The 56,325-nt window shown below is 74.6% G+C and carries 51 protein-coding genes and 1 pseudogene (1 of these 52 only partly in view); 21 read left to right on the top strand and 31 right to left on the bottom strand.

Translation table 11 applies throughout. The features are described from left to right. Positions 1–780 carry the 3' portion of a M20/M25/M40 family metallo-hydrolase gene (locus ACWDNY_RS10835; RefSeq protein WP_451645402.1) on the top strand. 576 nt of this gene lie to the left of the window's left edge, so the window shows 780 of its 1,356 coding nt (coding positions 577–1,356); its start codon lies beyond the left edge, outside the window; it ends in the stop codon at positions 778–780. 259 nt (positions 781–1,039) lie between these two features. Here the strand turns inward: ACWDNY_RS10835 and ACWDNY_RS10830 are convergent, their stop codons facing one another. The 5 genes from ACWDNY_RS10830 to ACWDNY_RS10810 form a co-directional block, all read right to left on the bottom strand. Continuing rightward, on the bottom strand, positions 1,040–2,422 hold the full coding sequence (locus tag ACWDNY_RS10830) for an APC family permease (protein ID WP_451645401.1): 1,383 nt from the start codon (positions 2,420–2,422) through the stop codon (positions 1,040–1,042). 184 nt (positions 2,423–2,606) lie between these two features. Further along, the gene (locus ACWDNY_RS10825; RefSeq protein ID WP_451645400.1) at positions 2,607–3,647 is read right to left on the bottom strand and encodes an NUDIX hydrolase; all 1,041 of its coding nucleotides are present in this window, start codon (positions 3,645–3,647) and stop codon (positions 2,607–2,609) included. 207 nt (positions 3,648–3,854) lie between these two features. Further along, positions 3,855–4,049 (bottom strand): hypothetical protein, encoded by a 195-nt coding sequence (locus ACWDNY_RS10820; RefSeq protein WP_451645399.1) that lies wholly within the window; start codon positions 4,047–4,049, stop codon positions 3,855–3,857. A gap of 133 nt (positions 4,050–4,182) precedes the next feature. Further along, complete coding sequence (locus ACWDNY_RS10815; RefSeq protein WP_451645398.1) at positions 4,183–5,436, bottom strand: MFS transporter; 1,254 nt, start codon at positions 5,434–5,436, stop codon at positions 4,183–4,185. A 250-nt stretch (positions 5,437–5,686) separates the two neighbouring features. Next, positions 5,687–6,637: an ROK family protein gene (locus ACWDNY_RS10810; protein WP_451645397.1), complete on the bottom strand. Its 951-nt coding sequence runs from the start codon at positions 6,635–6,637 to the stop codon at positions 5,687–5,689. 204 nt (positions 6,638–6,841) lie between these two features. On the opposite strand from ACWDNY_RS10810, the gene ACWDNY_RS10805 reads away from it, so the two are divergent. Continuing rightward, entirely contained in the window at positions 6,842–7,891 is a 1,050-nt protein-coding gene (locus ACWDNY_RS10805) for a LacI family DNA-binding transcriptional regulator (RefSeq protein ID WP_451645396.1), read from the top strand. A gap of 20 nt (positions 7,892–7,911) precedes the next feature. On the opposite strand, the gene ACWDNY_RS10800 is transcribed toward ACWDNY_RS10805, so the two are convergent. From ACWDNY_RS10800 to ACWDNY_RS10780, 5 genes are all read right to left on the bottom strand, one after another. Further along, positions 7,912–9,213, bottom strand: a complete 1,302-nt coding sequence (locus ACWDNY_RS10800) for a DUF6986 family protein (protein ID WP_451645395.1) — start codon at positions 9,211–9,213, stop codon at positions 7,912–7,914. Between the two features lie 144 nt (positions 9,214–9,357). Further along, on the bottom strand, positions 9,358–10,320 hold the full coding sequence (locus tag ACWDNY_RS10795) for an electron transfer flavoprotein subunit alpha/FixB family protein (protein ID WP_451645394.1): 963 nt from the start codon (positions 10,318–10,320) through the stop codon (positions 9,358–9,360). A gap of 56 nt (positions 10,321–10,376) precedes the next feature. Then, positions 10,377–11,162, bottom strand: a complete 786-nt coding sequence (locus tag ACWDNY_RS10790) for an electron transfer flavoprotein subunit beta/FixA family protein (RefSeq protein ID WP_451645393.1) — start codon at positions 11,160–11,162, stop codon at positions 10,377–10,379. Between the two features lie 240 nt (positions 11,163–11,402). Further along, positions 11,403–11,912 (bottom strand): flavin reductase family protein, encoded by a 510-nt coding sequence (locus ACWDNY_RS10785; protein WP_451645392.1) that lies wholly within the window; start codon positions 11,910–11,912, stop codon positions 11,403–11,405. Between the two features lie 223 nt (positions 11,913–12,135). Further along, complete coding sequence (locus ACWDNY_RS10780) at positions 12,136–12,471, bottom strand: TlpA family protein disulfide reductase (RefSeq protein WP_451645391.1); 336 nt, start codon at positions 12,469–12,471, stop codon at positions 12,136–12,138. Positions 12,472–12,811: 340 nt separating this feature from the next. On the opposite strand from ACWDNY_RS10780, the gene ACWDNY_RS10775 reads away from it, so the two are divergent. Continuing rightward, a complete protein-coding gene (locus tag ACWDNY_RS10775; RefSeq protein WP_451645390.1) occupies positions 12,812–13,531 on the top strand; it encodes a lysophospholipid acyltransferase family protein in 720 nt (239 codons plus the stop codon). An 88-nt stretch (positions 13,532–13,619) separates the two neighbouring features. Here the strand turns inward: ACWDNY_RS10775 and ACWDNY_RS10770 are convergent, their stop codons facing one another. The 4 genes from ACWDNY_RS10770 to ACWDNY_RS10755 all read right to left on the bottom strand — a co-directional run bounded on the left by ACWDNY_RS10770 (position 13,620) and on the right by ACWDNY_RS10755 (position 18,073). Next, positions 13,620–14,315, bottom strand: a complete 696-nt coding sequence (locus tag ACWDNY_RS10770; RefSeq protein WP_451645389.1) for a B3/B4 domain-containing protein — start codon at positions 14,313–14,315, stop codon at positions 13,620–13,622. A 463-nt stretch (positions 14,316–14,778) separates the two neighbouring features. Next, positions 14,779–15,849: a threonine aldolase family protein gene (locus ACWDNY_RS10765; protein WP_451645388.1), complete on the bottom strand. Its 1,071-nt coding sequence runs from the start codon at positions 15,847–15,849 to the stop codon at positions 14,779–14,781. Further along, positions 15,846–16,598: an SDR family NAD(P)-dependent oxidoreductase gene (locus ACWDNY_RS10760; protein ID WP_451645436.1), complete on the bottom strand. Its 753-nt coding sequence runs from the start codon at positions 16,596–16,598 to the stop codon at positions 15,846–15,848. Before ACWDNY_RS10760 ends, ACWDNY_RS10765 begins: the two co-directional genes overlap by 4 nt. Positions 16,599–16,675: 77 nt before the next feature. Next, complete coding sequence (locus ACWDNY_RS10755; protein WP_451645387.1) at positions 16,676–18,073, bottom strand: DUF6421 family protein; 1,398 nt, start codon at positions 18,071–18,073, stop codon at positions 16,676–16,678. A gap of 466 nt (positions 18,074–18,539) precedes the next feature. Here ACWDNY_RS10755 and ACWDNY_RS10750 point away from each other — a divergent pair, with 466 nt between their 5' ends. Then, complete coding sequence (locus tag ACWDNY_RS10750; RefSeq protein WP_451645386.1) at positions 18,540–19,223, top strand: glycerophosphodiester phosphodiesterase; 684 nt, start codon at positions 18,540–18,542, stop codon at positions 19,221–19,223. Positions 19,224–19,238: 15 nt separating this feature from the next. Here the strand turns inward: ACWDNY_RS10750 and ACWDNY_RS10745 are convergent, their stop codons facing one another. After that, entirely contained in the window at positions 19,239–19,778 is a 540-nt protein-coding gene (locus ACWDNY_RS10745; RefSeq protein ID WP_451645385.1) for a GNAT family N-acetyltransferase, read from the bottom strand. 276 nt (positions 19,779–20,054) lie between these two features. On the opposite strand from ACWDNY_RS10745, the gene ACWDNY_RS10740 reads away from it, so the two are divergent. Next, positions 20,055–20,447: a VOC family protein gene (locus tag ACWDNY_RS10740; protein WP_451645384.1), complete on the top strand. Its 393-nt coding sequence runs from the start codon at positions 20,055–20,057 to the stop codon at positions 20,445–20,447. A 336-nt stretch (positions 20,448–20,783) separates the two neighbouring features. Then, positions 20,784–21,548, top strand: coding sequence for a VOC family protein (locus ACWDNY_RS10735; protein WP_451645383.1), 765 nt, complete (start codon positions 20,784–20,786; stop codon positions 21,546–21,548). Between the two features lie 31 nt (positions 21,549–21,579). Here ACWDNY_RS10735 and ACWDNY_RS10730 read toward each other — a convergent pair whose 3' ends face one another. Next, the gene (locus tag ACWDNY_RS10730) at positions 21,580–22,194 is read right to left on the bottom strand and encodes a MarR family winged helix-turn-helix transcriptional regulator (RefSeq protein ID WP_451645382.1); all 615 of its coding nucleotides are present in this window, start codon (positions 22,192–22,194) and stop codon (positions 21,580–21,582) included. Continuing rightward, positions 22,191–23,873, bottom strand: coding sequence for an FUSC family protein (locus tag ACWDNY_RS10725; RefSeq protein WP_451645381.1), 1,683 nt, complete (start codon positions 23,871–23,873; stop codon positions 22,191–22,193). Before ACWDNY_RS10725 ends, ACWDNY_RS10730 begins: the two co-directional genes overlap by 4 nt. A 202-nt stretch (positions 23,874–24,075) precedes the next feature. On the opposite strand from ACWDNY_RS10725, the gene ACWDNY_RS10720 reads away from it, so the two are divergent. The 3 genes from ACWDNY_RS10720 (at position 24,076) to ACWDNY_RS10710 (ending at position 26,325) form a co-directional block, all read left to right on the top strand. Continuing rightward, complete coding sequence (locus ACWDNY_RS10720; protein WP_451645380.1) at positions 24,076–24,639, top strand: DUF5134 domain-containing protein; 564 nt, start codon at positions 24,076–24,078, stop codon at positions 24,637–24,639. A 216-nt stretch (positions 24,640–24,855) separates the two neighbouring features. Further along, positions 24,856–25,581, top strand: coding sequence for a phosphatase PAP2 family protein (locus ACWDNY_RS10715; protein ID WP_451645379.1), 726 nt, complete (start codon positions 24,856–24,858; stop codon positions 25,579–25,581). Between the two features lie 45 nt (positions 25,582–25,626). Continuing rightward, positions 25,627–26,325: an HAD family hydrolase gene (locus tag ACWDNY_RS10710; RefSeq protein WP_451645378.1), complete on the top strand. Its 699-nt coding sequence runs from the start codon at positions 25,627–25,629 to the stop codon at positions 26,323–26,325. Positions 26,326–26,370: 45 nt separating this feature from the next. On the opposite strand, the gene ACWDNY_RS10705 is transcribed toward ACWDNY_RS10710, so the two are convergent. Further along, positions 26,371–26,628 (bottom strand): DUF2630 family protein, encoded by a 258-nt coding sequence (locus ACWDNY_RS10705; protein ID WP_451645377.1) that lies wholly within the window; start codon positions 26,626–26,628, stop codon positions 26,371–26,373. 382 nt (positions 26,629–27,010) lie between these two features. On the opposite strand from ACWDNY_RS10705, the gene ACWDNY_RS10700 reads away from it, so the two are divergent. Next, positions 27,011–27,685 carry a TetR/AcrR family transcriptional regulator gene (locus tag ACWDNY_RS10700; RefSeq protein WP_451645376.1) on the top strand — a complete coding sequence of 225 codons (675 nt, stop codon included), beginning with the start codon at positions 27,011–27,013 and terminating at the stop codon, positions 27,683–27,685. Here the strand turns inward: ACWDNY_RS10700 and ACWDNY_RS10695 are convergent. Beyond that, positions 27,658–28,152, bottom strand: a pseudogene (locus ACWDNY_RS10695) (hypothetical protein); the annotation flags it as partial. The gene ACWDNY_RS10700 and the pseudogene ACWDNY_RS10695 overlap by 28 nt on opposite strands. A gap of 133 nt (positions 28,153–28,285) precedes the next feature. On the opposite strand from ACWDNY_RS10695, the gene ACWDNY_RS10690 reads away from it, so the two are divergent. After that, a complete protein-coding gene (locus ACWDNY_RS10690) occupies positions 28,286–29,641 on the top strand; it encodes an FAD-dependent oxidoreductase (RefSeq protein WP_451645375.1) in 1,356 nt (451 codons plus the stop codon). A 130-nt stretch (positions 29,642–29,771) separates the two neighbouring features. Here ACWDNY_RS10690 and ACWDNY_RS10685 read toward each other — a convergent pair whose 3' ends face one another. After that, the gene (locus tag ACWDNY_RS10685; RefSeq protein WP_451645374.1) at positions 29,772–30,167 is read right to left on the bottom strand and encodes an ArsR/SmtB family transcription factor; all 396 of its coding nucleotides are present in this window, start codon (positions 30,165–30,167) and stop codon (positions 29,772–29,774) included. A 90-nt stretch (positions 30,168–30,257) separates the two neighbouring features. Between ACWDNY_RS10685 and ACWDNY_RS10680 the strand changes: the two genes are divergently transcribed. After that, on the top strand, positions 30,258–31,337 hold the full coding sequence (locus tag ACWDNY_RS10680) for an NADH:flavin oxidoreductase/NADH oxidase (protein WP_451645373.1): 1,080 nt from the start codon (positions 30,258–30,260) through the stop codon (positions 31,335–31,337). A 331-nt stretch (positions 31,338–31,668) separates the two neighbouring features. Here the strand turns inward: ACWDNY_RS10680 and ACWDNY_RS10675 are convergent, their stop codons facing one another. Both ACWDNY_RS10675 and ACWDNY_RS10670 read right to left on the bottom strand, forming a co-directional pair. Continuing rightward, positions 31,669–35,973, bottom strand: a complete 4,305-nt coding sequence (locus ACWDNY_RS10675) for an HAD-IC family P-type ATPase (RefSeq protein WP_451645372.1) — start codon at positions 35,971–35,973, stop codon at positions 31,669–31,671. Positions 35,974–35,982: 9 nt separating this feature from the next. After that, positions 35,983–36,543, bottom strand: coding sequence for a hypothetical protein (locus tag ACWDNY_RS10670; protein WP_451645371.1), 561 nt, complete (start codon positions 36,541–36,543; stop codon positions 35,983–35,985). Positions 36,544–36,972: 429 nt separating this feature from the next. On the opposite strand from ACWDNY_RS10670, the gene ACWDNY_RS10665 reads away from it, so the two are divergent. Beyond that, positions 36,973–37,134 (top strand): hypothetical protein, encoded by a 162-nt coding sequence (locus ACWDNY_RS10665; RefSeq protein ID WP_451645370.1) that lies wholly within the window; start codon positions 36,973–36,975, stop codon positions 37,132–37,134. A 63-nt stretch (positions 37,135–37,197) separates the two neighbouring features. Here the strand turns inward: ACWDNY_RS10665 and ACWDNY_RS10660 are convergent, their stop codons facing one another. Next, positions 37,198–37,947 carry a PaaX family transcriptional regulator C-terminal domain-containing protein gene (locus tag ACWDNY_RS10660; protein ID WP_451645369.1) on the bottom strand — a complete coding sequence of 250 codons (750 nt, stop codon included), beginning with the start codon at positions 37,945–37,947 and terminating at the stop codon, positions 37,198–37,200. A gap of 72 nt (positions 37,948–38,019) precedes the next feature. Between ACWDNY_RS10660 and ACWDNY_RS10655 the strand changes: the two genes are divergently transcribed. Then, on the top strand, positions 38,020–39,744 hold the full coding sequence (locus ACWDNY_RS10655; RefSeq protein ID WP_451645368.1) for an acyl-CoA dehydrogenase family protein: 1,725 nt from the start codon (positions 38,020–38,022) through the stop codon (positions 39,742–39,744). Positions 39,745–39,908: 164 nt separating this feature from the next. Here the strand turns inward: ACWDNY_RS10655 and ACWDNY_RS10650 are convergent, their stop codons facing one another. Beyond that, a complete protein-coding gene (locus ACWDNY_RS10650) occupies positions 39,909–40,496 on the bottom strand; it encodes an Rv1733c family protein (protein ID WP_451645367.1) in 588 nt (195 codons plus the stop codon). A gap of 223 nt (positions 40,497–40,719) precedes the next feature. On the opposite strand from ACWDNY_RS10650, the gene ACWDNY_RS10645 reads away from it, so the two are divergent. From ACWDNY_RS10645 to ACWDNY_RS10630, 4 genes are all read left to right on the top strand, one after another. Continuing rightward, entirely contained in the window at positions 40,720–41,874 is a 1,155-nt protein-coding gene (locus tag ACWDNY_RS10645) for a WD40/YVTN/BNR-like repeat-containing protein (RefSeq protein WP_451645366.1), read from the top strand. A 119-nt stretch (positions 41,875–41,993) separates the two neighbouring features. After that, complete coding sequence (locus tag ACWDNY_RS10640; RefSeq protein WP_451645365.1) at positions 41,994–42,671, top strand: uracil-DNA glycosylase; 678 nt, start codon at positions 41,994–41,996, stop codon at positions 42,669–42,671. Positions 42,672–42,727: 56 nt separating this feature from the next. Then, the gene (locus ACWDNY_RS10635) at positions 42,728–43,696 is read left to right on the top strand and encodes an N-acetylglucosamine kinase (protein WP_451645435.1); all 969 of its coding nucleotides are present in this window, start codon (positions 42,728–42,730) and stop codon (positions 43,694–43,696) included. Between the two features lie 184 nt (positions 43,697–43,880). Next, positions 43,881–44,804 (top strand): sirohydrochlorin chelatase, encoded by a 924-nt coding sequence (locus tag ACWDNY_RS10630; RefSeq protein WP_451645364.1) that lies wholly within the window; start codon positions 43,881–43,883, stop codon positions 44,802–44,804. A gap of 86 nt (positions 44,805–44,890) precedes the next feature. Here ACWDNY_RS10630 and ACWDNY_RS10625 read toward each other — a convergent pair whose 3' ends face one another. Further along, positions 44,891–45,931, bottom strand: coding sequence for a lactonase family protein (locus tag ACWDNY_RS10625; protein WP_451645363.1), 1,041 nt, complete (start codon positions 45,929–45,931; stop codon positions 44,891–44,893). A gap of 96 nt (positions 45,932–46,027) precedes the next feature. Continuing rightward, on the bottom strand, positions 46,028–47,527 hold the full coding sequence (locus ACWDNY_RS10620) for an FUSC family protein (RefSeq protein WP_451645361.1): 1,500 nt from the start codon (positions 47,525–47,527) through the stop codon (positions 46,028–46,030). Positions 47,528–47,784: 257 nt separating this feature from the next. Between ACWDNY_RS10620 and ACWDNY_RS10615 the strand changes: the two genes are divergently transcribed. Continuing rightward, positions 47,785–48,261 (top strand): Lrp/AsnC family transcriptional regulator, encoded by a 477-nt coding sequence (locus tag ACWDNY_RS10615; protein WP_451645360.1) that lies wholly within the window; start codon positions 47,785–47,787, stop codon positions 48,259–48,261. Positions 48,262–48,613: 352 nt separating this feature from the next. Here ACWDNY_RS10615 and ACWDNY_RS10610 read toward each other — a convergent pair whose 3' ends face one another. Beyond that, a complete protein-coding gene (locus tag ACWDNY_RS10610; RefSeq protein ID WP_451645359.1) occupies positions 48,614–49,384 on the bottom strand; it encodes a LysR substrate-binding domain-containing protein in 771 nt (256 codons plus the stop codon). Positions 49,385–49,442: 58 nt separating this feature from the next. On the opposite strand from ACWDNY_RS10610, the gene ACWDNY_RS10605 reads away from it, so the two are divergent. Further along, complete coding sequence (locus ACWDNY_RS10605; protein WP_451645358.1) at positions 49,443–49,844, top strand: DUF5997 family protein; 402 nt, start codon at positions 49,443–49,445, stop codon at positions 49,842–49,844. A gap of 280 nt (positions 49,845–50,124) precedes the next feature. On the opposite strand, the gene ACWDNY_RS10600 is transcribed toward ACWDNY_RS10605, so the two are convergent. From ACWDNY_RS10600 to ACWDNY_RS10585, 4 genes are read right to left on the bottom strand one after another with little or no spacing between them, the layout of a single operon-like run. Continuing rightward, positions 50,125–51,264 (bottom strand): XdhC family protein, encoded by a 1,140-nt coding sequence (locus tag ACWDNY_RS10600; protein WP_451645357.1) that lies wholly within the window; start codon positions 51,262–51,264, stop codon positions 50,125–50,127. Next, positions 51,257–53,413 (bottom strand): xanthine dehydrogenase family protein molybdopterin-binding subunit, encoded by a 2,157-nt coding sequence (locus ACWDNY_RS10595; protein WP_451645356.1) that lies wholly within the window; start codon positions 53,411–53,413, stop codon positions 51,257–51,259. Before ACWDNY_RS10595 ends, ACWDNY_RS10600 begins: the two co-directional genes overlap by 8 nt. Continuing rightward, complete coding sequence (locus ACWDNY_RS10590) at positions 53,410–54,402, bottom strand: FAD binding domain-containing protein (RefSeq protein WP_451645355.1); 993 nt, start codon at positions 54,400–54,402, stop codon at positions 53,410–53,412. Before ACWDNY_RS10590 ends, ACWDNY_RS10595 begins: the two co-directional genes overlap by 4 nt. Next, the gene (locus ACWDNY_RS10585) at positions 54,399–54,953 is read right to left on the bottom strand and encodes a 2Fe-2S iron-sulfur cluster-binding protein (RefSeq protein ID WP_451645354.1); all 555 of its coding nucleotides are present in this window, start codon (positions 54,951–54,953) and stop codon (positions 54,399–54,401) included. The genes ACWDNY_RS10590 and ACWDNY_RS10585 overlap by 4 nt, the downstream gene beginning before the upstream one ends. 277 nt (positions 54,954–55,230) lie before the next feature. Between ACWDNY_RS10585 and ACWDNY_RS10580 the strand changes: the two genes are divergently transcribed. Further along, positions 55,231–55,809 carry a TetR/AcrR family transcriptional regulator gene (locus ACWDNY_RS10580; protein WP_451645353.1) on the top strand — a complete coding sequence of 193 codons (579 nt, stop codon included), beginning with the start codon at positions 55,231–55,233 and terminating at the stop codon, positions 55,807–55,809. Positions 55,810–56,325: the final 516 nt, after the last annotated feature.

Below are 56,325 nucleotides of genomic sequence, written 5' to 3'. Positions count from 1 at the left end.
ACGGTCACCACCACCCTGCGCGGCATGACCCTGGTGCGTGTCCAGGTCGACTCCCTCGAAGGCAACCTGCACTCCGGCCAGTTCGGCGGCGCGGCCCCCGACGCGCTCGCCGCGCTGATCCGCGTCCTGGACTCGCTGCGCGCCGAGGACGGCTCGACCACCGTCGACGGACTCGACGGCACGGCCTCGTGGCAGGGCCTGAACTACGACGAGGAGCAGTTCCGCAAGGACGCCAAGGTGCTGGACGGCGTCGAGCTGATCGGCTCCGGCACGGTCGCCGACCGCATCTGGGCCCGCCCGGCGGTCACGGTCCTCGGCATCGACTGCCCCCCGGTCGTCGGCGCCACCCCGTCGGTGCAGGCGAGCGCCCGCGCGCTGATCAGCCTGCGCGTGCCGCCGGGCGCCGACGCCGCCGAGGCCACCAAGCTCCTCCAGGCGCACCTGGAGGCCCGTACACCGTGGGGCGTCCGGGTGCGCACCGAGCAGATCGGCCAGGGCCAGCCCTTCCGCGCGGACACCACCAGCCCGGCCTACCAGGCGATGGCCGACGCTATGGCGCTGGCCTATCCGGGGCAGCAGATGCAGTACGCGGGCCAGGGCGGGTCGATTCCGCTGTGCAACACCCTCGCCGCCCTCTACCCGAGCGCGGAGATCCTGCTCATCGGTCTGAGTGAGCCGGAGGCGCAGATCCACGCCGTCAACGAGAGCGTCTCGCCGCAGGAGCTGGAGCGGCTGTCGGTGACGGAGGCGCTGTTCCTGCGCAACTACGCGGCCGGCTGAACCGTTTCCTCTCGGGCAGGGCCCCGCCCGTGACGGGGGCCCTCCGCACGGCCGCCCGCGGCCGTCGACGTCCCGTTCGCCCCGCACCGGCCGCCCGCGTGCCGGTGGCCGGTGCGGGACGAACGGGACGGCCGGCCACCGTGCCACGCGGGCCTTGCGCAGGGCCGGACTCCGGCCGGCGGTGTCCGCGAGGTTCCCCGTCTGCCAGGAGGGCCCCGTCCGTCGCGGGAGCCGCCGGCAGGGGCGGGTCCGGCGGGCCCTACGAGACGGGCGCCCCGTCCGGATCGGATCCGCGGGCCGGGTCCGGCGCGGTGGTGCCGGTGGCCCTGGCCCGCCGCACGGCCGCGACGCCGGCGAGCACCACGCCGACGGCCAGCACGGCCAGCCAGCGCAACCACACCTCGGCCTCGAGCTGCGTGGCGAGCGCGACGCAGGAGGCCGCCCCGAGCACGGGGAGGGCGGTCGGCGTCCGGAAGTGGTCTCCCTGCCCGGGGTCGCGGCGCAGGACGAGCACGGCGGCGTTGACCACGAGGAAGACCACGAGCAGCAACAGCACCAGGGTGGACGCCAGAGCGGCGACGCTGCCGGTGAGCGCCAGGAGCAGGGCCGGCGCGGTGGTCGCCGCGATCGCGGCCCAGGGCGTGCGGCGGCCCGGCAGCACCTTGGTCAGCGCCGAGGGCAGCAGCCCGTCACGGGCCATCCCGAAGGCGAGCCGGGAGGACATGATCCCGGTGAGCAGCGCGCCGTTCCCGACGGCGACGAGCGCGACGGCGCTGAACAGCCAGGGCGGCACGCCCCCCGCGGCCTTCACGACCTCCAGCAGCGGCCCGCTCGACGCAGCGAGCCGTCCGGTCGGCACGGCCGCGGACGCCGCGATCCCCACCAGCACGTACACGGCCCCCGCGGTCGCCAGCGCGCCGAACAGGGCACGCGGATAGGAGCGGCGCGGGTTCCGGGTCTCCTCGGCGACGTTCACCGAGGTCTCGAAGCCGACGAACGAGTAGTAGGCGAGTACCGAGCCGCTCAGGACGGCGGCGGCCGCGCCCTTCTCGGGAGTGCCCAGCCGGGTGAGCCGTCCGAGGTCGCCGTCGCCGCGCAGCAGCAGCCACGCCCCGAGCGCGACGATCAGGACCAGTCCGCCCACCTCGATGACGGTGGCGACGACGTTGGCGCGGGTCGACTCCTTGACGCCCCGCGCGTTTACCAGGGCGAGCAGGACGAGGAAGACGACGGCGACGAGTCCGACGGGCAGCGTGACGAACGCCGAAAGGTAGTCGCCGCCGAACCCGCGGGCCAGTGCGGCGACGGAGACGATGCCCGCCGCGAGCATGCAGAATCCCACGACGAACCCGGCGAACGGCCCGAACGCCCGCGTGGCGTAGTGGGAGGCCCCGCCCGCCTTCGGGTACTTCGTCGCCAGTTCGGCGTACGAGGCCGCCGTCAGCAGCGCGAGCACCAGCGCGACGAGCAGGGGCACCCACACCGCTCCCCCGGCGTCCGCGGCGATCTGGCCCACCAGCACGTACACCCCGGCTCCCAGCACGTCCCCCAGGATGAAGAAGTACAGGAGCGGGGTGGTGAGGGCCCGCGCGAGGGCCGGGCCGGCCGCTGCCGCGGGCGGTTGTTCCTTGACTGGCGACATGTCGCCTCGTCTCCCCCGCACGGCCGAAAGCACGCCCGGGGGACGATGTGTTCTTCCTCGGGCCGGTCCCCGGGCGCCCACGGCCGTGCCCGTGGGCGCCCGGCATCGGCAGGCGCCCGGCGGCCGGCGGGCCGCTGGACCGCTCGTCCCCGCTTACGCGTCCGTGCCCGCGCACGGCGCTGTCTCAGCCGACCGGTATCCCCCGTTCCAAGTACAGCGCCGCCCCGCGCTCACGGGCGCGCAGCGCCCAGCGCAGGCGTTCGTAGCGGACCGGCGGCAACAGGTCGGCCGCCTCCCGTTCGGTGACGAAGCGGCAGTCGCGCAGTTCGGGTCCGGGCAGCAGCAGACCGCCCGCCGCCTCCGAGTCGAGCCGGCCGCCGTCGAAGAGCAGACGCAGGCCGCCGTAACCGGGCGGCGCGGGCGCCTCCCAGTCGACGACCAGCAGGCTCGGCACCTCCCCCAGCTGTATCCCGGTCTCCTCGGCGACCTCGCGCATCCCCGCGCGGGCCGGGGCCTCACCGGGCTCGACGACGCCGCCCGGGAACTCCCAGCCGGCCTTGTAGGTGGGGTCGACGAGGAGCACCCGGTCCTGCTCGTCGAAGAGGAGCACCCCGGAGGCCAGTGTCTCGGCGGTGGGCTCCGGGGTCTGCACGATGTCGCAGGCGGGCACGGTGCCCTCGCCGATCGCCCCGGCGATGCGGACGGCCGTCTCGTACGGGGTCAGCGCACTGGTGTCGACGAGGTGTGCGTCCGCGGTGAGCCAGGCGGCCAGGGCGGCGCGGTAGGGCTCGATGTGGTCGTAGGACCACTGGCGTATCCGCATCTCGGCGTCGGGCAGCCCGGGCGGGACCTCACGGCCGACGATCCGCTCCCGCAGGATCGTTTCGGCCGGTGCCAGGAGGATGTGCCGGACGGCGATGCGGCGGGCGGCGAGACCGCCGAAGATCTCGTCACGGTACTCCTGCCGCAGCAGGGTCATGGGGACCACGAGGGTGCCGCCCAGTTCGGCGAGCATCGCGGCGGCTGTGTCGATGACGAGCCGCCGCCAGATCGGCAGGTCCTGGAAGTCGCCGGCCTCGGCGAGGTGCTTGGGCGGCAGCAGGCGCGCGAGCGCTCCGCCGACGATCTCGGGGTCGAAGAGCGCGCTGTTCGGGATCAGCTCGATCAGTTCCCGTGCGGTGGTCGTCTTTCCCGCACCGAACGCACCGTTGATCCAGACGATCACGAGTCCCCCTCTTCTGTTGGCCCCCAGTGGCTTGCCCGCTCCACCCTGCCACGGAAACCAGCCCCAGTTGAGGACGCACTCACGACGGTGCCGGTGCCCCTGGGAGGGCACCGGCACGTGGTGCGGGCGACCGGCCGGGCGCCGGGTTCGGGGGCCGGGCCGTCGCGCGTGCGGCCGCCGGCCGTGCGTGCGGACGGCGCCGGGCCGTCAGTCGAGCTGGTCCAGGGGGCTGTCCTTCAGCGCGGGGCTGTCGTGGCTGACGGTGTGGTCGACGGTGCCGAACGCGTCCTCGACGTTCACCGCGCCGAGGGCGTCGTGCCCGGCGGCGTGGGACGGGGTGACCGCGGCCACCACGAATCCGGTGGCGAGGGAGGCGATGGCCAGCATGCTGCGCTTCTTCATGACCGTCTCAACCGTCGCGACGGGCCTCAGGTCACGCTCGGGCGGGCGGGACCGTCCTCGGGCCGCCTGCCCGGTACGTCCTGCGGACCGGGCGCCAACGAACCCGGTGCGGCCGGGGCCGTGGCACAGGGGGTCACGCGCGTGTGCCGCCGCGGCGTGCCAGCAGGGCGACGGCGCCGAGCAGGGCGAGCACGATGCCGGTGAACCACGTCATCGCGGCGGCGAGAGAGGTGTACCGCGTGGCGAGGCCGAGGCCCACGGGCAGCACCGCCAGGCCGAGGTAGGACACCAGGAACAGCCCCGCGAGGGCCTCTCCGCGCCGCGCCGGTGCGGCCATGGCGGCGACGGACGCGACGGCGGACTTGAACAGCACCCCCGCCCCCGCACCGGCGGCGATGCCGCCCAGCAGGAACACCCACAGGACGGCGGTGTGCACGCCGACCGCGAGGACGGCCACGCCCACGGCCTGGGCGAGCAGTCCGGTGACGAGGCGGGCCCGCGTGCCCAGCCGGCCGGACAGCGTCTGCGCCGCCGCGGCGGACCCGAACACGGCGAACACGATCAGTCCGGACAGCGCACGGGAGGGGTGGTGCAGGCTTCCGCCGACGAACCCGGGGACCAGGGAGGTGAACAGTCCGAACACCGCGAGGGAGGCGAAGCCGGCGGCGGAGGCGGCGATGTACCCGGCCCGGTCGCCGTGGTCCGCGCTCACCCGCTGCGGCCGGTACGCCGGCCGCACGTCCGGCTTGGTGACCGTCTCCGGGGTCAGCGCCACCCCGACGATGCCGAGCAGCAGCAGGACGCCGAAGACGGCGTACGGCAGCCGCAGCGGAGCGCCCAGGTACTCGGCGACGGCGCCCGCGACCAGTGGCCCGAGGCCGAGACCGCCGATGTTGGCCGCCGTCGACACGATGTCGAAGCGCTGCGGGGAGGCGCCGGGCCGGTGCGCGGCGTGCAGTTCGTGCAGGTACGCGGTGGCGGTCGCGGTCAGCATCCCGACGCCGAGACCGGTGACCAGGCGTGCGGCCAACAGCACCGGCAGCGCGGGCGAGGCCAGGAACAGGGCGGCGGCGACGAGTTCGAGGACGAGCGCCGCCACGAGGACGTTCCGGCGGCCGAGCCAGTCGGAGACATGCCCGGCAAGCAGGAGGCTGGCCAGGACACCGACGGCGTAGACCGCGAAGACGAGGGTGACGGTGAACGTCGAGAACCCGTCGTGCGCCTGGTACAGGGGGTACAGCGGAGTCGGCACGGTGGAGAAGGCCATGGCCGTGACGAACACCGCCGCCACCGTCCAGAACCCGGTCCCGTACCGGTGGGCGGCCCGGCGGCGGTCACCCTGCGCGGCCTCGGCGGGCGCGTGGCGCGTGGTCGGGGGCATCGGCATGTGAGCACTTCCGTTCCGGTACGAGAGAGCGGCCTCGGCTGCTGTGTCATCGCCTCACCCCGTCAACCGGGTACCGCCCGGACTGCTTCCCCATACCGATGCGAACGACCGGCGATGACGGCGGGCGCCCTCGCACCCGCCCAGCCCGTGACCGGTCGGCGGCCGGGCACCGAAGCCGGTCCACCGGCCGCCGTCGGACCCCGGCTGCCCCAGCCCCCGGCCCCGACAGGCCACGGGCGCCCGGCCGCCGTCACACCCCCGCCGCCGCGCCCGTGCGTCCCGTCAGTGCGGCCGCGGCCGCCCCCACGAGCCCCGCGTCCGTGCCCATCCGGGCCGGCACCACCGTCAGTCGCCGCACGAAGGACAGGGTCGCGTACCCCCGCAGGGCCCTGCGCAGCGGTACGAAGAGCACGTCCCCCGCTTTGCCCACTCCCCCGCCGATGACGGCGACGTCGATCTCGACCAGGGTCGCGGTGGCGGCGATCCCGGCGGCGAGCGCCTGCGCGGCGCGCTCGAAGGACGCCACCGCGACCGGATCGCCGGCGCGTGCCGCCTCGGCCACCGCGGCGGCCGAGGTGTCGCCGTCGGGGCCCGGGCGCCAGCCGTTCCCGATCGCCCGGCGGGCGATGTTGGGGCCGCTCGCGATGCGCTCCACACAGCCCCGCGCACCGCAGGGGCACGGGTCGCCGTCGAGATCGACACTGATGTGGCCGATATGACCGGCGTTGCCCGTCGGACCGGGGTGCAGCCGCCCGTTCAGGACCAGGCCGCCTCCGACGCCCGTGGAGACCACCATGCACAGCGCGTTGTCATGGCCCCGGGCGGCGCCCTGCCAGTGTTCGGCCGCCGTGATCGCCACGCCGTCGCCGACCAGCTCGACGGGCAGGCCACCGGCCGCGACGCGGGCCCGCTCGACCAGCGGATAGCCGCGCCAGCCCGGGACGTTCACCGGGCTCACCGTGCCCGCGGAGGCGTCCACCGGGCCGGCGCTGCCGATGCCGAGTGCCTTGACACGCCCCCACAACGGCGACGCGGTCAGCTCGGCCAGCACCTCCTCGACGGCCCGCATCACGGTGTCGCCGTCCTCCTGCGCGGGTGTCGCGCGCTGTGCGCGCGCCAGGATGCCGCCGCGGCCGTCCACCAGCGCTCCGGCGATCTTGGTACCACCGATGTCCAGCGCCGCCACCAGATGGGTGTGCATCAGAGTCAGTTCTCCCCGTCAAAACCTTGAGAAAGCACGAAGAAGGCGCAGGCCGGTCTCGCGGTGGGGGGCGCAGGCCGGAGTGTGCGGTGGACAGTCTCTCGCGGCCATGACAACGTTGTCCAGGCTCTATGCTCGACGCCACATCTCCATACCACCTCATGGATGCCGCATCCGCGTGGACGACAGACAGGACAGCACATCGTGCCCGAGACCGCCCGCCGAGGAGACCGCCTCTCCGGAAGCCGCTACGGCAACCGACCGACCATGAAGGACGTGGCGGCACGTGCCGGTGTCGGCCTGAAGACCGTCTCCCGCGTGGTCAACGGCGAGCCGGGGGTCACCCCCGACACCGAGCGGCGTGTCCAGGAGGCCATCGAGGCCCTCGGCTTCCGGCGCAACGACAGCGCGCGGGTGCTGCGCAAGGGCCGCACGGCGAGCATCGGCCTGGTCCTGGAGGACCTCGCCGACCCGTTCTACGGTCCGCTCAGCCGCGCGGTCGAGGAGGTGGCCCGGGCGCACGGCGCGCTGCTCATCAACGGCTCCAGTGCGGAGGACCCCGAGCGCGAGCAGGAGCTGGCGCTGGCGCTGTGCGCGCGGCGCGTGGACGGGCTGGTCGTCATCCCGGCCGGTGACGACCACCGGTACCTCGAACCGGAGATCAGGGCGGGCGTGGCCACGGTGTTCGTCGACCGCCCGGCCGGGAAGCTGGAGGCCGACGTGGTGCTGTCGGACAACTTCGGTGGCGCCCGGGACGGCGTCGCGCACCTGATCTCCCACGGCCATCGCCGGATCGGCTTCATCGGGGACATGCCGCGCATCCACACGGCCGCCGAGCGCCTGCGCGGCTACCGGGCCGCCATGGAGGACGCGGGGATACCTGTCGAGGACGCCTGGATGTCGCTCGGGGTCACCGATCCGGAGCGGGTGCGCCGGGCCGCCGAGGAGATGCTGTCCGGGCCCCGCCCCGTCACCGCGATCTTCACGGGCAACAACCGCGTGACGGTGACCGTCGTCCGCGTCCTCGCCGAGGGGAACCGCCGGGTCGCCCTCGTCGGCTTCGACGACATCGAGCTCGCCGACCTGCTGCAGCCGGGCGTCACCGTCGTCGCACAGGACGCCGCGGCGCTCGGCCGGACCGCGGCGGAGCGGCTGTTCGGTCAGCTCGACGGCTCCCTGACGGGCCCGGAGCGGATCGAGCTGCCGACGCGGCTGATCACCCGCGGCTCCGGCGAACTCCCGCCGGCGCACTGAGCGGACCGGACGGCGGGCTCTCAGCGCGCGGACACCGTGAGGTGCGCTCCGCCCGGTGCGGCGAGGCCTTCCAGGTCCGTACGGGTCAGGCCGGCCGGACGGGCCACCTCGTCGGCGTCGAGGGCACCGCAGTCCAGGCCGCGCAGCAGATGGCCGGCCAGGGCCCTGGCGGTGGCGGGCTCGTCCATGACGTCGCCGCCGGCCCGGTCGACGTAGCGGGCCAGGCGCGTGGCCGCCTGCTCGAAGCCCTCGCGGTAGAAGGCGAACACGGCCGCGTACCGGGTCGGGAGGTGGCCCGGGTGCATGTCCCACCCCTGGTAGTAGGCGCGGGCCAGGGCGCGGCGGACGAGGCCGTGGTGCAGCCGCCAGGCGGCGTGGACCTGTTCGGTCGGACCGACCGGCAGGACGTTGGTGGAGCCGTCCGAGACGCGTACGCCCGTACCCGCGGCCGCCACCTGCATGACCGCCTTGGCGTGGTCGGCGGCCGGGTGGTCGACGGCCTGGTGGGCGGCGGAGACGCCGAGGCAGGCGCTGTAGTCGAAGGTGCCGTAGTGCAGTCCCGTCACGCGGCCCTCCGCGGCCTGGATCATCCGGGCGACGGTCGCGGTGCCGTCGGCGGCGAGGACGGCCTGGCTGGTCTCGATCTGGATCTCGAAGCCGAGGCGCCCACCGGGGAGCCCGTGCGCCCTCTCGAAGGCCTCCAGGAGCCGGACCATCGCGGTGACCTGTTCGGCGTACGTCACCTTCGGCAGGGTCAGTGCCAGTCCCCCGGGCAGTCCGCCGGCCTCCATCAGGCCGGAGAGGAAGACGTCGAGGGTGCGGATGCCCCGGTCCCGGACCGGCGCCTCCAGGCACTTCATCCGGATGCCCGTCCAGGGCGGGGCGGTGCCGGCGGCGTGCGCCTCGGCGATCAGCCGGGCGGCGCGTGCGGCCGCCTGGTCCTCCTCGGTGCCGGGGCGCGGGCCGTAGCCGTCCTCGAAGTCCACCCGGAGGTCCTCGACGGGTTCGCGCGCCAGCTTGGCGCGGACGCGGTCGTACACCGGGCCGGCGAGTTCCTCGCCCAGTCCGAGGACGTCGGCGAAGGCGGCGGCGTCCGGCGCGTGCTCGTCCAGGGCGGCGAGGGCCTGGTCCCCCCAGGAGCGCGGAGTGCCGGCGTCGAAGGCGTCGCCGGGGACGTAGACGGTGTGCACGGGCCGGCGGGTGCCGGGGTCGCCGGGGTAGCGGCGCTCCAGGTCGGCGTCGACCGGTGCGAGGGAGGCGCTGATCTCCTCGGTGACGGCGCCGGCGAGGCTCGTCGTCACCTTCTCCTGGGTCTGGCCCATTCCGGCACCCTCCGTGTCCCGCGACGACTGTTCAACAGTCTGTTGAACGACAGTAGTGCCGGGTTTTCACGCCGGTCAACACCCCCCGACGCACCGAGGCCCCCGTGACCGGGCGGTCACGGGGGCCTCGTACAGCGCGGGAGGTCAGCCCTTGCGGGCCTTGACCTCCTCGGTCAGCTGCGGGACGACGTCGAAGAGGTCGCCGACCACGCCGTAGTCGACCAGCTCGAAGATCGGGGCCTCGGCGTCCTTGTTGACGGCCACGATCGTCTTGGAGGTCTGCATACCGGCACGGTGCTGGATCGCGCCGGAGATGCCGTTGGCGATGTACAGCTGCGGCGAGACGGACTTGCCGGTCTGGCCGACCTGGTTGGTGTGCGGGTACCAGCCCGCGTCCACCGCGGCGCGCGAGGCACCGACGGCCGCACCGAGCGAGTCGGCGAGCGCCTCGATGATCGCGAAGTTCTCCGCGCCGTTGACGCCACGGCCACCGGAGACCACGATCGCGGCCTCGGTCAGCTCCGGGCGGCCCGTCGACTCACGCGGCGTACGGGCGGTGACCTTCGTGCCGGTCGCCTGCTCGGAGAACGTCACCGACAGGGCCTCGACCGCGCCGGCGGCCGGGGCGGCCTCGACGGCGGCCGAGTTCGGCTTGACCGTGATGACGGGCGTGCCCTGGGAGACGCGGGACTTGGTGGTGTAGGAGGCGGCGAACACCGACTGGGTGGCCACCGGGCCCTCGTCGCCGGCCTCGATGTCCACGGCGTCGGTGATGATACCGGAGCCGATGCGCAGCGCCAGGCGGGCGGCGATCTCCTTGCCCTCGGCGGAGGACGGCACCAGCACGGCGGCCGGGGACACCTGCTCGTGGGCGGCCTGCAGGGCGTCCACCTTCGGCACGACCAGGTAGTCGGCGTACTCGGGGGCGTCGTGGGTGAGCACCTTCACCGCACCGTGCTCGGCGAGCGCCGACGCGGTGCTCTCGGCACCGGCGCCGAGGGCGACGGCGACCGGCTCACCGATGCGGCGGGCCAGGGTCAGCAGCTCCAGGGTGGGCTTGCGGACGGCGCCGTCCACGTGGTCGACGTAGACGAGAACTTCAGCCATGGGAACGAAATCTCCTTGCGGATTGCGAAGTCTGAGGGGCGGTCAGGCTGTGAGCCTTAGATGAACTTCTGGCTCGCGAGGAACTCAGCGAGCTGCTTGCCGCCCTCGCCCTCGTCCTTGACGATCGTGCCGGCGGTGCGGGCCGGACGCTCGGTCGCGGAGTCGACCTTCGTCCAGGCGTTCTCCAGGCCGACCTCGTCGGCCTCGATGTCCAGGTCGGACAGGTCCCAGGACTCCACCGGCTTCTTCTTGGCCGCCATGATCCCCTTGAAGGAGGGGTAGCGCGCCTCGCCCGACTGGTCCGTGACCGAGACGACGGCCGGAAGCTGGGCCTCCAGCTGCTCGGAGGCGGCGTCGCCGTCGCGGCGGCCCTTGACGGTGCCGTTCTCGACGGAGACCTCGGACAGCAGGGTGACCTGCGGGACGCCCAGGCGCTCGGCGAGCAGCGCCGGCACGACGCCCATGGTGCCGTCGGTGGAGGCCATGCCGGAGATCACCAGGTCGTAGCCGGCCTTCTCGACGGCCTTGGCCAGCACCAGCGAGGTGCCGATGGCGTCAGTGCCGTGCAGGTCGTCGTCCTCGACGTGGATGGCCTTGTCGGCGCCCATGGACAGAGCCTTGCGCAGCGCGTCCTTGGCGTCCTCGGGACCCACGGTCAGCACGGTGACCTCGGCGTCGTCCGCGTTCTCCGCGATCTGCAGGGCCTGCTCGACCGCGTACTCGTCCAGCTCGGAGAGCAGACCGTCGACGTCGTCGCGGTCGACGGTCAGGTCATCGGCGAAGTGCCGGTCGCCGGTGGCGTCGGGCACGTACTTCACAGTGACAACGATCCTCAAGCTCACGCCGGCTCTCCTACTGCATCGTCATTTCAGTGCTGGCCTTCTTGCAAGGCAGCATAGGCGCCTCAAGCGGCCGATCCCGGTCGGGGCGACCCCGCGCTCCGGTCGAAACATTACTCGCCAGTACACCCAGTTCGTGCCCGCTAAGCAAGCGCTTTGAACTGTGACCTTCGCAACGCAGCGTAACCGGAACCCGATGACTCCGCAGGCGGGGCGGCGCCGCCACGGGGTGCGGTGGCCGGCTCAGTCGCGCAGGGCGGTGAAGCGGCCCTGGTGGTACAGCAGGGGCCGCCCGGCACCCTCGGGATCACCGAGGACGACCTCCGCCAGGACGATGCGGTGGTCCCCGGCGGGGACCCGCGCGACGACCCGGCAGACCAGCCAGGCCAGGACGTCGTCGAGCACGGGAACGCCCTCGGGACCGTCGTGCCAGGCCGTGGGCGCGCCGAAGCGGTCGGCGCCCCTGCGGGCGAAGGTGGCCGCGAGTTCCCGCTGGTGGTCGCCGAGTATGTGGACCCCGACGTGGCCGGCCTGCGAGATCGCCGGCCAGCTCGAGCTGCCGGTGCCGACGCCGAAGGAGATCAGCGGGGGCTCGGCGGACACCGAGCTGAGGGAGGTGGCGGTGAAGCCGACCGGGCCGGAGCCGCCGCGTGCGGTGATCACCGCGACCCCCGCGGCGTGCCGCCGGAAGACGGAGCGCAGGAGATCGGGGGACGCGAGGCGGGGGGTGCCGAGGCCGGGCGTGGCCGTCATGGAGTTGTCCTTCTGCTGGTGCGGACGAGCGGCGATCGGTCGGGGGTGCTCAACGGTCCGGACCGCGTGCCGCCGCGGCGCGGGCCGGGCCGCCCGTGCGACGGCGTGCCCGCCCGGGGAGAAGGAGTTCCGAACACATACGGGCAGGCTGACGACAGGTGGCCGGGGCAGTCAAGTTGCCCCGGGGATGTGGGACATGCCTCACCGTCATGAGCCGCGGGCCTCACACCGCCTCCCCCAGGGCCGCGATGACGTCGGCCCTGCGCGGCAGGCCGGAGGCACGGCGCACCACACGGCCCCTCGCGTCGAGGACCAGGACGGTGGGGGTCTTGACGATGCCGAGCGCGCGCACCAGCTCCAGACGGGCCTCGGCGTCGATCTCGACGTGTGCGACTCCGGGCACCATCGCGGCCACCTCGTCCAGGACCCTGCGGGTCGCCCTGCAGGGAGCGCAGAAGGCGCTGGAGAACTGCACCAGCGTGGCCCGTTCACCGAGGTCGGCACCCAGCTCGGCCGGGCCGAGCCGCCCGGCCCCCTCGACGTCGTCCGCCCCGCGCACCCGCGCTCCTTCCGCTCCGCCGCCATGGCGGCCCTCACCCGGTGCCCGCGTCGCGCGAGCCCCGTCCCGTGGTCACCGGCCCGGTCGTACCGGTCCTGCCGTGCTTCAGCGCACGGGTACCCGCGCGCATTCCCGCCGGCACGGGCGCTCACCCGCCCCGGCGGCCCTGACCCGATTGCCCGCGCACGCGTGTGACGTGACGAGAATCTCGCCGCCGGGGGGCACGCGGGCTGGCTACCCGGCCGTTCTTGGGGCACGATCTGCGGGAACCGTAAACCTACGGCTCCGTAACTTCCGCCGGGAGCCCCTCCCCTGGCAGAGAGAAGGGTCCACCCCGTCCATGGCAGAGCTTGTCTACCGTCCCGTCATCGGTCTCGCCCGCACGATGTTCAAGGTGTGGGACCTCAAGATCGACTGCAGGGGTTCGGAGAACATCCCGCGCTCGGGCGGCGCCGTGCTGGTGAGCAATCACATCAGCTACCTGGACTTCATCTTCGACGGCCTGGCGGCGCTCCCGCAGAAGCGGCTGGTGCGCTTCATGGCGAAGGAGTCCGTCTTCCGGCACCGGATCTCCGGCCCGCTCATGCGCGGTATGAGACACATCCCGGTGGACCGCGCGCAGGGCGAGACCGCCTACGAGCACGCCCTGGACTCGCTCAGATCCGGCGAGGTCGTCGGGGTCTTCCCGGAAGCCACGATCTCCGAGTCCTTCACCCTCAAGAGCTTCAAGTCGGGCGCCGCCCGTCTGGCGCAGGAGGCGGGCGTCCCGCTCGTGCCCATGGCCCTGTGGGGCACCCAGCGCCTGTGGACCAAGGGGCACCCCCGCAACTTCAGGCGCAGCCACCTGCCGATCACCATCCGGGTGGGCGAGGCGCTCGAAGCCCCTCGTGACCAGTACGCGGGCGCGATCACCCGGCGTCTGCGCGAGCGTGTCCAGGAACTCCTGGAGGCCGCCCAGCGGGCCTACCCGGGACGCCCCAGGGGTCCCGAGGACACCTGGTGGCTGCCCACCCACCTCGGCGGCACGGCCCCGACCGCGGAACAGCTGCGCACAGCGTGACCGCGCCGTCCGGGCGGCCGGACGGGTCACTCGGCCCGGTGGAGGCGCGACGTGACCCGGACGGTGACAGCACCGGTGGCCGCGTGCCTCAGGTGGCCGCCGGCCGGACCGTGACCTGCGCGCCCGGGCTGAACTTCTCCAGCAGCTCGGCGAGTTCGGCGGCAGCCGCCTCCGCCTCGGCGACCGGGAACGGCGGCAGGGTCTCCAGCAGGAAGATGCCCGAGGTCGTCCGGTCGGTGAGCCGCGTGCGCGGTCCCTGGCGCCAGTTCCAGCGGCGGCACGTCACACCGGAGTCGTCCCGCCAGACGACCTCGCCGGCCTCGGGGTGCTCGACGCTCTCCACGCCCCCGGCGACGGTGCGGAAGTCCTCGTCCCCGGTGGCGCGCACCAGGCGCATGCCGCCGTCCACGCGGTCGAGGTCCTCCCCGCCGACGGGGACCAGGTGGGCGACGCTGATCGCGTTGTAGACGTCGACGAGCACGTTGACGCGGGGCAGGCCGGCGTCCGACAGGGCCCGCCTGGCCAGCGCCTCGGCCGAGTTGCGGGTGCGCGACGGCTTGGCGCCGAACGTCGTGTACACCTCGCGCCAGGCCGCCATGTGAGGGTCCTCCTGCGGCGCGCGCCCGGCCAGGCGAGCGGCGAGGCGGCGGGCCGCGTCGTCGAGCAGGGCCGAACTGGCCTCGGTGCTGGGCCCGTTGACCAGTTCGCGCGCCTCGACGACGACGTGCGTGAAGCCCGGCGCCAGTGCGCGCACCTCGTCGGACACGGTGAGCGGGATCGTCATCTGCCTCGCCTCGGAGTGCGGTGGGGAGCGTCTGCCACGACTGCCACCGGCCGGACGCGCCGGTCGGGGCGCTCGGTACGACCGGGCCGGGTCCAGCGTACAGGACCGGACAGTACACCTCGCTGGACTCCGGGCCAGGGACGGCGGAAGCGGCCATCCGGGTGTCGAGGGCCTTGGGGTGACCGCATGCCGATGCCTGGGGCGCCGGCGCCCGGCCGGGTCCGTTTCCCGGGACAGCGCCCCTGGGGCCTGTCCGAAAGACAATTCGCGTCGTCGCCCGCAGGGCGGCCGCGCGGCGTCCGGTGCGTGCTCTCGGCGTGCCCGGCCGGACGCCGTACTGGAGGCACTTGGGCTTCCGGCCGGTGCGGCGAAGGGGGTCCCTCCGTCCGAGCCGTGCGAAGCCGGTTCGAGGATGGGGAGCGTGCCGGGCGTCGCGACGGGGCGAACGTCGCCTGTCGCGGCACTAGCGGGCCATCTCCTCCTTCAGCGCCCCCACGAACGTGTCCACGTCGTCCTCCGTCGTGTCGAAGGAGCACATCCAGCGCACCACGCCCGCGGCCTCGTCCCAGAAGTAGAAACGGAACCGGTCCTGCAGACGCTCGCCGACGTCGTGCGGGAGCCTGGCGAAGACACCGTTGGCCTGCACCGGGTACAGGATGTCGACGCCGTGCACGGCGCGGACGCCCTCCGCCAGGCGCTGGGCCATCTCGTTGGAGTGGCGGGCGTTGCGCAGCCACAGGTCCTTGGCGAACAGGGCCTCCAGCTGCACCGACACGAAGCGCATCTTGGAGGCGAGCTGCATGGACAGCTTCCGCAGGTGCTTCATGCGGCGGACGGCGTCCTGGTTGATCACCACGACCGCCTCGCCGAACAGCGCGCCGTTCTTCGTGCCGCCCAGCGAGAGGATGTCGACGCCGACGGCGTTGGTGAACGTGCGCATCGGGACGTCGAGGGAGGCGGCCGCGTTGGCGATGCGGGAGCCGTCCAGGTGCACCTTCATGCCGTGGGCGTGCGCGTGCTCGCAGATCGCCCGGATCTCGTCGGGCGTGTAGAGGGTGCCCAGCTCGGTGCTCTGGGTGAGCGACACGGCCTGCGGCATCGCGCGGTGCTCGTCCTCCCAGCCGTACGCCTGCCGGTCGATCAGCTCGGGCGTGAGCTTGCCGTCCGGCGTCGGCACGGTGAGCAGCTTCAGACCGCCCACGCGCTCCGGGGCGCCGCCCTCGTCGACGTTGATGTGCGCGCTCTCGGCGCAGATCACCGCACCCCAGCGGTCGGTGACCGCCTGCAGCGCGACGACGTTGGCGCCGGTTCCGTTGAAGACGGGGAACGCCTCGGCCGTCGGCCCGAAGTGGCTGCGGATGATCTGCTGGAGGTTCTCGGTGTAGACGTCCTCGCCGTACGCGACCTGGTGCCCGCCGTTGGCCACGGCCAGGGCCGCGAGCACCTCCGGGTGCACCCCGGCGTAGTTGTCGCTGGCGAAACCGCGGACCTCCGGGTCGTGACGGCGACGCGCGTCGGTCTTGGGAGGGTTCACGGCTTCTCGGTGAGCCACAGACGGTTTCCGTTCACTTCCGCGGCGGGCCGGTCCCAGACGCCCGCGACGGCCTCGGCCAGGTCCGTCACGTCCGTGAAGCCCGCGAACTTCGCGTTGGGACGCTCGGCGCGCATCGCGTCGTGCACCAACGCCTTCACCACCAGGATGGCAGCCGCGGACGTCGGCCCGCTCTCGCCCCCCTCCTTGCGGAAGGCGTCGGCCATGGCCAGTGTCCACGCCTCGGCGGCGGCCTTCGCGGCGCTGTAGGCCGCGTTGCCCGCCGTCGGCCTGCTGGCACCGGCGGCGCTGACGAGGACGTAACGGCCGCGGTCGCTGCGCCGCAGGGCGTCGTAGAACGCGAGGGAGGTGTGCTGGACCGTGCGGACGAGCAGCTTCTCCAGCAGGTCCCAGTCGCCGGTGTCCGTCTCGGCGAAGCCCTTGCTGCCGCGCCAGCCGCCCACGAGGTGGACCAGGCCGTCGACACGGCCGAAGTCCTTCTCGATGCGGTTGGCCCAGTCCCGGGCCGAGGCGAGGTCGAGCAGGTCGACCTTCTCCCCGGTGACGCCCGCGCCGCCGCCGGCGTAGCGCGCCGCGTCCACGGCCTCCGCCAGCCGCTCCGGGTCGTTGTCCGAGCCGACGACGGTCGCCCCCGCCTCGGCGAGCCGCCGCAGGGTCGCCCGGCCGGCGGGCCCGCCCGCTCCGGCCACCGCGATGACCGCGCCGCTCAGTACGCCGTTGCCGTTCCCCATCATCGTCTCCTGAGCACTGTTCGCGGTTTCTCGGGTGAGCCTGCCGGGAGCCTCGTGCGGCTCGCCCGCGTGGCCGCTCACGCGGCCACCCGCTCGGCGTCGCCCGCCGTGATGCCCTTGGTGGAGGCGATCACGTTCTTCAGCTTCTTGGACAGCGCCTCGTAGAACATGCTCAGCGGAAACTCGTCCGGAAGCACGTCGTCGACGAGCTTGCGCGGCGGCTGGGTCAGGTCGAGCGCGTCGGGGCCCTTGGCCCACTTGGAGCCCGGGTGCGGCGCGAGGTAGCCGGACACCAGTTCGTAGCCGGCGAACCAGTGCACCAGCTTCGGACGGTCGATGCCGTCGCGGTACAGCTTCTCGATCTCGGCGCACAGCCGGTTGGTGACCTGCGGAGCGCGCTCCCAGTCGATGGACAGCCTGTTGTCGGTCCAGCGGACCACGTCGTGCCTGTGCAGGTAGGCGAAGAGCAGCTGGCCGCCGAGGCCGTCGTAGTTGCGCACGCGCTCGCCGGTGACCGGGAAGCGGAACATGCGGTCGAACAGCACGGCGTACTGCACGTCCCTGGCCTGCGGAACGCCGTCGGCCTCCAGCTTCACCGCCTCCCTGAAGGCGGTCAGATCGCAGCGCAGCTCCTCGAGGCCGTACATCCAGAACGGCTGGCGCTGCTTGATCATGAAGGGGTCGAAGGGCAGGTCGCCGTGGCTGTGGGTGCGGTCGTGCACCATGTCCCACAGGACGAATGCCTCTTCGCAGCGCTTCTGGTCGTGGACCATCGCGGTGATGTCCTCGGGCAGGCTCAGGCCCAGGATGTCCACGGCGGCGGCGGTGACCCGGCGGAAGCGGGCGGCCTCGCGGTCACAGAAGATGCCGCCCCAGGAGAATCGTTCCGGCGCCTCGCGCACGGCGATCGTCTCGGGGAAGAGGACGGCGGAGTTGGTGTCGTAGCCGGCCGTGAAGTCCTCGAACTTGATGCCACAGAACAGCGGGTTGTCGTAGCGGGTGCGCTCCAGCTCGGCGAGCCAGTCCGGCCACACCATCCGCAGCACGACCGCCTCGAGGTTGCGGTCCGGGTTGCCGTTCTGGGTGTACATCGGGAAGACGACGAGGTGCTGCAGGCCGTCCTCGCGGCCGGCGGCGGGCTGGAAGGCCAGCAGCGAGTCGAGGAAGTCGGGCACCTGGAAGCCGCCGTCGGCCCAGCGGCGCAGGTCGCCGACGAGGGCCTCGTGGTAGGCGGCGTCGTGCGGCAGCAGCGGTGAGAGCTGCCGGACGGCCTCGATCACGCGGCCGACGGCGGCCTCGGCGTCCGAGGGGGCGGGGGCGGCCTCGGCCCCGAAGTCGATCGATCCGTCCTTGGACTGCCACGGCCGGATCCGCTCCACGGCATCCTTGAGCACGGGCCATGCCGGGTGCTCGACCACCCTGGCCACGGGAGGAACCTGTTCCTCCGAACCCACCCGCACAAGAATTTCCGTCATGTCCCACCCTCCACCGCAGAAACTGGCGTATGAAGACGGTATACATACGAGCTTTCTCCGAGCAAGGGGAACATCCGCAGATCGTTGCGCACAGTCTCGCTCTCACCGCGTATTTTGTTGCCTTCCGTCGAAGAGGGCGCGTTTCGCTGCTCACTTCAGGTGAATTTCCGTCCTCCGTCCAGGTGCGGTGCGGCCGACGGGCTGTCGGGCCGGGGCGGGCCCGCCGCGCACGACGACGCGCCGGGGGCTCGCCCACCTCCGGGTGAAGCCGCCGGGGCCCGGCCCCCGGCGGCCCCGGCCGTCACCCCACTGCCCCGTGTACGCACGGGTTCATCGGCGGCCGGGGACGTTAGGCTGCGGCAACTGGCCGTGTGGACGGCCCGCGTCCGTTCCGTCCCCACGCGCTCGCCCGCACGGCCCTGTTCGCGCGGGGCCACCGCCGCCGTCGACGGAAGCGAGTCGAGTCTTGAACTTCCTCACCATCGGTCACCGCGGAGTCATGGGTGTCGCACCCGAGAACACCCTGCGTTCCTTCGTCGCCGCCCAGCAGGCCGGCCTCGACGCCATCGAACTCGACCTGCACCTGAGCAAGGACGGCGCGCTCGTCGTGATGCACGACGCCGAGGTGGACCGCACGACCGACGGCAGCGGCCCGATCGCCGAGAAGACCCTCGCCGAGCTGCGCTCGCTGGACGCCGGCCGCGGAGAGCGGGTGCCCTTCTTCGAGGAGGTCCTCGACGCCGTGGAGGCACCGCTGCAGGCCGAGATCAAGGACGTCGCGGCGGCGCGGGCGCTGGCCGAGGTCATGCGCGCCCGCGACCTGGCCTCCCGTGTGGAGGTGTCCTCCTTCCACGACGAGGCGATCGCCGAGATCGCCCGCCTGGTGCCCGGGGTGCGCACCGCCCTGATCGCGAGCCGCTACGGCACGGACGTCGTGGAGCGCGCCACGGAGGTGGGGGCGGCGACGCTCTGCCTGAACATCCGCCGGCTGACCCTGGAGGTCGTCGAGCACGCGCGCCGGGCCGACCTGCGGATCATCGGCTGGGTGGTGAACACGCTGGATCACCTCCGGCTGGTGCGCGCGCTGGAGCTGGACGGGGCGACCACCGACTACCCGGAGATCAGGAGCACCGGCCGCTTCACCGCGTGAACCCGGTGCGAGACGTCAGCCGAGTTCCTTGACGAGCAGTTCGAACTGCAGGTCGTCGCGCCGGGGAATGCCGAAGCGCTCGTCGCCGTAGGGGAAGGGCGTCATCCGCCCCGTCCGGCGGTAACCGCGGCGCTCGTACCAGGCGATCAGGTCCTCGCGCACGGAGATCACGGTCATGCGCATCTCCCGCACACCCCAGGTCTCGCGGGCCCGGCGCTCCGCCTCCGCGAGGACCAGCCTGCCCAGGCCCCCGCCCTGCAGCGCCGGGCTGACGGCGAACATGCCGAAGTAGGCGTGGTCGCCGCGGTGCTCCAGCTGGCAGCAGGCGATCACGCGGCCGTCGCGCTCGACGGTCAGCAGCCGGCTGTCGGGCGACTTGATCACGTCGAGCACGCCCTCGGGGTCGGTGCGCTGCCCGTGCAGGATGTCCGCCTCGGTGGTCCACCCGGCCCGGCCGGCGTCCCCGCGGTACGCCGACTCGATCAGTGCCACCAGGGCGTCGACGTCGGCGTCGGTGGCGTCGCGGAAGGTCGTCCCGGAGGCGGAGGTGTCCATGGCGGCGGGCCTTTCGGTTCTCGTGCGCGGTTGAGCAGGGACGAGCGTAGCGCCGCGGCCGGGAAGGTTCGCCGTCGGGCTCGCGGCGTCCGGTGCCGGGGGCACCCGCACGCCGAGCGGGCTGTGGGAGAGCGTCGCAACGCTGTACTCGGGTGATGCGGCAACGCGGCGGTGAGGAACCTTCCCCGCGAGCGGAGCCGGGCGTGGCGCCGGGGCCGCCGCGCCGGGTGCCGCGAGCCGGTGAAGCCTTCCGGGCACGGCAGTAGGCTCCGCCGCATGGTGCATGTACTCAGCAGCCGGATCCTGCTGCGCCCCACGGACCCCGAGCGCTCCCGCGCCTTCTACGGCGACCAACTGGGCCTCGCCGTCTACCGCGAGTTCGGCACGGGCCCGGAGCGCGGCACGGTCTACTTCCTCGGTGGCGGCTTCCTGGAGGTGTCGGGTCGCTCCGAGACCGCCTCGCCGCCCGCCGCGCGGCTGTGGCTTCAGGTCGCGGACGCGGCCGCGGCCCACGACGAGCTGCGCGCCGCGGGCGTGGCGATCGTGCGTCCGCCGGTGCGGGAGCCGTGGGGCCTGATCGAGATGTGGATCGAGGACCCGGACGGCACACCGGTCGTGCTCGTGGAGGTGCCGGCGGACCACCCCCTGAGGTTCCGGGCCGGTATCTGAGCGGGAAGTGGGCCCGCACCACCCCTCCGGGCCGCCGCGGACTCCGCCGGGATGACGGGAGAGGTTCCGGCGCGGTTCCGGAACGGTGCGGGGCCGGGCGACAGGCAGCGGGAGGCCGGCTGTGGCGCCGGCGACCGGTGGCGCTCACGCCCGGTCGCGATGCGCTCCCGGATCCGCGCGCCGGCCGGGCGGTACACGCGCCGGGGCGGGTCGGGACAGGCGGGCGTCCGCGAGCGGTGCGGGGACCTGGCGGTACCCGGTCCGTACGGCTCCGGATGGCCGCAGTCGTTGACCGGGGCTAGCGTTCTGGTGAGAGCACTCTGCCCGGAGGATGCCATGAAGTTCGACAAGCCGGTGATCGGAGGGCCCTGCTGGGCGGAGCTGGGGACCAACGACCTCGAGGCCTCGAAGCGGTTCTACACGGACCTGTTCGGCTGGCGGCTGCGGGTCGATCCCCGGCCGGAGATGCGCGGCTACACCATCGCCTACGTGAACGACACGACGGTGGCCGCCATGCAGCCGCTGCGCCAGGTCTCCCAGCCGGTCGCCTGGAACGTGTCGTTCGCCGTCGAGGACGCGGACGAGGCGGCCAACAGCGTCGCGGAGGCGGGCGGCACGGTGATCACCGGCCCGCTGGACGTGCTCGACGAGGGCCGTAACGTGGTGGCGCTCGACCCGTGCGGCGCGGCGTTCCAGATGTGGCAGGCGCAGGCCTTCACCGGCGCCGGCAGGTTCAACGCGCCCGGGGCGCTCGGCTGGGTCGAACTCGCGACGCGCGACGTCGACAGAGCCCGCGACTTCTACACGCGGGCGTTCGGCTGGAACGTCAACTCGTCGCAGTGGTACACGCAGTGGACGGTGCAGGGTGAGGACTTCGGCGGCGTCACGACCATGGACGAACGTTTCCCCGCCGACATGCCGCCGCACTGGCTGCCGTACTTCGCGGTGTCGAACGTGAACACGTCGGCGGACAAGGCACTGCGCGAGGGCGGCAAGGCCCTGGTGGAGCCGACGGACGTGCGCGACGGCCCCCGCATCGCGGTGCTGCGGGACCCCCAGGGCGCCCCGTTCGGCATCTACGAGGTGACCTCGGAGCGCTGAGAGCCGCCGTCGCCCGCCCGGGAAGGGGTGCTCAGCCTCGCGGCACGCCCGGGCGGCCCTCCAGGCGGCCCAGCAGTTCACCGAGGAGGGCGGCCAGGCCCTCGGGCCCGCCACCGGTGTCCAGCCCCGCCAGGACGGCCCTTTCGTAGGCGAGCTGTTCGGGCAGGATGCCGTCGACGAGGTCGCGTCCGGCGTCCGTGAGGCGGACATGGGCGACGCGGCGGTCGCGTGTGTCGCCCCGGCGGTCCACCAAACCGCGTTCGGTCAGCTGCTTCAGGCGCTTGGTCACGGCGGCACCCGAGGAGAAGGTCTCGCGTGCCAGTTCGCTCGGCGTGAGCTCGTGTCCGGTGCGCCGCAACGCGCCGAGCAGGTCGAACTCCGGCCGGCTCAGTCCCGCCCGGCGCAGCGGGGCGTCCTCGGCCTGCTGGAGCAGCGCGGAGCAGCGGTTGATGCGGCCGATGATCTCCATGGGGCCGGTGTCCAGGTCGGGGTGGACGGCCCGCCACTGGCGGACGACGGCGGCGACGGTGTCGCCGGGGACCGCACCGGAGGGCACCGTCCGCGCGGGTGCCGCGGCCTCCGGCCGGCCGTGTGCTCCGCCGTCGGCCGGCGCTCCCCCGGTGACCGGCTGTCCGCTCGCCGTCATGGTCGTACGTCCTCCCTGGTGTCCCCGGCCGCCGGAGCGTGCGGGCCCCGGCGTCGTACCGTCGCGGCGAGCGTACGGTGTCCCGACTGCTCGGTGAGCACCACCCGCTCCTGCGGCAGGGCGCGCTGCCACCACTCGCCCGCCGCGGCTTCGGCGGTGGCGCGCAGCTCGACCAGTGCCGCGGCCAGTCCACGGCGGGCGGACTCCAGCGCGGCGGGCACGGGAGACTGCTCGGCGAGCAGGCGCGCGGCGCGTTCGCGAGCCCGTTCCACGGCGACCAGGGCCTCCTCCAGGCGGTCGGCGGCGCGCCGGTTGGTGACGGCGACGGCGGCGACGAGGCCGACCAGGGCGCCGACGAGGGTGTCGAGCACCCGCTCGGTGATCAGTTCGCCCGGCTCGTGCAGCCCGGCGAACTCGGTGATGAGCAGCGCCATCGGGGTCACGCAGATGGTGCCGAGCCAGTAGTTGCGGCCGATCAGCGCCTCGGCGCCGAAGTTGCAGGCGAGGCAGATGAGCACGAGCGCGACGGCGCTGGCGTGGGCGAGCGGGGCGATCGCGGCGAACACGAGGACGCCGACGAGGTTGCCGACGACGCGCTGGACGGCCCGGCTCCACGTGAGGGTGAGGTTGGCCTGGTAGAGGGAGGCGGCGGTGACCAGGGCCCAGTACGGGCGGCCGACGCCGAGGGCGAGCGAGACGTACCCGGCGAGCGCGCAGCCGATCGCGGTGCGGCCGGCGATCGGGGCGAGCGGGCCGAGCCGGCGCCACCACGGCCGGTGCGGGGCGTCGACCTCGGCGTCCACACCGAGGAGCTCGTCGGCGGCCTCCCGCGACTCGCCGGCAGAGGGAACGGGGCCGGACCCGCGCAGGTCGCGAGCCCAGGCCCGCAGACGCTCGGGGTCGGTGTCGGCGGGTGCGGCGAGCGCGACCTCCGCGCGGACGACGAGCCGCTCCAGGGCGCGCCGGTGCGCGGAGCGGGCGCCGGTGGACAGCAGCGTCTGCCAGGCGGTCTGCACGGCGGCGGCCGCGCCGGCGCGGGCCCGGGCGTCGCCGCCGGCGGCGCCGTACGTGGCGGCGTACGCGGCGGCGGCGTTGAGCGCCTGGGCGGTGGCGCGGCGCTCCGGGCCGTGGGGCCGCAGCAGCGCGGGTGCCATGCCGACCAGCCACGCCCAGCCCCCGGCCGCCACCGCGAGCGCCATGTGGCCGGGGACCTGGCCCAGGGTCTGCGGGACGAACAGGGCAGCGGTGGCGACGAAGGCGAGGATGACGTTGCCGGGCGGGCCGATGCGGGTGGCGTCGCACATCACCTTCTGCGCGGCGGCCATCAGCGCGCCGACGGCGACCAGGACGACCGGGTCGCTGGTCAGGGACGCGGCGACCAGGGCCACCGCGAGGCCGGCGAGCATGCCGAGCACCACCCAGGCCAGCACGCGGGCGCGGGCCGCGTAGGGGCGGTTGTGGGCGTACAGGGCGCACAGCGAGCCGGCCATCGTGTACATGGCCAGGTCGAGGCGGCCGAGCGCGAGCAGCGTGAGGTTCGGCGGGGCCACCGAGGCGACGACGCTGAGGGCCGGCTTGAACCAGATCTCCGGCGGACGGCCGAGGCGCAGCACGCCGGTGAGCGGCAGACGGCGGACGCGGCGGGCTCGCCGGGTGGGGGTGGGGGACTCACTGCTCATACCCACAAGCTTAACAGGTGTTTTACTGGTGAAATATATATCGCCCTGCCGTCCGGGCCGCGGTGCTCCGCCGAGTGCTCCCCGTGTACGCCTGTGCGCTCGCGTGCGCGCCGCGTGCCGTGGGCATCTCTTGGACCGACCACCGGGCAGCGGCCGCGATCGCCGGGCCGCGGCCGCGGGACCGCCGAGCGGGGAGGTGGGCGTGCACGGACCGGCTTCGCCCGGCTGGCTGCTGGTCGCGTTGTGCGCGGCGACCGGCGCCTACTGTCTGCTGCGGATGCGCAGCACCGTGGAGGAACAGCGCCGCGCCGCGGGCGGCGAGGCGCTGATGGGCTTCGGCATGGCCGCCATGGCCATGCCCCCGGCGGTGTTCAGCCCGCCCGCCTGGGTGTGGCCGTGGTGTGCGGCGGTCTTCGGGGCGGCCGGCGTGCACGCCCTGTGGGCGGCGCGGCGCAGTCCGCACCACCTGCATCATCTGGTGGGGGTGTCGGCCATGGTGTACATGGCGGTCGTGATGGCGGCCGCACCGGCGCACGGCCACGGCCATGGCGGCGCGGAGGTGCCCCTGTTCACCGGAGCCCTGCTGCTGTACTTCGCCGTCTACGTGCTGCTCTCCGGAGTCCGGCTGGTGCCCGCGGCAACGGCGGCGGAAGCGGCCGGTGCGGCGGGAGCGGGCGCGGCGGGGTGGGGGGACCGCCCCGAACTGGCGCGGGCGTGCCGGCTGTCGATGGGGATCGGCATGGTGGCCATGCTGCTGACCATGTGAGGGGGCCGGCGCGAGCCCTGCGGCCGTGGTCCGCGTGACCTCGCCGTTCGTACCGGGCTGCCTCCGTGAGCCGGGGTCGCGCCGGGCTGCGCCTCCGGCCGGCCGAGCTCGCGGACGGCGCCCCGCCGCCCGGGCCCGCCGCGGCTGTGGCCCAGGGCCGGACGAACCGGCCCCGGAAGTTGGCCTTCGGGCCCTCGGGTCGGCAAGGATCGCATCATGCATCCCCCGTCCGTCGCCTCGCCGCCCCGCCCGCCGGTCCACCGTGTCCGGGTGCGCGCCCCCCTGGTGCTGGGAGTGTGCTCTGCGCTGCTGGTCACGCTGGTCGCCCTGCGCTGGCATCCCCTGATGGCCTTCGACGGCGGCGTCTCCCGCACCACCCACCGGTGGGCGGTCACCGAGGGCGGAGTCACCCAGGTCTTCCGCATCCTGACGGACTGGGTGTGGGACCCGCTGACCATGCGCCTGCTGTGCGCGGCAGTGGCCGTGTGGCTGGTGTGGCGCCGGTCGGCGTGGCGGACGGCCCTGTGGCTGGTGGCCGCGACCGTACTGGCCACGCTGCTGCAACAAGGGCTGAAAGCGGCCGTCGACCGCCCCCGGCCCGTCTTCACCGACCCCGTCGACTCCGCCCACTACGCGGCCTTCCCCTCGGGTCATGCCATGACCGCCACCGTGGTGTGCGGCCTGCTGCTGTGGCTGCTGCACCGCCACGGCCCGGCCCGCGCCCTGTGGCGCGCCGCCCTGGCCGTGGGCGTGCTGTCCGTCGTCGGTGTCGGCCTGACCCGGATCTGGCTGGGCGTGCACTGGCCCTCGGACGTCCTCGGCGGCTGGCTGCTGGGAGCGTGGGCGGTGTGGCTGGCGACGGCCGTGTACGGACGGCGTGGCACGTGTACGGACGGCGTGGCACACGACCGGCAGCCACCGCACGGGGCCGCGCAGGGGTGACCGGAATCAGCGGCCGGGGCCGGGTGCCCTCCGTACGATCGGCCCATGACTGCCGTCCTGTTCGACTTCTCCGGGACCCTGTTCCGCATCGAGTCCACCGAGGCCTGGCTGCGCGCTGTGCTGGACGAGGCGGACCTGACGCTGCCGGAGCCGGAGGTGCGCCGCTGCGCGCGGGCCCTGGAAGAGGCGGGCGCTCTGCCGGGCGGGGCGTACCCGGACCGGGTCCCGGAGCAGCTCGTGGAGGTGTGGAGGATCCGGGACCGCAGCGCGGAACTGCACCGGGCCGCGTACACGGGCCTCTCCCGCCGGGTGCCGCTGCCCGATCCGGGGCTGCACGACGCGCTGTACGACCGGCACATGACGCCGGCCGCGTGGGCGCCGTACCCGGACGCGGCCGAGGTACTGCGGGCACTGCGCGAGCGCGGGATCGGGGTGGGCGTGGTCAGCAACATCGGCTGGGACCTGCGTCCGGTGTTCCGCGCGCACGGCCTCGACGCGTACGTCGGCGCCTACGTCCTGTCGTGCGAGCACGGCGTCCAGAAACCCGACCCGCGACTGTTCGCGGCCGCGTGCGGCGCGCTCGGCGCCGACCCCGGGGACGTGCTGATGGTGGGGGACGACCGGAGCGCCGACGGCGGTGCGGCGGCCCTGGGATGCGCGGTGCACTTCGTGGACCACCTGCCGGTGGCCGAGCGGCCCGACGCGCTGCGGCCGGTGCTGGACCTCGTCGGCCGACCGGGCTGACGGCGCAACGCCGGGGGCGCCCGGGGCGGCCGCGGCGCGTCGTGGTCACTCCAGGTAGCCCTCCACCTGCGACGACGGCCGCGCCTGGGCTTCGTCGGGGTTCTCTCCGTACTGCTCCTTGGCGCGGCGCTGCCGCAGCAGGTCCCAGCACCGGTCGAGTTCGCGCTCCAGTTCCCCCAACTGCCGCTGTTCCGTGGAATCGTCGATCTGTCCGGACGCCAGGGCGGCGCGGAGCCTGCGCTCGTCCTCGACCATTTCCGTGATCCGGGCCAGGATTCGCTGGTCCTGTTCCTTCTGCGCCATTCCGCTACGCCTCCTCGGCTCGGCACCCGAGCCCACTCTAGGGACGCTTCAGGCGCTGTGCGACAGGTGAGAGGGAGGCGGCCCGGGGTGCACCGTGCGAGGGTGCGGGGCCCGCCGCGTGGTGACGCACGGGGCGCCCGTGCCGGAGTCGGCCGCGCCCCGGCGGACAGCCGCGACGAGGGGCGGGTGAAGCGCGCGGCGCCCGTACGGGACCGATCGCCCGTAAAAGTTGCCCCAGGCTACCATCGGCGCGAAAAGCGCCCGCCCCGGACGATCCCCCGCGTCGCCCGAGGCGGGACGGCAAGCCGAGCGGCCCACACAGGGCCGGCCCGGATGCGTTGAGTATAGTTGGCTGGCAGCCAGTCAACGCAGGAGTTACAGGATGTCCCCGCGCAGCGCCTCGGTCAATGAAGAGCTGAGGCGGCGTTCGCGGGAGCGGCTGCTGCAGGCCGCGGTGGAGCTGGTGGGCGAGCGCGGGTACGAGGCGACGACGCTCGGCGACATCGCCGACCGGGCGGGGTCGGCGCGCGGACTGGTGTCGTACTACTTCCCCGGCAAGCGGCAGCTGGTCCAGTCCGCGGTGCACCGGCTGATGCACCGGACGCTGGAGGAGGCGCTGGAGGGCGAGCCGCGCACCGAGGACGGCCGGGAGCGGATGGCGCGGGCCATCGACGCCATCCTGGCCCTGGCCCGGGACCGGCCGGTGCTGATGCGCCAGCACATGGCGGGCATCCTCCAGGCCGAGGGGTTCGTGCAGTGCCCGGAGCAGCAGCGCCTGTCCCACCTGCTGCGGGACACCGTCGCCCGGCACGGCTCGTGCGACGTGGACGCCGACTACCCGATGATGCGCGCCCTGCTGATGGGAGCGGTCTACGCGGCGCTGGTGCCGGGGGCGCCGATGCCGGTGCCGGTGCTGCGCGCGGAGCTGTTCAAGCGCTACCGGCTCGACTGGGAGATGGGGCTCCCGCCGGACGCCGAGGCGCCCGGCCGGAGCTGTGAGGCGGATCTGTCGCGCTTCTTCGCTACCGGTCAGCCCCCGGAGCGCCGACCGAAGTAGTCCGGCTGCGTCCGGACGTTGAGCTCGCCCAGGCGGACCCGCTGGGCCTGGTCCGTGCGCCGGTCGCGGATCTTCAGCACGTCGAAGCCCTTGGCGATGTCGTTCGAGTAGATGTAGCCGTTGTAGTAGTACGCCGACCAGGAGCCGCCGATCGTGAGGACGTCCGTGGCCAGCGGGCCGCGCTCGAAGTAGGCGATCTCCTTCGGGTGTGCCGAGTCGGTGAAGTCCCAGACGGAGACGCCGCCCTGGTACCAGGCCTGGACCATGAGGTCCTGGCCCCTGACGGGGATCAGCGAGCCGTTGTGGGCCACGCAGTTCTCGGTGTCCGCCTGGTGGCGGGGGATCTTGTAGTAGCCGCGGAACACGAGCCTGCGGTGGTCGCCCTTGCCGACGATGTCGTAGATGCCGTCGGCGCCCCGGTTCGGGCCGACCGCCTCGTTGCAGGTGGCGGCTCCGCCGCCGCCCAGCAGGCGTGCGCGGATGGACCGTCCAGGCGACACCCCGGACCTCCCGCGCGGCCGCTCTCCCCCGACGGGCCGCTCGGTGCGATGCTGGAGCCGTCAGCGACCTCCTGAAGTCCCTGGGATAAGGAGTTCCGCCGTGCTGCGTGTCGCCGTCGTCGGCTCGGGGCCGAGCGGGTGCTACACCGCTCAGTGCCTCGTCCAGCAGGACTCCTCGGTACGCGTCGACGTCCTCGACCGCCTGCCCTGCCCCTACGGCCTGGTCCGCTACGGTGTCGCGCCGGACCACGAGAAGATCAAGTCGCTGCAGAACACCCTGCGGGCGGTCCTGGAGCACGAGCGGGTCAGGTTCCTCGGCGGCGTCCAGATCGGAGGCGCCGACGGACTGCCCGCCGCACGGCTGCGGGAGCTGTACCACGCGGTCGTGTACTGCGTTGGCGCGGCGACCGACCGCCACCTGGGGATCCCCGGCGAGAACCTGCCGGGCAGCTGGTCGGCGACCGAGTTCGTCTCCTGGTACAGCGCCCACCCCGACGCCGTCGACGGCGCCTTCCTGCGGGACGCACGGGCGGCCGTGGTCATCGGCGTCGGGAACGTGGCGGTGGACGTGGCCCGCATGCTGGCGCGTGCCGCCGCGGACCTGAGTCCCACCGATCTGCCGCAGGCCGCGCTCGACGCGTTGGCCGCCAGCCGGGTGACCGACATCCAGATGGTGGGCCGGCGCGGCCCGTCGCAGGCCCGCTTCACCACCAAGGAGCTCCGTGAGCTGGGCTCCCTGCCGGACACCGACGTCGTCGTCGATCCCGCGGAGCTGGCGCCGGACCCTGCGTACGCGGACCCCTCCGCGCTGCCCGTCGCCCAGCGCCGCAACGTGGAGGTGCTGCGCGGCTGGGCCGGCATGCCCCCGACCGGCGCCGCCCGGCGGATCCGGCTGCGCTTCCACCTGCGACCGGTGGAGCTGCTCGCCGACGGCCGCGGACGCGTGGGCGCGGTGCGCTTCGAGCGGACGGCGCCCGACGGCCGGGGCGGTGTGTCGGGGACCGGACGGTACGAGGACGTCGAGGCCCAGCTGGTGCTGAGGTCGGTGGGCTACCGGGGGGTGCCCCTGGAGGGGCTGCCGTTCGACGCGGCCCGCGGCACCGTGCCGCACCTCGAGGGCCGGGTCCTGCGCGACGGGGCGGTCTCACCCGGCGAGTACGTGGCGGGCTGGATCAAGCGGGGACCGACCGGCGTCATCGGCACCAACCGCCCGTGCGCCAAGGAGACGGTGACCTCGCTGCTCGCGGACGCCGCCGGCCTGGCCGACAGGCGGCTGCCCGACGACCCGCTCGTCCGGCTGCGCGCCACGGGGATCGAGCCCGTGCCGTGGGCGGGGTGGCAGGCCATCGAGCAGGCCGAGGCGGAGCTCGGCGTGTCGCTCGGACGCGGAACGGTCAAGCTCCCGGACTGGCAGTCGCTGCTCAAGGCGGCCCGGAGGGCACCCTCGCAGGGCTGAGCGGATACAGGTGGGCGGGTCCGGGCGCACTCGCCGATCATGCGGGGTTGCGCTTCGCTCCGGCCCGTGGCGTCCGCCCGGCCGCGATCGACCTCGGCCCGCGTCGGGCCCCCTCCCGGCGCGGGAAGGTTCAGCCGTTCCCCAGGCGGGCGGCCTGCCGGCCGGCAGCCGCGAGGAGGCTGTCGATCAGCCCGGGGAAGAGGTCGTCCAGGTCGTCGCGGCGCAGGCCGTTCATCTTGGCCGTGCCCCGGTAGACCTGGCGGATCACGCCGTTCTCGCGCAGCACCCGGAAGTGGTACGTGCTGGTGGACTTGGTCACCGGCAGGCAGAAGTGCGAACAGGAGAGCTCGTCGCCGTCGGCGGCGAGCTCCCGCACGATCTGCAGCCGCAGCGGGTCGGAGAGCGCGTGCAGCACGCCCTCCAGGCGGATCTCCTCGCGGGCCGGGTGCGGGAGGGCGCGACTGCCGACGGAGGTGGCGGGGGCGGTGCGGGTCACGGCGGCTCCACTTCGGACGAGAGCCTTCATAATACGAGAGTCATCGTAGTTTGACATCTCTCATACTACGAGGACTATCGTACGAGTCGGCCATCGGTCCCGAGACGAATGGAGTCCGCCGTGAGTGCGCTCTTCGAGCCCTACACCCTGCGTGAGCTGACGATCCCCAACCGCGTGTGGATGCCTCCGATGTGCCAGTACTCGGCCGCCCCCGAGGGCCCGTCCGTGGGCGCCCCGAACGACTGGCACTTCGCCCACTACTCGGCGCGGGCGGCGGGCGGCACGGGCCTGATCATCGTCGAGGCCACCGCCGTGTCGCCGGAGGGCCGCATCTCCCCCTACGACCTCGGCATCTGGAACGACACGCAGGTCGAGGCGTTCCGCAGGATCACCCGCTTCATGAAGAGCCAGGACACGGTCCCCGGCGTCCAGCTCGCCCACAGCGGCCGCAAGGCCTCGACCGAGCGCACGTGGAAGGGCGGCGGGCCGGTCGGGCCGGACGCGTACGGCTGGCAGCCGGTGGCGCCGAGCCCGGTCGCCTTCGACGAGCGCCACCCCGTGCCGGACGAGCTGACGGTCGAGCAGATCCAGCAGGTCGTCGCCCGGTTCGCGGACGCGGCGCGGCGTGCCCTGGCCGCCGGTTTCGAGGTCGCCGAGATCCACGGTGCGCACGGCTACCTCATCAACGAGTTCCTGTCCCCGCACTCCAACCACCGCACCGACGCCTACGGCGGTTCCTACGACAACCGCGTCCGCTTCGCGCTCGAGGTCGTCGACGCGGTACGGGCGGTGTGGCCGCAGGACAAGCCGCTGTTCTTCCGCATCTCGGCCACCGACTGGCTGGAGGACGGCGGCTGGACGGCCGACGACACGGTGCGTTTCGCTTCCGAGCTGCACACGCACGGCGTCGATCTGCTCGACGTCTCCACCGGCGGCAACGCCTCCGGCGTGCGCATCCCCACCGGGCCCGGCTACCAGGTGCCGTTCGCGGCCCGGGTGAAGGCGGAGACGCCGATGCCGGTGGCCGCCGTCGGCCTCATCACCGAGGCCGAGCAGGCCGAGAAGATCATCGCCAACGGCGAGTCGGACGCGGTCCTGCTGGGCCGCGAGCTGCTGCGCAACCCGTCCTGGGCACAGCGCGCCGCACGGGAGCTGAGCGGCCCGGTGCACGTGCCGCACCAGTACCACCGGTCCGTCTGACGGCGACCGCACGGCCTGTGTCCGACCCGCGGCGCGCCGGGTGTGTCCCGCGCCGACGCCACGGGTGCCGGCACGGGCCGTGCGCCGTCGTTCCCCCTGGGACCCGCACCGTCCGGTCCGGAGGGGACCGGCGACGGCTCCTCCCGGCCCCACGCGTCACCGGCTCCCCCGGGCTCCCCGGCTCACGCCTTCCGTCCGGCGGACGTCGTGGGGACGCCCCGCGCCCGTCTCGGCCTCGTCCGGGTCACGTGGCCCGAAGCCCACCGCGCGGCACACTGCCGTCGTACCGGAGCGGCGGCCGGTGCCCGGCCTCCTGGGCGCGCCCGCGCGGTCAGGACCGCCCGGACGACACCAGGCGTGTGACGGTCTCCTCCAGGTGGGGCAGGGCCCGCTGACCGGCCAGGGCGAGGACGATCGACGTGGCGACACCCGTCCAGGCGACGGGGCCCAGCGGGGTGCAGCCCAGCACGCGGCTGACCCCCGGGCTCTGGACCAGGGCCACCAGGGCCACGGCGGAGCCCACGGACGTGACCCGGACCAGTGGGCTGCCGCGGCGGTCGAGCAGGGTCTGGGCGAGCTGGGTGCCCACCACGCTGCACAGGGCCATCGTGCTGGAGCGGCGGGCCGTGCCCGGGGTGAACCGGCCGATCAGCCAGGCCACGACGGCGCCCAGGCAGGTGGTCAGGGCCCGGTGCCGGATCTGCTGGATCAGGGGCGCCCCCAGGACGCCGCCGGCCACGTCCTCGGGTGAGCCCGCCCTCGCCTGCTCCGTGTCCTCCTTCGGCGTCACCGCCACGGCCATGGCCGGGAACAGGTCCGTGAACAGGTTCACCATGAGCATCTGACGGGTGGACAGCGGGGCGGTCCCCGACATCAGCGTGCCGAGGATGCCGAAGCCGACCTCGCCGGCGTTGCCGCCGATCAGGATGGCGACGGCGTCGGCGACGCTGTGCCACAGGGCGCGCCCCTCGGCGATCGCGTCGATCAGCACGGTCAGGTCGTCGGCGGTCAGCACGATGTCGGCGGCGTTGCGCGCGGCCGCCGAACCCCGGGCGCTGATGCCGACGCCGATGTCGGCGGCGCGGATCGCCGCGGCATCGTTGGCGCCGTCGCCCACCATGCCGACCACCCGGCCGGCGTCCCGCAGCGCCTCGACCACTTGGAGTTTCTGCTCGGGCGCGACCCGGGCCACGACACCGGCGTTCCGCAGCATCCGGGCCCTGGCCGACCGGTCCGCGGCAGCCAGTTCGTCCCCGGTGACCACGATCGTGTCCTCGGGCCACCCCAGTTCGGTGGCGATGGCCCGGGCGGTCTGCGGATGGTCGCCGGTGAGCATGACCGGACGTACGCCTTCCTCGTACAGGCCGCCGACCAGAGCCGTGGACGTCTCACGCGGTACGTCCGAGAGGGCCAGCAGTCCGGTGAACTCCAGCCTCCCCAGCGGCTGTTCGATGACGTCGGACGCGTTCTCGCCGCTGCCGAGGCGCCGCTCGGCCACCGCCAGGACCCGCAGCCCGCCGCCGGCCAGCGCGTGCGCCGCGTCCAGGGCGTCGGAGGCGAGGCCCGCGCAGGCGGGCAGGACGGTCTCCGGCGCGCCCTTGATGACGAGGACCTCCGGTCCGTCCCCGACCCGGCCGACGGCGGCGGCGTAGCCACGGGCGGCCTCGAACGACAGCCCCTCCAGCTGTACCCAGTCCGGGTCGGGGCCGGCCGCGTCGAGGACGGCCTCGTCGGTGGCGTGCACCGGACGGTCCGAGGCGCCGTTCAGCCGTGGGCAGGCCCGGGCCGCCGCCCGCAGCGTGTCCGCGGAGCCGGCGTCGCGCACCCCGCGGACCGTTCCGGCGGCGTCGGACACCCGCACCAGGCGCAGCCGGTTCTCGGTCAGGGTGCCGGTCTTGTCGAAGCAGATGGTGTCCATCCGGCCCAGCGCCTCCAGGGTGCGCGGGGTGCGGACGAGGACGCCGCCGCGGCTCAGCCGCCGCGCCGCGGCCAGTTGCGCCACCGTCGCCACCAGCGGCAGGCCCTCGGGAACGGCGGCCACCGCCACGGCCACGCCTCCGCTGACCGCTTCGTGGATGGGGGTGCCGCGCAGCAGCGCCAGACCGGTCACCACGGCTCCGCCCGCCAGCGTCAGCGGCATCGCCTTGCCGGTGAGTTCCTGCAGCCTCGCCTGCACCCCGGCGGCCGGGGGCGTACGGGCCGCGAGGTGCACGGCCCGGGCGGCCTCGGTGCGGTCGCCGGTGTCCACCACGACGGCCCGCGCGTGCCCGGCGACCACGGTCGTGCCCTCGAACACCATGCAACGCCGGTCGGCGACCGGGGCGTGCGGGGTCGGGGCGATCTGCTTCTGCACCGGCAGGGACTCCCCGGTGAGCGCCGACTCGTCCACCTCCAGGCCCTCCTCCCACAGCACGCGGGCGTCGGCGGGGACCACGTCGTCCGCCTGGAGCTCGATGACGTGACCGGGTCGCAGCTTCCCGGCCTCCACGGTCCGGGGGGCGGCCTGCTCCCCCGCCTCGCGCGCCGTCAGCCGCGCCATCTGCTGCTGGCCCGCGACCAGCCCGGACAACGCCCGTTCGGCACGCAGCCGCTGGACGCCGCCGACCAGCGCGTTGAGGTCCAGCGCGCCGACGACGAGCAGGGCGTCCACCACGGAACCGAGGATCGCCGACGCTGCCGAGCCCACCGCCAGGACCGGGGTGAGGGGGTCGTCCAGTTCGCCCCGCACGGCCCGGCCGAGCTGCAGCGTCCACCGCGCCGGCGCCAGGGCGGGCAACCGCAGGGCGGCCGCGGCTGCCTTGCGCGCGCCCCCCGTGGCCCGCTCGGCGAAGGTGTCCTCGGCGGCCGGCAGATGCTCCAGCCGCTCCCGCGCCTGCGCCGCGTCCAGTTCGTGCCAGTGCACCCGCGGATGCGGGTGCGGGGGGCGGGCCAGCAGAGCGGCGACGGCCGCCCGCGTTCCGGACAACAGAGCCGTTGCCGCGGCGGCGTCGACCGGTACGTGCCGCAGGCCCGGCAGCATGGCGCGGCGCCCCCGGCCGGCCCTGGACTCGCCCACGGCCACGAGGAGTCCGGAGAGAGCGGCGCCGGACCGGGCCAGGGTCTGGGCGCGGTGGCCGATCGTGCGGGCGGCCGGCACCGCGACCAGCAGCCGCCACACGTCGGGCAGGCCGTGCAGGGCCAGGATGTCCGCGCCCCACACCACGGCGCCCTCCCGGTCCGTGAGGGCGACGGCGACGTCGCTGGCACGCAGCCCGGCGAGCACTTCCTGGTCCTCGGCGGAGCGCATCCGCGCGACCGTGAGGACGGCCCCCGGCTCGTCCCGCAGCCCGTAGACCACGTCGTCCAGCGGGCGGCGGGCGTCCACCACCTGGTCGGCGAGAGCGGTGAAGTCCTCCAGGGCCGGGTCGTCCACCACCACCACCCGCAGCCCGGCCCGGCGGGCGGCGTCCAGCACCGGCTCGGTCCAGGGGTCCGCCTCCCCGGTCCCGGTGCACAGCGCGCTCGAGTGCAGCACGACCGTGCCGGCCATCTCCAGTTGCCGCAGCCGCTCCGGGGCCCGGACCAGCACACCGGTGCGGGCCAGCCCGGCACCGAACACGGCGTGGAAGGCGGCGGGCCCGTACCGCGCGGCCTTCGGGGAGCCGGCGAGCACCGCCTCGGCCGCCTCGTCCCCGTTGTGCTTGACGAGCAGCGTCGCCGCCGCGCCGAGCAGGCTGCCGATGGAGGCGTGGGCGGCGTACTCCTGAGCCGGGGTAACGCGCAGGGGCGGGCGGGGGGCCTCGTCCGCCGCCACGCTGACGCGATGGGGTCCGCACAGCTCGTCCTCCACCCGGTCGAACGCGGTGGCACGGGCCACGGTCTCGGCCAGCTGGCACAGTCGCAGTGCCCCGTCCAGCACCAGCGCGGTGGGGTTCTGGCCGGCGCCGTGCGCGGCCGCGTTCGCCGAGGCCAGCAGCAGGTCCATACGGCTCTCGCCCAGCCACCCGCGCAGCCTCGCCCGGACCAGGGGGTTCTCGCGCAGCAGCGTCACGACCGCGGTCACCATCCGGGGCGACGGCGGCAGGCGCAGGCTGTTCGCGGCGACGGCGACGGCGATGCCGGCGACGTCGGCGGCGAGCGTGGCGGCGGCGGCGCGCACACCGGCCGGATCGGCCGGATGGACGGTGTGGTCCGGGTCGCCGCCCGCCAGGACCAGTCCCTCGCGTGCGGCGAGCCTGGCGGCGTAGTCCACCACCCGGTCAACAGCCTCCTCCTCGATCACCGCCACGATCAGGCGGCCGAGTCCTTCGTCCCAGCAAGCGAACACGACGTCCGGATGCTGGGCGAGCACGGCGGCGATCCGGCGTGCCAGACGTGCTCTGCCGCCGGCGCGGCGTACCCGCTCCGGGTCGGCCGGCCGCAGCGCCAGGTGCGCCCGGGTGCCGGACCGCCAGTGCCCCTGCCCGCCGGGCATCGCGTGGCGGGCGACCCGTCCCACCCGCACCGCGCTGTCCGCGCACCGGACTCCGGCCCGTGCCGTGCCCGCCACCGCTCCGGCGGCCGCCCCGGCCACCGGAGGGGCCGCCCGCGCGAGCAGTCGGGGGGCGGCCGGCAGGAGCCGGGCGGCGGCCGCCGGCGCCCTGAGCAGCCGGGACACGGAGCGCCCTCAGAGGGTGGTGCGGCCGGGTCGCGCCGTCGGGCCGAGCGGTCCTGTGGACGCCCTGCCCTGCGGCGGCTTGCCCTCCCCCTCCGCGGACGACCGGTGCGTCTGCCCCGTCTCCTTGGCCTCCTGGGTCTCGGCCGGCTCCGCCGTGCCGACGTCACGGCTCGCGCCGGTGGTGTCGTGCGTGGGCGCGCCAGTCGTCATGTCCTGGGCGTCCCGGCCCGTCACGTCGGCGCCCTCCACCGGGATCCGGTGCGGGGCGGCGGTGTCCTCGGCCACCGCCCGCTTCCCGCCGTTCCCGGTCTCTTCGGGCCGGGGCCGGGTGAGCCAGGCCACCGCGGCGCCGGTCAGGGCGACGGGCCACTCGACCACGCCGGTGACGCCCAGCACTCCCGCCCCCGTGTACACGGCAATCCGCCGGCCGCGGGGCGAGATGGCACCGACCTTGTCCAGCGTTCCCTGCGCGGCCCTGCCCACCGGGCCGGCGCCGGGCACCTTCCGCAGCACCGAGGCCGCGCTGTGCAGCGGCGCCGCAAGACCCGACGACGACTTCTGCTCAGCCATGATGTCCCTCGCCTTCGGTGGAATCGCTTTCCCGCCCGCCGGGTGCCCCCGTTCCACACTGGCCACCCGTCCTTCCCAGGGAACGTCACGGGGAGCGCCCCCGCCACCCGGACACGGCCCGCCGCGGCCGCCGCGGCGGGGCGGCGCCGGCCGGGAACAGGTCCCTCACGGCGGCCCCGGCCCGACGGCGTCTCGCGAGCCCGTGGGCGATGAGCCCGGCCCGCGAGGCAGGGCACGGCCGCGCCACCGGACCGGGGCGGTCCGAGGGAACGCCGTCACGGCGAGGCGAGCGGGCGGGACACGAGCGGTGACCGGGGGCCGGTGGGTGCCGGCCGGTCCGGTTCAGCCGCACGCTCAGGACGGCGGCATGGGCATCGCCTCGACGGAGCGCGCCGCCCGGGCCGGACAGCGCGCACCCGGGCTTACCCGGTGGCCGGATGGAACAGCACTGTCCCGGGCGACTCCGTCCGGAAGATCGTGCCCTGCCGGCAGCGCACCGGCAACAACACGGGCGCGGAGCCGGCCAAGAACGGTGCGGGCGCGGACGGCACCAACTGCAAGTACGCGAGGTCCGACGTCACCTACCGCTGACGCCACCCCGAGACGGCGGCCGCACCGACGGGGCCCGACCGGCAGTCGGGCGGTCGCCGTCCCTCATCGTCCGGCGCGCCCCAGGGTCCGCTCCGTCAACCGTTGCCGGTGGTCCGCGTAGAGGGTCCGCAGGGCCGGTCCGGGCCAGTCGGCGGGCAGGAGCTCGACGGGCAGTACGGGGTCGGCCAGCAGGTGCCGGACGACCGCCGCCAGGGCGGTGAAGTGCTCGGCCGGCTGCTCCGCCCGCGCGACATGGGCGAGCAGAGCCCTGGCCGTGCGCTCCCAGGCCTCGAGCGGCCACAGGCGCGCGGCGAGGTCGTGGGCCGGCTCCGCGGGGCGGGCGGTGAACGGCCGAACCACGCCGTCGAGGTCACCGGGCCAGGGCCGGCGCAGATTGGCGGGGCGCAGCCAGACGCCCTCCCGCAGTTCGGCGAGCCGCAGGGCGGTGAGCCGGGCCCGCAGATCGGCGCGCTGGGCCGGACCGCGGCCGGTCACCGTCACGACGGCCATCTCCCACTCGCCGTTCCACGGCAGGGTCCCGGGCTGCACGGCCGCGTCCTGCCGCCGCTGCCGCTCCAGCAGCCGGTCGCTGAGGCGGTAGACGGAGTCGGAGCGCCGCAGGTCCCCCGCCGCCACCATGCGGCTCAGCGCGGCCCGCAGGGCGGAGCCGCCGATGCCGAAGGGCTCGACGGCGCGCACCAGGTCCCTGACCGGCAGCTCGGGCGGGTGTGTGCCCAGCAGCAGGCTCAGGACGACCGACCGCGCGGACAGCGGCCGCAGGCCGACCGCCACGGGCTCCCCGGAATGGTTCATGGTCACGTACTGTACGGACTCCGGCATGTTGCACCATTGCTGCGGCCGCAGAGAAAGTGCAACACTGCGCGCATGGCCTCGACACTCGCGCACGACCAGCAGGCACGGCAGGAGCGGCAGGACCAGCCCCGCCACGAGCAACCGTGGGAGCCGGAGCGCCCGTACGCCACGCACGACGTCACCAACCAGGCCCCTCCCCTGGCCCCCTACGATGCGTCCGAGGACGCGGCCCTGCTGGAGGGCCTGCGCCGCGAGGGCGCCGGATGGGCCGAGGACGACGTCCGGCGGGTCGGTCTGCTGGCCGGCAGCGCGCAGGCGCAGGAGTGGGGTGAGCTGGCCAACCGGCACGAGCCTGAGCTGCGCACCCACGACCGCTACGGCAACCGGGTCGACGAGGTCGACTTCCACCCCAGCTGGCACCACCTGATGCGCGTCGCGGTCGCCGAGGGGCTGGCCGGTGCTCCCTGGGCGGACGACCGGCCCGGCGCGCACGTCGCCCGCACCGCGGGCGGGCTGGTGTGGGGGCACACCGAGGCCGGGCACGGCTGCCCGACGTCGATGACGTACGCGGCCGTCCCCGCGCTGCGCAGGCAGCCCGAACTGGCGGCCGTGTACGAGCCGTTGCTGACCAGCCGTGTCTACGAGCCGGGCCTGCGGGCGCCGGCCGAGAAAGCGGGTCTGCTCGCCGGCATGGGGATGACCGAGAAACAGGGCGGCTCCGACGTACGGACCAACACGACGACGGCCGCGCCCACCGCCGAGTCCGGCGTGTACACCCTGCGTGGGCACAAGTGGTTCACGTCGGCGCCCATGTGCGACGTGTTCCTGGTGCTCGCGCAGGCCCCCGGCGGGCTGTCCTGTTTCCTGGTGCCGCGCGTGCTGCCCGACGGCAGCCGCAACACCTTCCGCATCCAGCGGCTGAAGGACAAGCTGGGCAACCGGTCCAACGCCTCGTCCGAGCCGGAGTTCGACGGAACCGTGGCCTGGCTGGTCGGCGCGGAGGGCCAGGGCGTCAAGACGATCATCGAGATGGTCAACTGCACGCGGCTGGACTGCGTCATGTCGTCGGCGACGCTGATGCGCAAGACCCTCGTCGAGGCGGGACACCACGTACGTCACCGCCGGGCGTTCGGCGCCGCGCTGGTGGACCAGCCGCTCATGCGCAACGTGCTGGCCGACCTCGCCCTGGAGTCGGAGGCCGCGACCACGCTCACGCTGCGGCTGGCCGGCGCCGCCGACCGGGCGGCGCGCGGGGACGACGGCGGGGGTACGGAGGCCGCCTTCCGGCGGATCGCCACGGCCGTCGGCAAGTACTGGGTCACCAAGCGGGGCCCGGCCTTCACCGCGGAGGCCCTGGAGTGTCTGGGCGGCAACGGCTACGTGGAGGACTCGGGCATGCCCCGGCACTACCGTGAGGCTCCCCTGCTGTCGATCTGGGAGGGCTCGGGCAACGTCAACGCCCTCGACGTGCTGCGGGCCCTCAGCCGCGACCCCGGCACGGCGGAGGCGTTCTTCACCGAACTGGCGCCCGCCCGGGGCGCCGACGCGCGCCTGGACGCGGCCGTCATCCGCCTCGAGGGATGCCTGGCCGAGGGCTCACCGGCGGGCGCGCGCCGCCTGGTGGAGCTGATGGCGCTGACCCTCCAGGGCTCCCTCCTGGTCCGCCACGCCCCGCCCGCCGTCGCGGACGCCTTCTGCGCGACCCGTCTCGGCGGCGACTGGGGTCACGCCTTCGGCACGCTGCCCGCGGCAGCGGACGTCGACGCGATCCTTGAGCGGGCGCTGCCGGCGGTGTGACCCGCGGCCCTCGGGAGCGGAGTGCCGCGACGGCTTCCGCGCCCGGGAGCCCGCGGCGGTGGGCGCGGCCGGCGCCGCCCGGGCGCACCCGTGCGCGGGACGGCCCGCAAGAGGTTCACCACGTGACGGCCGGGGCCTCACGGCCGACGGCACGCCGGGGCGGGTCACCAGGTCTCGCGGCTCCACATCGGGCCGAACCGGGCCCATTCGGCGTCCCACTGCCGCATGCGAGCCCGTTCCAGTCGGTCGCGGAGCAGGCGGCCGACGACGAAGGGGACGGCACCGGTGCTCAGTCCGACCAGGCCGCCGACCACGGCGGCCCGCGTACGGGCCTGGGCGGCGGTGGCCGGCCGGGTCACCAGCCGGCCCCGGGTGTCCGTCCAGACGGTGACCCGGCTACCGGCCGCGCTGCCCGGCCGCACCGGGACCTGACCGGTGCGGGGGGTGCCGTCCGCCGCGGTCCAGCGCACCCTCCTCCAGGCCCGCGAGGCGTCGGCCCCCCGGCCGTTGCCCTGCCCCGCCGCGGGCGGGCCGGGAGCTTCCACGACGGCCGCCGTGGGCCGCCATTCGGCACGCTCGCGGGCCAGTTCGTGCTCCACGGCCCGCATCGCCGTCACGCCGGCCGACAACCCGGCGAGGACGGTGAACACCCAGGCACCGAGCACGATCCAGGCTTCCACCGCGTCGGCGCGGCGCTTGAGCGGATTGCGGCGCCACCGCCACAGCCACACCTCCGGACCACGGAACGCCATCGCAGGCACCTTCCTCACGAGTGCACGGACATGCCGGACCGCCCTCCCATACGGGGGACGCCTCCGCGATGCTCACGTCGTCTTCCCCGGCTTCGCCCGCCCATGGCCGTCCCGGCCCGCCCCGCGGTGCCCGGCGCGGTGCGCGCGAGCGGGCCCGACGCACCGCGCGGCACCGACATCACCGCGCCGGCCTGGGCCGATGCCGTACCAAGGGTGACTGTCAGTGCAGGGGTGCAGACTGACCCGTGTCCGAGACGAGGACGTCGACGAAGACGTCACGGAGGTGATCGGCATGACCGAGGTACTGCTCGCCGTAGGAACACGAAAGGGCCTGTTCATCGGCCGGCGGCGAGGCGGATCGTGGAAGTTCGACGACAGTGCCCACTTCAACGCACAGGCGGTCTACTCGGTCGCCCTCGACACGCGCGGCGCCACCCCGCGGCTGCTGGCGGGCGGGGACAGCTCGCACTGGGGGCCGTCCGTCTTCCACTCCGACGACCTGGGCCGCACCTGGACGGAACCGGCGCAGCCGGCCGTCAGATTCCCCAAGGACACGGGCGCCTCGCTGGAGCGGGTGTGGCAGCTGCACCCCGCGGCGGCCGAGCCGGACGTGGTCTACGCGGGCACGGAACCGGCCGCCCTGTACCGCTCCGAGGACCGCGGAGAGAGCTTCGAACTGGTCCGGCCGCTCTGGGAGCACCCCACCCGGTCCTCGTGGGTGCCCGGCGGCGGCGGTGAGGGTCTGCACACGGTGCTGACCGACCGCCGCGATCCGCGGGCCGTCACGGTCGCCGTCTCCACCGCCGGGGTGTTCCGCACCACGGACGGCGGGGGGAGCTGGACCCCGTCCAACTCCGGTGTGGCCGCCGTGTTCCTGCCGGATCCCCATCCCGAGTTCGGCCAGTGCGTCCACAAGGTCGCGCGGGACGCGGCGAACCCCGACCGGCTGTACCTGCAGAACCACTGGGGCGTGTACCGCAGCGACGACGCGGGGGCGCACTGGACGGACATCGGCGAGGGGCTGCCGTCGACGTTCGGCTTCGCGGCGGCCGCCCACCCGCACCGCGGCGACACGGCGTACGTCTTCCCGATCAACGCGGACGCCGACCGGGTGCCCGCCGGCCACCGGTGCCGCGTCTTCCGGACGGCGGACGCCGGCAAGAGCTGGGAACCGCTCGCGGCCGGCCTGCCGCAGGAGGACCACTACGGCACCGTGCTGCGGGACGCCCTGTGCACCGACGACGCCGACCCGGCGGGAGTGTACTTCGGCAACCGCAACGGCGAGGTGTACGCGTCGGCGGACGACGGCGACAGCTGGCAGCAGCTCGCCTCCCATCTGCCGGACGTGCTCTGCGTACGGGCCGCGGTGATCGGTTGAGCACGCCAACCCGCCGTGCCGCGGGGCCGGTTCACGCGCTGCCCGGCCCCCGGCCGTCCCCGGCCGGGCTCGGACCGCCGCTTGATCGCCACCCCGCGCGCGGCAGTAGGGTGACGGCCGTGGCACCACGACCCTTGCACGAGATCGTCGAACCCGGCTGGGCGAAAGCCCTCGAACCCGTCGCCGGAAGGATCGCCGGGATGGGCGACTTCCTGCGCGCGGAGATCGCCGCCGGGCGCACCTACCTCCCCGCCGGACAGAACGTCCTGCGGGCGTTCCAGCAGCCGTTCGACGACGTACGGGTCCTGATCGTCGGGCAGGACCCGTACCCGACCCCCGGGCACGCGGTGGGGCTGTCGTTCTCGGTGGCGCCCGACGTGCGCCCGCTGCCGGGCAGCCTGATCAACATCTTCCGCGAGCTGAACAGCGACCTGGGACTGCCCCAGCCGTCCAACGGCGATCTGACGCCGTGGACGAAGCAGGGGGTGCTGCTGCTCAACAGGGCGCTGACCACCGCACCGCGCCGGCCGGGCGCCCACCGCGGCAAGGGCTGGGAGGAGGTCACCGAGCAGGCCATACGCGCCCTGGCGGCGCGGGGCAAGCCTCTGGTGTCGATCCTGTGGGGGCGGGACGCCCGCAACCTGCGCCCGCTCCTCGGCGAGCTGCCCTCGGTCGAGTCCGCCCACCCCTCCCCCATGTCGGCCGACCGCGGCTTCTTCGGCTCCCGTCCGTTCAGCCGCGCCAACGACCTGCTGATCGGGCTGGGCGGACAGCCGGTGGACTGGCGCCTGCCGTGACCTCGCGCCAGGGCGCCCGGGACGAGGGGGCGGCGGGCCAGTGGGACGCCGCCGAGGTGTCGGGCTTCCTCGCCGTGGACTCGGGCGGCTCCGGTCTCCGCGTGGTCGTCGGCACGGCCGGACGCGGCCCGCTGGCGCGACGGGACTCCGGCGAGCCGGTGCGCACCGGTGCCCGGGGGATCGACCCTGGGCATCTGATGGCGCAACTGGTGCCCATCCTCAGGGCGCTCACGGAGGAGACGGGGGTCCGGCGCCCGGCCACGGCGGTCGTCGGGGCCGCCGGGTTCGCCACCCTGGGGGACGCGCTGCGGGCCGAGCTGCCCGGCGCCCTGGCGCGGGAGTTCGGCGTGCGGACGGTCGCGCTCGCCGCCGACGCCGTCACCGCCTACGCCGGCGCCCTGGGCGCGCGGCCCGGTGCCGTGGTCGCGGCCGGCACCGGCCTGATCGCGATCGGCACCGATCTGACGGGCTGGCGCCGCGCGGACGGGTGGGGTCATCTGCTCGGCGACTGCGGCAGCGGGGCGTGGATCGGGCGGGCCGGCCTGGAGGCCGCGCTGCGCGCGCACGACGGGCGCGACGGCGGTTCGGCCGCTCTGCTGGCCTGTGCCGTGGAGGAGTTCGGGGCGATGTCCGCCCTTCCCGGCAGGCTCTACCCGCGTTCCGACCGCGCCGCCGTCCTGGCCTCCTTCGCACCCCGGGTCGCCGCCTGCGCCTCGGGCGACCCCGTCGCCGCGGGCATCCTGCGCGCGGCGGCACGGCACATGGCCGAGTCGGCCGCCGCGGTCTGCCCGCCCGTCGGCGAACCCCGGATCGCCCTCACCGGTGGCCTGTTCACGATGGGCGACCCGCTCCTGCTCGCGCTGGAGGAGGAACTGGCCCGGCGGCTGCCGCACGCGCTGCGGGTGCCCGCCCAGGGCGACCCGCTGCACGGTGCGGTTCGGATCGCCGCCGACCTCGCCGGCGGCACCCTCGCCCTGCCGGCCGACGAGATGATGCTGCACGTCACGACACCCCGAGCGGACTGATCCTCGCAATCCGTACGTGCCGGACAAGTACCCCGTGTGCCGCGCGAGTTGTCACCCCGCGTCCCGTTCCGGGCACCGATCGACACGAACCCGTACGTAACTCATCAGACAAAAGGGGACGCATACCGCTCACCTGCACCCTCCCCGAACAGAGGAACCCCGAAAGCCAGTAACATGCGACGCCATGAGCTCCCCCACTGGGCCCGCGTCCGGCCTGCCAGTACGAATGCCGCGCCCCCGCCAGCCCGGACGGCACCGCCGACCGGAACCGTTGGCGGCTCCCGAGGGCGCGCCCGCGCTCGTCCTCGCGGTGCCGGGCACGCCCGGCACCGCCACGCGCAGCCTCGCCGAGGAGGTCGTGAGCATCGCGCGCTCCGAGCTCCCCGGCCTCGACGCGCGGATCGGGTACCTGGACGGGGACGACGCCGACCACCCCTCGCTGCAGTCCGTGCTCTCGCGCACCGCCGAGGAACGCACCGCCCGCTACGAGCAGGCGGTGGCCGCCGGCGTGGAGACCAAGGCGCCCGAGGGCCCCGTCGCCGTCGTGGTGCCGTTGCTGGCCGGCCCGGACAGCGCCCTGCTGCGCCAGGTCCGCCAGGCCGTCATGGAGAGCCGGGTCGCCGCCGAGCTGACCGACGTCCTCGGCCCGCACCCGCTGCTCGCCGAGGCGCTGCACGTGCGGCTGTCCGAGGCGGGCCTGGCCCGCGCCGACCGCGCCCGCCTGTTCACGGTGGCGACCGCCGCCGACGGCATCATCCTCGCCTCCGTGGGCGGCGAGGAGGCCGTGCAGGCCGCCGGGATCACCGGCATGCTGCTCGCCGCACGCCTCGCCGTCCCGGTCATGGCGGCCGCCCTGGACCAGGACGGCTCGATCGCGAACGTCGCCGAGCAGCTGCGTTCCGCCGGTTCCCAGCAGCTGGCCCTGGCGCCGTACCTGATCGGCCCGGAAATCGACGCCGAGCTGGTCGCCGCGGCCGCCGAGGAGGTGGGCTGCGCCGCCGCCGAGGCACTCGGCCCCTACCCGGCCATCGGCAAGCTCGCCCTGGCCAAGTACACGACGGCGCTGGGCATCGCCCCGCAGCAGGCGCAGGGCACCCCGGTGCGCTGAGCGTCCGTGTCACCCGCACGCCCAGGGGCCCGCTCCGCACACCTCGGAGCGGGCCCCTCGCGCCGCCGCGCGGGGGCCGTGAGGGCTCAGCCGAACACCACGCAGGACGCCGCCGGCACGCCGACGGCACCCGCACGGCGCGGCAGACCCGTCCGCGGGTCCACGAGGAACCAGGTCACGTCCCCGGAACGCTCGTTGGCGACGTAGAGGCGGCCGTCGAAGAGGGTCAGGGCGCGCGGCCAGTGACCCCCGCACGGGACGGTTCCCAGCAGTCGCAGCCGCTCCCCGCCTGCCTCCACCGCGAAGACGGACAGGACGTCGTCGCCGCGCGTCGCGGTCCACAGGAAGCGGCCGTCGGGAGCGACGACGACGCCGGAGGGGTAGGCGTCCCCGGCCGGCGCGTCCGGCAGCACCGGCGTCTCGGTCAGCGGCTCCAGCGCACCGGCCACCGGGTCCCAGTGGCAGACGGTGACGGAGGGGGTGAGCTCGTTGACGACGTAGGCGTGCTCGCCGTCGGGATGGAAGGCCATGTGCCGGGGCCCGGAGCCGGGGCGCAGGGCGATCTCCCGATGCAGCCGGAACGCGCCGTCCGTGAGGGTGCACACCCGCACCGAGTCCGTGCCCAGGTCGACGCTGACGGCCCAGCTGCCGGTCGGGTCGGGCTGCACCTGGTGGGCGTGCGGACCGCGCTGGCGTCGCTCGTGCGGGCCGGAACCGGTGTGCCGGAGCACGTCGGAGGGGGCGTGGGCGAGGCGCCCGTCGGAGCGGACGGGGACGGCCGTGACGCTGCCGGAGCCGTAGTTGGCGGTGAGCACATGCCCGTCGAACAGGCTCAGATGGGTGGGACCGCTGCCACCGACCCGCACCGGCGGACCGGTCGGTTCGAGGGTGTCGTCCTTCACCCGGTAGGCGGCCACCGCACCCTCGGCCGTCTCGCTCACCGCGTACAGCGTTCCGCCGTCGGGCGACAGGGCCAGGTAGGACGGGTCACGGAGCTGGCCGGCGCTGCTCAGCACGGTCAGCGCGCCACCGTGCGCGGCCACCGCCGCGGTGACGACGCCGGGCCCGCCCGCGGCCGTGAACGATCCGATGAACGCCCGCTCCGGCCGTCTGTCGCCGTTCGCCACCGCAGTCCCCTCTCGGTCGTGCCGTCCGGGCGACGGTAGCAGCCGGACACGCCAGGTCTAGACCAAGCGGGGTGCGTGCCGTGGCCGATGTGCGCGTCAGGCGCCGACCAGCGGAGGCCGCGAGGGTGCGCAGAGGGGCCCGGCGAGCTCCGCCAGGGCCCGCTCCAGCCCGTGCAGATGGGCGAGCGCGGGCTCCGTCACCGACGACGGCCGGGCGGCCGCCGCCCCCGCCTGCTCGGGACGGTCGGCGGTGAGCGCCTCCACCGCGGCCTCCACCCGCCGGCAGGCGGCGGCCAGGCGGGCGTCGTGGGAGGCCTCGGGGTCGGCGGCGACAGCCACGAGGCCGCGGATCTCCCGGGCGCAGTCGTCGAGCAGGCCGAGCACCCGGCGGGCGCGCCGCTTGCGGCCGAGCGCCGGGCTCAGCGGGTGCACGAGCGGGGCGACGGACAGCCGCACCCGGCCGAGCAGCTGCTCCAGTTCGGTCACGAGCGGTGCCGGGTCGGCGTCCGGAACGCCCGCGAGCCGGGCGGCCGCCTCGGCGGTGCACGCGTGGACGCAGCGCAGGGCGCGCTGGATCCAGACGTCGGTGACGGCGTGCGTGGTCACCGGCAGGACGAGGAGGACCGCCAGCGCCGCGCCGAGCGCACCGACGCCGGTCTCCGCGAGCCGCAGCGCGAGCAGCCCGGGGCTCAGCACGCCGAGGAGGCCGTAGAGCGACTCCGCGAGCAGCGTCACCCAGAGCATCATCCAGGTGTACGACACGGCGGCCGTGTAGAAGATGCCGAACACGCACACCGCGGCGAGGACGGCGGTGGGCACCGCTGCCCCGTGCAGCGGGACGGCGGCAAGGACGCCGAGCCCGATCCCGATCAGCGTGCCGAGGACCCGGCGGAAGCCGCGCACCAGGGTCTCCCCGCGTGAGACGGTGTTGACGAAGATCCACCAGGTGGCGCCGACGGCCCAGTACCAGCGCTCCCCCGACACCAGCTGGCCCACGGCGAGGGCGAAGGTGGAGCCGCCGACCGCCTGCACGGCCTGCCGGGTGGCCACGCGGGCGAGACCGGTACCGCCGGGCGGGGCGGGCACAGCGGCCGGGGGGAGTCCGCGCTCGTAGCACCACAGTCCGAACCGCACGGCTGCCGCGCTGAGCACCGACAGCACGACGGCCGCGGACAGCTCGGGCAGCCGCTCGGCAGTGGCTTGCAGGAACTGCGCCACGAAGAAGGTCATGAACGCGAAGACGCCCAGGCTGTGGCCGCGCGGCCCCCAGCGGCGCGCGTGGACGCCCACGCCCACCACGGCGAGCAGGGCCGCGTCCCGCGCCAAGGGATGGGCGTGCAGCTCCGCGGCGGCGGCCAGGACGGGCAGACCGACGACCGGCAGCAGCGCGGTGGTGACCGCCTGGCCGCGGACCGTGGAGTCGGCGACCGTGAACAGGGCCAGCAACGCGGCGAGCCCGCCGGTGACGGCACCCCGGAGCGAGAAGCCCGCCAGGCCGCAGACGGCGACCGCCGTCCCGATGCCGAGGACGGCCCGGGCGGCGAAGCGCAGTCGCGCCCGCCCCGGGTCCGGAGCCACGAACACCCTCTTCAGCACTGCGCACTGCCCCCTTCGCAACGGCACGAAAAAGGCGCCGCGGGATCCGCAGCGCCATCGACGCCTCCATCACAGCATCACTGCCGGCGATGGCTCAAGTGTGTCGTTCACGGGTGGGCCATTGGCACAGCGACGGACCAGGAAGAGTGGCCGGTGAGAGGCCAATGGAGTGCCGGCCGTGGCCTACCCGAACGCGACCCGTCTGGGCCATTGGTACGGTCGTAGCGATCACGACCGATGAGGAGGCCGGTACCGCCATGGCCGTGGACGAGCTCGACACGCGCATCCTGCGGCTGCTGCTGGAGCGGCCGCGCACGAGCGTGCGCGAGTACGCCCGCATCCTCGGGGTCGCCCGCGGCACGCTCCAGGCGCGGCTCGACCGTCTCGAACGGGACGGCGTGATCACCGGCACCGGCCCGAGCCTCTCCCCGGCCGCCCTGGGGCACCCGGTGCTCGCGTTCGTGCACATCGAGGTCACCCAGGGCCACCTGGACGACGTGGGCGACGCGCTGGCCGGGGTGCCCGAGATCGTCGAGGCGTTCTCCATCACCGGGGGCGGGGACCTGCTGACGCGGGTCGTCGCGCGTGACAACGCCCATCTGGAGGACGTCATCCAGAAGCTCATCAGCCTGCCGGGCGTGGTGCGCACCCGCACGGAGGTGGCGCTGCGCGAGCGCGTCGCGCACCGGTTGCTGCCGCTGGTGGAGTCGGTCGGGCGTACGGCCGGAAGATGACCTGCCCGACGTCCGCGGCGGCGGGCCCGGTCCTGCGGAAGGCCAATCGGCGCACCGGCCGCAGGTGAGCGGCCATCGGCGGACCGGCCGCGGGTGAACGGCCCCGCGCCGGTCGGCGCACCCCACCGGCCGCGGGCGAGCGGTTCCGCCGGTCGGGACACGTCACTGAGCCTCTTGAGGGGCAGGCCTCTCCGGTGGGCGCCCACCGACTCGCCCGGTCAACGGCGCGGCAGCCGGCCGTGCGGGGCGGCGCACGCCGGCGAACCGGCCGAGAGCGGCCTCGCCCGGCGCCGGACCGCCCGCCCGCGGCGCACCGGACTCGCGGGGAGACTCCACCGGCCTTCCGGGGCGGTCACGAACGGCGGCGGGGGCGTCCGCGCCGGCCGGCCCTGGTGGGGTCGGAGCCGCCGCGCGCCTTGCGGCCCGCCGTCCCGCCCGCCGAGGCCTGGCGCCGGGTGTCGGCCGCGTCGGAACGCTTGCGCGCGGTCTCCGGCGCGGCCTGCTGGGTCCGGCTTCGGCCCCGGGTGCTGTTGACCGACCGGCCCCGGACGATGCCGATGAAGTCCTCCACCAGGCCGGTGGTCGCCTCCTCGGGCCACGACAGCGCCACACCGGACTGCGGGGCGTCCGCCACCGGCCGGTAGGTGAGGTCCCTGCGGTGGTGCAGGCGGGCCAGGGACTGGGGGACGACGAGCACTCCCACGCCCGCCGCCACGAGCTCGATCGCGTCCGCCGTGGTGGCGGGGCGCTCGAAGGCGGGCAGGCCGGGTGGCCGCTCCCAGCCGAGGACGTCGTCGAGGGGGTGCAGGACGATCTCGTCGGCGAGGTCGTCCAGCGACACCTCCTCCGCCGCGGTCACCAGGTGGTCCCTGGGCACCACGACCACCGTCGTCTCGGTGTAGAGGGGGATCGCGTGGAAGTACGAACGGTCCACCGGCAGCCGTACGATCCCCGCGTCCGCCTCGCCGCGGCGCAGCACGCCGGAGGCGTCGCCGGCCGTGACCTGCATGAGGTCCAGGGGGACGTCGGGCAGGCGTTCGTTCCAGATCCGCACCCACTTGGCGGGCATCACCCCGGGGACGTACGCCAGCCGGAACGATGGGGATGCTTCCGAGCCTGTCACCCCGCCAGGTTACCCGGCGTGGTCGGACCACCCGCGCGCGGTCGATAGTCTGGACACCATGAAGTCGCACCAGACCGCCCAGACGATGAAGCCCGCCACCGCGGCGAAGAAGCTGGGTGTGTACCTCCCCGCCACCCCCACCGAGTTCCAGGAGGGCGTCGTCTCGCGTGCCGAGCTCGACGAGCTCCAGGCGAATCCGCCCGAGTGGCTTCGGGAGCTGCGACGCAACGGCCCCCACCCCCGCCCGGTGGTCGCGGCCAAGCTGGGCGTCTCCATCGCCGGTCTGGCCCGCGGCGGGGTCACCGAGCCGCTCACCACGGAGCAGATCGAGGACCTGAAGAAGGACGCCCCGGAATGGCTGCAGAAGGAGCGCGCCACCCAGGCCGAGGTCCGCAAGGAGGCGGCGCGCCTGAAGAAGCGCAACGCCGAGCGCGCCGAGCAGGACGGCCGGCAGTCCTGACCGCCGCGGCGGCCGTACACCGGGCCGCAACGCCCTGAGGGTCCGCCCCGCGTTCCCGGTCACCGCTCCCGAGGAGCCACGCGAACCGATCCCGGCGACTGCCGGGCGGGGCGGCCAGGCCCGGCCATGGACAACGCCGCAGAGGGGCGTCTCCGGCATGATCCGCCGGACCCCCTGAGTGCTCCCTTCGCTCTCCTCGCTCCCGGCCTCGCACCCGGGAGCCGGCAACGCCTGCCGCCGCCTCCCGGGCGCGCCCGTGCCCTGGGCGCACCTCCGGCCGTCAGACGGCCACCACGCCGCCGCGTTCCGCGTCACGGTGGATCGGCGCCCCGGACCCGGTCAGCGGCAGACCCGTTCCGCCGCGCCGGGCCGCGACGATCTCCGCGGCGATCGACAGGGCCGTCTCCTCCGGTGTACGGGCGCCGAGGTCCAGGCCGATCGGCGACCGCAGCCGGGCCAGTTCGCGCTCGCCCAGGCCGGCGTCGCGCAGCCGCCGGTCGCGGTCCGCATGGGTGCGGCGGGAACCCATCGCGCCGACGTACGCGACCGGCATCCGCAGGGCGGCCGTCAGCAGGGGGACGTCGAACTTGGCGTCGTGGGTGAGCACGCACAGCACCGTGCGCCCGTCGGTCGCGGTGCGCCGCAGGTAGCGGTGCGGCCAGTCGCACACGACCTCGTCCGCCTCGGGGAACCGGGCCCGCGTGGCGAAGACGGGGCGGGCGTCGCACACGGTCACGTGGTAGCCGAGGAACCTGCCCGCCCGCACGAGGGCGGCGGCGAAGTCGATCGCGCCGAAGACGATCATCCGGGGAGGCGGCAGGCTCGACTCGACGAGCAGCGTGAGGCCGCCGCGGCAGTGCGACCCGTCCGCGGAGAGTTCCACCGTGCCGCTGCGGCCGGCCTCCAGCAGGGCCCGGGACTCGGCCGCCGCCGTCCGGTCCAGCTCCGGATGCCCGCCGAGCCCGCCCTCGTGTCCGCCGTCGGGGCGTACGACCAGGGCATGGCCGAGGAGTTCGGCCGGTCCCCGGGCCACCCGGGCGACGGCCACCGGCTCACCCCGGGCGGCCCTCGACACCGCCGAGCGGAGTACCGCCCGGGCGGGCTCCTCGGCGGGGACGGGCGTCACCAGGATGTCGATGACCCCGCCGCAGGTCAGCCCGACGGCGAAGGCGTCCTCGTCGCTGTAGCCGAACCGTTCGAGGACGGGGGTGCCCTCCTGGAGGGCCTGGAGGCACAGGTCGTACACGGCCCCCTCGACGCAGCCGCCGGAGACCGAGCCGATCGCGGTGCCGTCGCCGGCGACGGCGAGGGCCGCGCCGGGTCCGCGCGGCGCGCTGCCGGAGACGGCCACGACCGTGGCGACGGCGAAGGAGCGGCCCTCCTCCATCCAGCGCCCCAGTTCCGGGGCGAGGTCAAGCATCGCGTCCCTCCGCGGCCGCCGACAGGACCCGGTCGGGGCGGATGGGCAGATTCCGGTGGCGGACGCCGGTCGCGTGCCAGACGGCGTTGGCGATGGCCGCCGCCGCCCCCACGATGCCGATCTCCCCGATGCCCTTGAACCCGACCGGGTCGTCGGGGTCCGGGTCGTCGATCCAGTCGGCCTCGACAAGCGGGACGTCGGCGTGCGTGGCGACGTGGTAGCCGGCGAGGTCGGCGCCGACGTGCCCGCCGGAGGCGGTGTCGCGGACCGCCTCCTCGTGCAGGGCCATGGAGATGCCCCAGGTCATGCCGCCGACGAGCTGGCTTCGTGCCGTGAGCGGATTGACGATCCGGCCCGCGGCGAAGACGCCGAGCATGCGCCGCACGCGCACCTCGCCGGTCGTGACGTCCACGGCCACTTCGGCGAACTGCGCGCCGAACGAGTGCCGTTCGCGCTGTGCCAGGGCGGCGACGGCCGCCGAGGTGTCCGACCGCACCGTGATGCCCCCGGGCGGGACGACGGCGCCCGGGGCGAGCCGTTCCCGCAGTTCGCGGGCGGCGGCCGTCACGGCCCACGCCCAGGAACGGGTGCCCATCGAACCGCCGGCGATCATCGCCGGCCCGAAGTCGCTGTCCCCGATCCGCACCAGGACCCGGTCCGGTGTCGTCGCGAGGGCGTCGGCGGCCACCAGGGTGAGGGCGGTGCGTGCCCCGGTGCCGATGTCGGCGGCAGCGATCCGCACCGTGAAGGTGCCGTCCGCCTCGGCCGTCAGGACCGCCGTCGACGGGCCGGCACCGGCGGGGAAGGAAGCCGCCGCCGTGCCGGTGCCGAGCAGCCACCGCCCGTCGCGCCGCACACCCGGACGGGGGTCCCGCTCGGCCCAGCCGAATCTGCGGGCGCCCTCCCGGAAGCAGTGCAGCAGGTTGCGGCCGGTGAACGGCAGACCCGACACGGGGCCCCGCTCGGGGTCGTTGCGCGCCCGCAGCTCGATCGGGTCGAGGCCGCACTTCCCGGCGAGTTCGTCGAGCGCCGACTCCAGCGCGAACGAACCCGGCGCCTCGCCCGGCGCACGCATCCACGTGGGGGTCGGCACGTCCAGGCGCACCACGCGGTTGGCCGTGTGGTGGGCGTCGGCGTCGTACATCACCCGTGCGACTCCGGCGCTCGGCTCGACGAACTCGTGCACGGTGGAGGTGAGGCTGAGGGAGCGGTGGTCCAGGGCGCGCAGCCGTCCGCCGGCGTCCGCGCCGAGCCGGACACGCTGCGCCGTGGGGCTGCGGTAGCCGGTGAGCGTGAACATCTGGCGCCGGGTCAGCACTACGCGGACGGGCCGCCGGAGGACGGTCGCGGCCATCACGGCGGCCACCTGGTGGGCACGCAGTCCCTTGCTGCCGAAGCCGCCGCCGACGTGCTCGGACCGCACCCGCACCGAGGAGGCGTCCAGCGAGAACATCTTCGCCAGTTCGCCGGCGACCCAGGTGGTGCCCTGGTTGGAGTCGACGACCTCGAGCCGGCCGCCGTCCCAGTGGGCCGTCGCCGCGTGGGGCTCCATCGGGCTGTGGTGTTCCTCCGGGGTGGTGTACTCGGCGTCGACGACCACATCGGACGCGGCGAGCGCGGCGTCGAGGTCGCCCTTGGCGGTCACGGCCGGCATGTGGCCGCCGGCCGTGTGGGCGTCGGGGCGGGTGGCGGCGAACGCGACGTCGTGGGGTTCCTCGTCGTAGTGCACCACCAGTGCCTCGGCGGCCTCCCTGGCCTGTTCGGAGGTCCCGGCGACGACCAGCGCCACGGGCCAGCCCCGGTGGGGCACCCGGTCGTGCTGGAAGACCGCGGCGGTCGGGTCGGGCGGGATGCCCAGCAGGCCCACGAAGTCGGTCTCGACGCGCGGGGCGTTGCCGTGGTGGAGGACGGCCAGCACACCCGGCATGCCGAGGACGGCTTCGGCGCCGATCGAGCGGATGCGGCCCCGGGCGACGGTGGACAGCACCAGCCAGCCGTGCGCGAGACCGGCGAACGGGATCTCCGCCGCGTAGCGAGCCGCTCCGGTGACCTTGTCGCGGCCCTCCACGCGCGTGTGCGCGCTGCCGACGGAGCCCGTGGCCGACGCGGCGCCGGTCGTGCCGGTGGTGGCGGTGGTGGCGGTGGTCATCGGGTGGCCTCCTCGGCGAGTTCGGTCAGCACGGCGACCAGGAGGTTGCGCATCAGGGCGACCTTGTAGCCGTTGCGGGGCAGGGGCGCGGCCGCGGCCAGTTCGGCGTCGGCGGCCGCGGCGAAGGCCGCGGCACCGGCGGACGCCCCGGTCAGTACCCGTTCGGCGGCGCGGGCGCGCCAGGGCCGGGAGGCGACGGCGCCGAGGGCCACGCGGGCCTCCTGGACGACGCCGTCCCGGATGTCGAGCGCGGCGGCGACCGAACCGATCGCGAACGCGTAGGAGGCGCGCTCGCGCACCTTCCGGTAGCGGGAGCGGGCGGCGACGGGGGCGGGCGGCAGGGTGACGCCGGTGATCAGGGCGCCCGGCGGCAGGGCGGTCTCCCGGTGCGGGGTCTCCCCCACGGGCCGGTAGAACTCGGTGAGCGGCACCTCGCCCGGTCCGTCTGCCGTCCGGTACGAGACGACGGCGTCGAAGGCGGTGAGCGCCACGGCCATGTCCGAGGGGTGTACGGCCACGCAGTGCGGGGACGCGCCGAGGACGGCGTGGTTGTGGTGGTCGCCCTCCACGGCGGGACAGCCACTTCCGGGGACGCGCTTGTTGCACGGCTGGGTGACGTCGGTGAAGTAGCCGCAGCGGGTGCGCTGGAGCAGGTTCCCGCCGACCGTGGCCATGTTGCGCAGCTGGCCGGACGCACCGGCCAGGACCGCCTGGGCGAGGGCCGGGTAGCGGCGGCGGACCTCGGGGTGGGCGGCCAGGTCGCTGTTGGTGACGGTGGCGCCGACGCGCAGGCCGCCGTCCGCGGCGGGCTCGACACGGTCCAGGGGCAGGTGGCGTACGTCGACGAGCCGGGCGGGGCGTTCCACGCCGGTCTTCATCAGGTCGACGAGGTTGGTGCCGCCGCCGAGGAACCGCGCGTCCGGGTCGGCGGACAGCAGCGCGAGGGCCCCGGAGACGTCGGCCGCCCGCTGGTAGCCGAACTCCCTCATGCCACCGCCTCCTCGGCCGCCGGCTGCGCGGCGGCCGCCCGGGCGACCGCCTCGACGATGGACACGTAGGCGCCGCAGCGGCACAGGTTGCCGCTCATCCGCTCACGGATCTCCTCGGCGCTCAGGGGTGGCGGTCCCGCCTCGGGCCGGAGGTCGCCGGTGACCGCGCTCGGCCAGCCGGCCGCGTGTTCCTCCAGTACCGCGACGGCCGAACAGATCTGCCCCGGCGTGCAGTAGCCGCACTGGTAGCCGTCGGCGTCGAGGAACGCCTGCTGCACCGGGTGCAGCCGCTCGCCCTCGGCGACGCCCTCGATGGTGGTGATCTCGCATCCCTCGGCCGCCACCGCGAGCTGCAGGCAGGCCACCGCCCGACGCCCGTCGAGCAGGACGGTGCAGGCACCGCACTGGCCCTGGTCGCACCCCTTCTTGGTGCCGGTCAGGTCGAGGCGCTCGCGCAGTGCGTCGAGCAGGGTGGTGCGGTGGTCGACGGACAGCGGGTATGTCTCGCCGTTGATGGTCAAGGTGATGGCGCTGGACGTCGAACGGCCCATTGGTCAGCCTTCTTTCACGTGTCCGGACGTTCCCGGCGGACCGTCCGGCGGACAGGCGAAGCAAGAGACGGGAGATGGCGCTGTACCTGGCGAAGGATGTCGGAAGCGGGCAGGATGCGGGGGCGGGCGTGCCGGGGCGACGGCCCCGGCTGCCCGAGCCGGCCGCGTCCGCCGTATGGTGAAGCCAAAACCGGACAGCTGTCCGTTACGAGAAACCTAACGGACGGCTGTCCGCTCAGCAAGACCGGTCTCGGCCACGAGCCCGCGAGGAGGACGGGTGCAGCAGAAGAGGGACGCGCCCCTGCGCTCGGACGCGCAACGCAACCGCGAGCGCATCCTGGAAGCCGCGCTGGCCGAACTGACCCGCTGCGCGGACGCGCCCCTCAGCGTCATCGCCAAGAGGGCCGGCGTCGGCCAGGGCACGTTCTACCGCAACTTCCCCAACCGCGAGGCGCTGGTCCTCGAGGTGTACCGCTACGAGATGCGGCAGGTGGCCGACAGCGCACGGCCGTTGCTGGAAAGCCGGCAACCGGACCGGGCGCTGCGGGAGTGGATGGACCGCCTGGCCCAGTTCGCCATGGCCAAGGCGGGCCTGGCGGACGCCATCCGCCAGGCCACCCGCGCCCTCGGCGGCCCGGCGAAGCCGGGACACACCCCGGTGCTGTCCGCCGCGGAGCTCCTGCTCCGCGCCAACGAGGAGGCCGGCACCATTCGCCCCGGGGTGACCGCGGAGGACTTCTTTCTCGCCATCGCCGGACTGTGGCAGATCGACCCCCACGGCGACTGGCGGCCGCGGGCCACGCGACTGCTGGACCTGGTCATGGACGGCCTGCGCGCGGGGGCCCCGGGCCGCTGAGGCCCGTCACGCCGGGCGGCGGCCGCCGTGGCGGTGGCTGTCACGGCGGTGGCTGCCGTGGCGGCCGATACCGTCGGCCGCTGTGCCATCCCGCGGCGGCCTCGCCCGTGCCGCGGCCGGCGGGGGCGGACACCGAAGCCGGCGACGGCACCGGGCAGGGACCGGGCGGCACACTCCGGGTCGACCGGGGCCCGGGCGGTCAGCCCAGGAAGCCGAGCCGTACCTGGCGGTCGGGGTTGTCCTTGATGAGGACGACCCTCCGCCTTGCGATGCACCGCATCCGAAACGCATCCAGGCAGATGGAAAGTTCCTCGGTCGGCGGAGACGAGCCCGGCCACCTCGTGGCCGGGCCTCGACGCGTGCGGCTGCCCCGTCCTCTGAGCCCGGATCAGCCGCTCGCATCGTTCTACGGCACGCCATGGGCGGGGGCCGGGGCCGCGGGAGTCGTCGCACGCGGGCGTGAGGCACCGTCCCGGTGGGCCCCGGCCGGGGCGGGGGCCGGTGCCCAGCGTCGTG

Source organism: Streptomyces sp. NPDC003697, from assembly GCF_053587115.1.
This window is presented reverse-complemented; position numbering and strand designations above follow the sequence as displayed.

Bases quoted from the DNA above. Each gene is read 5' to 3' on its own strand.
- ACWDNY_RS10830 (WP_451645401.1), bottom strand. From the start codon at position 2,422: ATGTCGCCAGTCAAGGAACAACCGCCCGCGGCAGCGGCCGGCCCGGCC.
- ACWDNY_RS10660 (WP_451645369.1), bottom strand. From the start codon at position 37,947: ATGAACCATTCCGGGGAGCCCGTGGCGGTCGGCCTGCGGCCGCTGTCC.
- ACWDNY_RS10710 (WP_451645378.1), top strand. From the start codon at position 25,627: ATGACTGCCGTCCTGTTCGACTTCTCCGGGACCCTGTTCCGCATCGAG.
- ACWDNY_RS10760 (WP_451645436.1), bottom strand. From the start codon at position 16,598: ATGGGGAACGGCAACGGCGTACTGAGCGGCGCGGTCATCGCGGTGGCC.
- ACWDNY_RS10655 (WP_451645368.1), top strand. From the start codon at position 38,020: ATGGCCTCGACACTCGCGCACGACCAGCAGGCACGGCAGGAGCGGCAG.
- ACWDNY_RS10730 (WP_451645382.1), bottom strand. From the start codon at position 22,194: ATGACGGCGAGCGGACAGCCGGTCACCGGGGGAGCGCCGGCCGACGGC.
- ACWDNY_RS10705 (WP_451645377.1), bottom strand. From the start codon at position 26,628: ATGGCGCAGAAGGAACAGGACCAGCGAATCCTGGCCCGGATCACGGAA.
- ACWDNY_RS10615 (WP_451645360.1), top strand. From the start codon at position 47,785: ATGGCCGTGGACGAGCTCGACACGCGCATCCTGCGGCTGCTGCTGGAG.
- ACWDNY_RS10650 (WP_451645367.1), bottom strand. From the start codon at position 40,496: ATGGCGTTCCGTGGTCCGGAGGTGTGGCTGTGGCGGTGGCGCCGCAAT.
- ACWDNY_RS10785 (WP_451645392.1), bottom strand. From the start codon at position 11,912: ATGACGGCCACGCCCGGCCTCGGCACCCCCCGCCTCGCGTCCCCCGAT.
- ACWDNY_RS10715 (WP_451645379.1), top strand. From the start codon at position 24,856: ATGCATCCCCCGTCCGTCGCCTCGCCGCCCCGCCCGCCGGTCCACCGT.
- ACWDNY_RS10775 (WP_451645390.1), top strand. From the start codon at position 12,812: ATGGCAGAGCTTGTCTACCGTCCCGTCATCGGTCTCGCCCGCACGATG.
- ACWDNY_RS10595 (WP_451645356.1), bottom strand. From the start codon at position 53,413: ATGACCACCGCCACCACCGCCACCACCGGCACGACCGGCGCCGCGTCG.
- ACWDNY_RS10795 (WP_451645394.1), bottom strand. From the start codon at position 10,320: ATGGCTGAAGTTCTCGTCTACGTCGACCACGTGGACGGCGCCGTCCGC.
- ACWDNY_RS10605 (WP_451645358.1), top strand. From the start codon at position 49,443: ATGAAGTCGCACCAGACCGCCCAGACGATGAAGCCCGCCACCGCGGCG.
- ACWDNY_RS10815 (WP_451645398.1), bottom strand. From the start codon at position 5,436: ATGCCGATGCCCCCGACCACGCGCCACGCGCCCGCCGAGGCCGCGCAG.
- ACWDNY_RS10735 (WP_451645383.1), top strand. From the start codon at position 20,784: ATGAAGTTCGACAAGCCGGTGATCGGAGGGCCCTGCTGGGCGGAGCTG.
- ACWDNY_RS10585 (WP_451645354.1), bottom strand. From the start codon at position 54,953: ATGGGCCGTTCGACGTCCAGCGCCATCACCTTGACCATCAACGGCGAG.
- ACWDNY_RS10630 (WP_451645364.1), top strand. From the start codon at position 43,881: ATGAGCTCCCCCACTGGGCCCGCGTCCGGCCTGCCAGTACGAATGCCG.
- ACWDNY_RS10700 (WP_451645376.1), top strand. From the start codon at position 27,011: ATGTCCCCGCGCAGCGCCTCGGTCAATGAAGAGCTGAGGCGGCGTTCG.
- ACWDNY_RS10820 (WP_451645399.1), bottom strand. From the start codon at position 4,049: ATGAAGAAGCGCAGCATGCTGGCCATCGCCTCCCTCGCCACCGGATTC.
- ACWDNY_RS10590 (WP_451645355.1), bottom strand. From the start codon at position 54,402: ATGAGGGAGTTCGGCTACCAGCGGGCGGCCGACGTCTCCGGGGCCCTC.
- ACWDNY_RS10800 (WP_451645395.1), bottom strand. From the start codon at position 9,213: ATGGGCCAGACCCAGGAGAAGGTGACGACGAGCCTCGCCGGCGCCGTC.
- ACWDNY_RS10670 (WP_451645371.1), bottom strand. From the start codon at position 36,543: ATGGCTGAGCAGAAGTCGTCGTCGGGTCTTGCGGCGCCGCTGCACAGC.
- ACWDNY_RS10810 (WP_451645397.1), bottom strand. From the start codon at position 6,637: ATGCACACCCATCTGGTGGCGGCGCTGGACATCGGTGGTACCAAGATC.
- ACWDNY_RS10600 (WP_451645357.1), bottom strand. From the start codon at position 51,264: ATGCTTGACCTCGCCCCGGAACTGGGGCGCTGGATGGAGGAGGGCCGC.
- ACWDNY_RS10755 (WP_451645387.1), bottom strand. From the start codon at position 18,073: ATGACGGAAATTCTTGTGCGGGTGGGTTCGGAGGAACAGGTTCCTCCC.
- ACWDNY_RS10770 (WP_451645389.1), bottom strand. From the start codon at position 14,315: ATGACGATCCCGCTCACCGTGTCCGACGAGGTGCGCGCACTGGCGCCG.
- ACWDNY_RS10745 (WP_451645385.1), bottom strand. From the start codon at position 19,778: ATGGACACCTCCGCCTCCGGGACGACCTTCCGCGACGCCACCGACGCC.
- ACWDNY_RS10740 (WP_451645384.1), top strand. From the start codon at position 20,055: ATGGTGCATGTACTCAGCAGCCGGATCCTGCTGCGCCCCACGGACCCC.
- ACWDNY_RS10725 (WP_451645381.1), bottom strand. From the start codon at position 23,873: ATGAGCAGTGAGTCCCCCACCCCCACCCGGCGAGCCCGCCGCGTCCGC.
- ACWDNY_RS10685 (WP_451645374.1), bottom strand. From the start codon at position 30,167: ATGAAGGCTCTCGTCCGAAGTGGAGCCGCCGTGACCCGCACCGCCCCC.